The sequence below is a fragment of the Bacillus coahuilensis m4-4 genome, from assembly GCF_000171615.1.
Lineage (GTDB): Bacteria > Bacillota > Bacilli > Bacillales > Bacillaceae_K > Bacillus_T > Bacillus_T coahuilensis.
The window spans coordinates 1-57183 of record NZ_ABFU01000010.3 but is presented as its reverse complement, the minus strand read 5'-3'; the positions used below and the strand labels follow the sequence as shown (position 1 = coordinate 57183).

Genomic DNA, 57183 nt, shown 5'->3' with positions numbered 1-57183 from the left:
CTGCTCGCCACTTATGGTAGCTTTTCGTATGGGGCACTCTTCTTCATGAAGGGAAGAACCGTCCACTTTTGAATGGTGAATAGAGAGGTGGGCTGAGCGCCCTATAAGTTCATCCTCCCTGTAACCAAGTAGCTTTTTGGCAGGATCATTTACGAAAATTATTTTTCCTTCTATATCAATCCCATACATTCCTTCACCCATTGTGTTCAGAAGCTTTAAATAACGATTTGACAACTGTTCTATCTTATCTAATGGCTTTTTCCCATACTGGTAGAACACAATTCTTAATAAATACACATAGCCTAGTAACTTAAATACATGGGCAACGAAATGATTCAAATCAGTTAAAGATTGATACGTAACTAGGGAAAGAGTAGATAAGATTAATAGGAAAGAAGCGAAGGCAATATTCTTTCGATCCACTTGTTCGTCGTGTTTATAATACCTTATTGCAATGATAAAGATTATAAGGTGGAGAAGTGCAAAGCTGTATTCTAGTGCATTTTTAAACGCAGTAGGTTGCTCATTTTGCAATAACGGTACAAGGTGTTCATACTGCGTGAAAAAGATGAAAGATAGTAGCAGTGTATAAACGGTACTCATCATATAAGAGAGTGATCTTAGATCTGAGGGAACCACCTTAATGGAGAAAGGTAAGATGAGTAGAGAAAAAGCTACGACCTCTGTAAAACGCGCCATGATCCAAAACCATGTCGTAACAGTGTACTCATCTAATAGAACAATAGGCATTCCTTTAAACGTAAGAAGATGAAACAAATACAAAAAAACCAACCGCTACAAAAGCACTGGAGAAAATTATATATTTTACATGGTCTGTATACTTATAAAATAACCATCCTAATAAAGCAATGCTGAGAGAAACAAAGACGGTTAAGTATTCAATAACACTATGTATAACAAGATAATGAAGCATAAATTCTTGGATAAGATGGGATTTATCCAAAATGAATAGAATACAAAATAAAGAGAAACTTGATGCGAGTAAGATTGAAATTTGTTTGGTTAAGCGGTCCATGACCTGCCCCTTTCTGAAAAATACCATACCTATAGTGTATACCATAGTGAGGATATTGAGAAGTTATAATGTGTACGGAAAAGCGTAAGGAGTGGTAGTGGTTTTTTAATAAGACTTGGTAAATACTCTTGTAAATCAGGGCTAAATTCCATCAGTTGATTAAAGTAAAAAGGGACAGATTCCACAGGAGTGCCAAGGACTCTGGATCATCTTCCTCTATTTAGAAAGGTGGCGACCTATGTAAAAAAATCGCTTTATAATCAACGGAGTTGTTTCGTAGAGTCGTATAGTCATTTATATTAGAGAATTATAGCCCGTTTGTTCGTCGTAGTGTCACCCTTGTACTCTTCCCGTAGTAGGATAATGTAAAAAATAGGATAAGGTGATAACGTGCCTATTATTTCAGGAGAGGACTTTATTAGACGTATTGGAGCCATGAAGCCAACGATTTGGTTAAACGGGCAAAAGGTAAAAGAAAGGTTACCGGATCATCCAGAATTTAATGGTATTTTAAACAGTCAACGCCTACTATATGACATACAGAATAAACCCGAGTTAAAGGATATCATGACCTTTCAATCAGAGACGACAGGAGATATCATTGGTACGTCCTATCTAATCCCTCGTAACAAAGAACATCTTGTAAAGCGTAGACACATGATTCAGACATGGGCAAAAGAAACAGGAGGACTTATGGGGAGAAGTCCCGATTACATGAACACAGCCCTCACCGCTTTCGCTTCGTCGGCTCATCTTCTTGAAGGGAAAGAGGGATGCTTTCCGGAACGGCTGCAAGCCTTTTATGAAAACGCAAGACAACGTGATTTGTCTTTTACACATACCTTTATCAACCCTCAGAACAACAGATCTACACTCGCTTACCTAGACGAAAACACATTGAATGCCAGGATCGTGGACCGTACTAGTGAGGGGATCATGGTTAGAGGGGCAAAATTGTTAGCGACCCAAGGTGGTATTACAGACGAACTACTAGTATTCTCTACCCCATCTACAAGAGATATATCAGAAGCGTACATGTTTTCTATACCAACAGACACGAAAGGACTTTCTTTTGTGTGCAGACAATCATTCTTAACTAGCCAGTCTTCATATAATTCACCATTGGCCTCTCGATTGGAGGAAATGGATAGTATCATCATTTTTGATTCTGTAGTAGTTCCTTGGGATAGGGTGTTTATTTACGATAATCCTTATGCCGTTTCTGACTTGTATAGGGACAGCGCATTTATACCACTTAATCTACATCAAGCGGTGTCAAGACAGATCATAAAATTAGAGCTATTGATTGGGGTAGCAGAGTCACTAGTAAGAAGTCTGGCCAKGCGCAGAATACCATCATGTACAGAAAAAGATTGCTTCTATGATCAAGGGGCTGAGAACAGCACAAGCTCTGTTATTTTATGCAGAAGAAAGAGGAGAAGAACAGAACGGTGTGTATCTCCCTCACCGTGATACGCTGTATATGGCAGTGAATTTATTTCAAGAACACTATCCAAAGTATACGGAAATGGTGCAGCATCTCGGGGCAAGCGGAATGATCTCCATCCCGTCAGAAGAGGATTTTCAATCTCAAATGGGAAACGACCTCCGCTATTACTTACAGGTAAACTCCTTAAATGGTGAAGAGCGGGTAGCGCTGTTTAGACTAGCTTGGGAGCTCACAATGAGTAGTTTTGGTACACGGCAAACTCAATTTGAACGGTTCTTCTTCGGTGACCCCGTACGAGTGACGCGAGACGATCTATCAGACGTATTCATTTGAAGAAGAGATGGAGTTAGTGAAGAAATTTTTGAGGTGAGATGAGGAGCAGTGAGGATATGGGAAGTTGAGGTGCACGCAAAGTGGTTGGAGCCGCACGCAAGTAGAAGAAAAGTGCACGCAAAATCTCTAGCTCCATCCCACCCTCCATCCCCTTAAAATGAGTATCCTATTTTACCAATACTTAGTAAAATAGAAGAAAATTAATCTCTCTGGAGGACAACGCATGAACCTATTCTCTTCTCCACCCACCCTTGAAGGTAGCCGTATTCAATTAATTCCCATGGAGCTTACGCATGCACAGGCATTGTGGGAAGTGAACGATTTAGATAATTGGAATTTTATGACGTTGAAGGTAGACAGTAAGGAAAAGATGCTGGAGTGGGTAAGGCGAGCTATTGAACAACGGAAGAATGGGACAGCTTTGCCTTTTGTCGTGGTCGTCAAAAGCACGGGAAGAATTATTGGAGCTTCGAGTCTTTTTCAAATAAGTCTTTCACAAAAAAGCTGTGAAGTAGGGTCGACATGGTATTCAAAATCGTATCAACGTACGTTTGTGAATACAGAATGCAAGCTAGCTTTACTGGACTMYTGCTTTAATGAACTAGAATGTATTCGAGTGCAAATAAAAACAGATGAACGTAATCTTCGTTCTCAACAAGCGATTGAACGATTAGGGGCAAAACGAGAAGGGATACTACGGAAAGAGAGAATTTTAGAAAGTGGTTATAGTAGAAATGCCGTACTCTACTCGATTATAGACGAAGAGTGGCCAGCTGTGTGCGAGCATTTAGTGAACAAGTTAGCCTCTTACTAATGAAAAAGAGTACGCCTTTACTAAGACGTACTCTTTTTCATTTAGACCAAGCAAGCTCCAAAGAGCCGCGTCTGATTAACGCACTATATCCTACTAATAAAAGCGCACTAAATAGAGACAAGTACCCGATCCATTCAAATAATGTGTGGGTGGAATAATGCTCAATCACAAATCCGCCGCCTAGTGCAGCGATGATACCTGATATGCCAAAGAAACTCATAGATAAGAGAACATGGCCAGTAGATTGTAGTTCTTTCGGTACGATACGCGTGACATAATCAAAGGCAGCCGTATAAAGAATACCGAATGTAATGCCGTGTAGAGGCTGTAAGAGTAATAGGATGTAAGGGTCATAGACAAAGGACATGACCAAATAGCGCACCCCGTATAAAACAGCTGCTATAATGGTGAACGTCAGTGGATGGTACTGTCGATACCATTTATAGGACCAAGAGAATACGAGGAACTCTGTGAAGATTCCAATAAACCAAGCCCAACCAATAAGCGATTCATTTCCGCCCATTTCAGTAATGAATAACGCAATATAATCATCGTTTGCTCGGTGGGCAATCGTGACGAATAGGGAAGAGGCTAAAAATAGGAATAGAGATCTATTTTTTAATAAAAGAAGCGTATCAGAAAACTTAACCGGTTTAGTAGATACAACAACATCTTCAATTTTTAACGCGGTGCCAATTAAGAAAACGCAGAAAAATAAGAAGGGAAGGATAATCCAATGAATCGATATTAAGGATAATAAGAGTCCCGACCCTAAGACCGCGATGGCTGCGCCGAGAGAGCCCCACATTCTAAAAGATCCAAAGGACTGCTTCATGTCATTGGCTGTTTTTTGAGCTAAGCTTTCTCCTAGGGCGACAACTGGACCAAGACTAAAGGAAAATAGAAAATATAACAGTAGAATGGCTTCAAAGCTTTGGGACGAGAACATGAGCGCTCCAAAAGCTGTCATAAAGATTGCACCTGTTAGAACAAGTCGTTTGATCGTTTTAAGTCGGTCACTCATATAGCCACTTACAGGATTTGCAATAAGCATGGCTACTTTTCCCGCTGCTAACACAAGTCCAATCTCCGCAGCAGAAAGTCCTCTAAAAACTAAATATACTGCGATAAATGAGCCTGTTGTCATTCCGGCAGATTGTGTAAAGAACAGAAAGGCTTTTAAGTAAAATCGAGAAGACAATTTCGCACCTCATTTCAATCTATTTCCATTTGGATGACCTTATTGTATTGTAAGGTGTATGACTAGAGAATACTATACGAACAAGCAAAATAATTAAACAAAAATAAAAGATTTGAGTAGGAAAGTTTAGTAATTATCTATATACTAATTTCGTAGAAATTCATTGGAGTAGAGGAGGAGATAGGATTGTCCACACAATCGATCATTAAATTTGACGGAGTGACCCAACAATATGAGGATACGACCGTACTACATGATGTAAGTTTTGAAATTGAAAAAGGGAAGTTTTACACATTGCTTGGGCCTTCTGGTTGTGGAAAAACAACGATATTACGATTAATCGCAGGATTTATGGAGCCCACGTCTGGGAGCATTTATATAAATGATAAAAGGGTAAATTCCGTACCAGCCAACAAGCGCCAGGTGAATACTGTGTTTCAAGATTATGCGCTGTTTCCTCATTTAAATGTGTTTGAGAATGTAGCGTTTGGATTGCGTATTAAGAAGTTAAAAGAAGCGGTCATTCAAGAAAAGGTACAAGAAGCCTTACGCTTTGTTAACTTAAGTGGCTATGAAACCCGTGAAATTAGCGAGATGTCAGGTGGACAGCGCCAACGCGTGGCCATTGCTCGTGCCATTGTGAATGAGCCAGAAGTTATTTTACTAGATGAACCTCTATCAGCGCTTGATTTAAAGCTTCGAACTGAAATGCAATATGAGCTTCGCGAGCTTCAGCAACGCCTTGGAATTACGTTTATCTTCGTTACCCATGACCAAGAAGAAGCACTTGCGATGAGTGATGAGATTTTTGTATTAAACGGTGGAAGAATTGAACAGAGCGGAACACCAATGGATATTTATGATGAGCCCATTAACCGGTTTGTTGCTGATTTTATCGGAGAGTCGAATATTGTTTCCGGCCGGATGGTTGAGGATTTTGTCGTAGAAATTAATGGCAAGGCTTATGAGTGTGTAGATAAAGGGTTAAATCCAAATGAAGAAGTTGAGGTCGTAATCCGTCCTGAGGATTTAGAGATTACGAGCCTTGCAGAAGGAAAGCTCCAAGTAAAAGTAGATACACAGTTATTCAGGGGCGTTCATTATGAGATTAGTACCTATGATGAACAAGGAAACGAGTGGCTTGTTCATTCTACCAAAAAAGCAACGGTGGGAGAGGTGATTGGCCTCTATTTTACACCAGAAGCCATTCATGTTATGCGCTTTAACGAGTCAGAGGAAGATTTTGATCGACGATTAGAGGCATATGAAGAGGTGCCTGAATAGTGAATAGAACGAGAAATTTGTTTTTTATCCCTTATGGCCTTTGGATTGCAATATTCGTCGTAGCACCCATTCTCTTAGTGGGTTATTATTCTTTGTTGGACTTAAACGGAAATTTCACGTTGGGAAACTATGAGAAATTTTTTACCCCTGTGTATTTAAGGATGACACTTAGCTCCTTTTGGTATGCGTTTCTTATCACACTCTTTTCACTTTTAGTTGCCTATCCTGCCGCTTACGTTATTACTAAAACAAAGCATAAGCAACTATGGCTTTTATTAATTATTGTACCTTCATGGATTAATCTTCTGTTAAAAGCGTATGCATTCCTCGGTATCTTTGGTACATATGGTCCAGTTAACTCTATTTTTGAAGGGATTGGACTTGGTTCAAAGCAACTATTGTTTACCGATTTTAGCTTCATCTTTGTATCGGTGTACATTTTTATTCCGTTTATGATGCTTCCGATCTTTAATAGTTTAGATGAGTTAAATCCATCCCTTATGGCAGCATCTCGAGACTTAGGTGCCTCAGCCTTTACGACATTCCGCCGCGTCATTTTTCCGTTAACTCTAGACGGGGTGAAATCAGGTATTCAAGCTGTGTTTATTCCAAGCTTATCCCTGTTCATGATTACTCGCCTTATTGCAGGGAATCGTGTCATTACGCTTGGTACGTCCATTGAACAACATTTCCTAGTGACACAGGATTGGGGAATGGGTTCTACCATTGCGGTGTTTCTAATTTTAATTATGTTCACGATGATGTTTCTAACAGGATTTAGAAAGAGAGGTGTGTAGGAGTGAGCAAAGGAACGAGATGGGGTAAAGTCTATTTAGCATGTGTCTTTGTGATTCTTTATGCGCCAATTTTTTATTTGATGTTTTATTCGTTTAACAGTGGGGGCACGATGTATGAGTTTGAAGGCTTCACGTTGGATTATTATGGTGAAGTGTTTCAGGATACACGCTTGCTTATTATCGTTTTAAATACACTTGTCATTGCGCTATTGTCTGCCCTAATCTCTACCATTATTGGGGTGTTTGGGGCCGTAGCCATTATGTATGTAAGGCGGCAGTCGACTCAAAATGCGTTTCTTGCCTTAAATAATGTACTAATTGTTAGTCCTGATGTCATTATAGGAGCAAGCTTTCTAATTTTATTTACCATTGTAGGCATTAAGCTTGGATTTATCTCGGTGCTGTTATCTCATATCGCGTTTAGTATTCCAATCGTTGTGATTATGGTGTTACCAAAGCTACAAGAAATGAGTACAACGCTTATTGATGCAGCAAGAGACCTTGGAGCTTCAAATCGAGATATCATGACAAAGGTTATTTTACCGTATATATCTCCAGGGATTTTTGCAGGATTCTTCTTAGCGTTAACGTATTCATTAGACGATTTTGCGGTCACTTTTTTTGTAACAGGGAATGGCTTTACTACACTATCCGTCGAGATTTATTCCTTAGCACGTCAAGGAATCTCCTTAACCATTAATGCACTGTCTACATTGCTGTTCCTGATAACACTCGCTCTTGTGTTAGGGTATTATTTTATTTCTAAAAGAGGGAATACAGGATCTGTGAAGGGGGCAGGAAGACCATGAAAAAATTAGGGCAAGGAATCATTGTTATTTTCATTATTTCAGTTGGTTTATTGATAGCCCTTAACCGGTTAAACGCCTCAGAAGGTTTCTCAGGGGACAATACGTTAATTGTCTACAACTGGGGGGACTATATTGACCCTGACCTCATTGACCGATTTGAAGAAGAGTCAGGTTTGAAGGTCATTTACCAAACCTTCGATAGCAACGAAGCGATGATGACGAAGATCTCTCAAGGAGGGACAGATTATGATATCGCAGTCCCTTCTGAATATGCAATCGATAAGATGAGACAAGAGGAGTTACTTCTTCCAATTGATAAAACCCAGCTCCCTAATTTACAGTATGTAAATGAACGATTCTTAGATTTGTCCTTTGATCCAGAGAACCAGTATTCTATCCCCTATTTCTGGGGTACGGTAGGCATTGTATACAATCCTACTATGGTGGAAGGTGAGTTCACAAGCTGGGATGATTTATGGGATCCTTCGTTGAAGAATGAAATTTTACTTGTTGACGGAGCGCGTGAAGTGATGGGATTTGCCTTAAATAGTCTAGGCTACTCTCTTAATGATACGAATCATACACATTTAATTGAGGCAAAAGAGAAGCTAGATACGCTAACGCCAAATATTAAAGCCATTGTAGGAGACGAGATTAAGATCCTAATGGCCAATGAAGAGGCTTCTGTCGCAGTTGTCTGGTCAGGGGAAGCAGCTGATATGATGTGGGAAAACGAAGATTTGACGTATGCCATCCCTGAAGAAGGGTCCAATCTTTGGTTCGATAATATGGTGATTCCAAAGACCGCTCAGAACGTGGAAGGCGCTCATCAATTTATGAACTTTATGTTAGACCCTGAGGTTGCAGCACAGAACGCAGATTATGTGGGTTACTCAACACCAAATAAGGCGGCACTAGATTTGCTTCCAGAAGAAACGGTAGAAGACGAGCGGTTCTATCCGGGAGAAGAGCTGTCAGAGAAACTAGAGGTATATAATAACTTAGGGCAGGAAATGCTCGCCTATTACAATGAACTGTTTTTAGAGTTTAAAATGCATCCTAAATAGTAAGTAATGGCTCTGATTGGTTCCTATACTGGACCAGTTAGAGCCTTTTTTGGGCAAAAACGTAAGGAACAACATCCACATTCTCCTATTTTTGTCGAACGAATTTTGTTGTCTATTTGAAGTTACAAGTCTATAATCCTTCTATTGTGCATAAGATAAATGCCAATAGGAGGAATCGTTTTGTGTTAAATGAATGGATTATTGCGATTATTCTAGGGATTCTAGAAGGGTTAACAGAATTTTTACCCGTTTCATCAACAGGCCATTTAATTCTAGCTGCCAACTTACTAGAATTTCACGGAGAGACAGCAAAAACGTTTGAAGTTGTGATTCAGTTAGGAGCTGTATTAGCGGTACTAATCTTGTACTGGAAGCGATTTGTTTCGTTTTTGAGTACAGAGCAATTTGAGGGAAATCAGTTAAACCTTGTCCACATTGCTCTTGCCATGCTACCAGCGGTTGTCGTTGGACTTTTATTACATTCTTTTATTAAAGCGTATTTATTTGGTCCAGAAACGGTACTAGTTGGGTTAGTCGTTGGTGGGATATTTATGATTGTAGCGGAAAAATTGAAAAAAGCTCCAAAGGCATCGAACCTAGATGAGATTACGTATCGTCAGGCATTCGGAATAGGGATGTTTCAATGTTTTGCTTTATGGCCAGGTTTCTCACGCTCTGGGTCTACGATTGCTGGCGGTATATTGCTTGGGGTGAATCATCGGTCTGCAGCTGAGTTCACATTCTTAGTCTCTGTTCCTATCATGATGGCCGCAACGGGGCTAGATATTGTGAAGTCCTTGGATACCCTAGTAGCGGAGGATTTTGCTTTGTTTGGAGTTGGGTTTCTGACTTCTTTTATTGTGGCGATGATTGCTATTAAAACCTTCCTGCATTTATTAAAGAAGTTGAGTTTATCGGTATTTGCCTATTATCGTTTTGTTCTTGCAGCCGTCTATTTCTTTATTGTCCTATGACAAGAGAAAAGAGAGCCAGTCACCTGTTACTTTGACTAGCTCTCTTTTTCTATTATTTTCAGTCGTTCTTAGTATACCCCAACAGAATTCCAAGCAGATTGTACGCTTGAGTATGTGGATGAACCAGAACCGTATAGATCAGCCGTTGCTTGTAACATAGCGGCACGAGCGTTGCTGAAGTTGCTATAAGGAGTCAAATAGTTAGTAAGGGCTCGGTAATAGATCTTTTCAGCTTTTGCTGCGCCAATGCTTTGAATTGTGTAGTATGCCGCTTTGTTCGGGATACCACTGTTAATGTGCACGCCTCCCCAGTCTCCTGCTTGTGTGTTAGGAAGGTTTTGATACTCATCCATATGATCAGGTTGCCCATATGCATTCGGATTAGACATACTGCGAAGAGCATCGCCAGCTATGCCAGGTGTATACACATCTTCACCAATTAGATAGTCGCCAGTATCTAAGAAATATCCGAATACATCAGAGAACGATTCATTTAACGCACCTGGTTGATTCTCATACACTAAGCCAGCCGTTCTTTCTGTTACAGCGTGAGTAATTTCATGTGCTACTACATCAAGAGAGCCAGATAAAGCTTTAAACGTACTGCCGTCTCCATCGCCATATACCATTTGAGAACCATTCCAGAAAGCATTGTTATAGTTACTGCTGTAGTGAACTGTTGAGCGGATTGTAGCACCGTTGCCGTCATAACTGTTACGCCCGTGTTTGTTTAGGTAGTAGTCATATACTTGCCCAGCAAAATAGTGTGCATCTACTTCCGCACGCTGAGAAGAAGCAGACCAGTTATTATTGCTATCAACAGAGTAGCTACCTGGTAAAGATGTACGGTAGTTGGCCGTTCTCGTTTCAATAACACCGTTCATAGGTTTTGTTACATCAAATAGATAATACGTACCGTTCGCATAGTACGTGTTTAATGTACGGCTTGCACCATTTACTCCTGTACCAGTTCCGGTAGTTTCTGCATCCATTATAGCGTTCTTCGATTTAATAATACTTCCATCAACTGCATTTACATAGATCTGCCAGTTGGCACCGTAGGGCTCAATGAACTGTAGCTGTACTTTTTGAGCCAGGATAAATTGATCTTCGTGGTAGATATACACCGTATCTTGTTTGATTTGCTCTTCACCTAAAGAGTGATCATGACCATGAAGACTTTCAATCGTTTCCGTTAGTTCCGTGTCTTCCGGCTTAAGATCGATATGCTTCCAAGCTAAATCAATAGCAGAATCACCATTAACGTGAACATATTGCTTTTTCAATTTAGCAAGATCCTTCAGTCCATATAAGTTCCCGTTTGTTACAGTAACGGATCCTGTCTTATCGGTATGTACCGAGAACACAGCTCCTTCAATAGGGTAGTTACCAATGGTTTGTTGGAAGGTATAGTGGGTCATTCCTAGGTCATCTGTTTCTTTGTCTAGGAGCTTGAGAGATTCTGTATTTACTTGATAAACAGATGAATAGTCTTTAAGAAACTTTTTAACATCTGCTTCGGTTTTTAATTTTTTTGTATTGGATAATTTTCCTGATAAGAAAGAGGGGATGCCTTTTTCATCAAGCTGCTTCACCTTTAATTCAAAATCATTTATGCCTTTCTGTGATGACACACCAGGTAAGAATGCTGCAGAAGTGGCTGGAGTCATCAGACTCAGGGATAAAATGGAAGCGACGGCGAAGGTAGTGAATTTTTTCTTTTTCATTTGGTTTCCTCCTCTTATTTTGGCGCGCCTTACTTGTTTACCGGTGAGCTCAGTGTATAAGATTTTGTGAAACGTGACAATGCTTTTTACTGAATATTCAACTTAGTCAAACTTAAGACAAATTTCGACAAAAATAAAATCAACCATACGAATGAAATAGAAAAAACAGACTAGAATTACTAGCCTGTTACATTACTCTGATGTTAATTCTATGTAGTTTATTAATAATTATAGGCCAGGATAGTCATCGCCATAAGAACCAATGTTTAATGAATCTCCTTGTTTTTTTGTTAGTATCAGTCTTTATCGTTACAGTTTGGTCTCCTTGACTTAACATGGAAGGTGCTGGCTGCTGAACTGTGAACAGTACCATACCTAAAAAAATTACACTTGCAATAATACTCAAAATAGATGATTGGTGTTTTGTTTCTATCTGTTTCATTTTCAATCCTCCTAAAAAATTTGTGGGTTACTTGCATGATAATATCTATTAGCGTGTTTAAAATAGTATGCGGATTGTTTATTATTTTTTTTTGTTGTAAAAGAATTCGCCTAATGTTGATAAAATGAAACATAACACAGAAACATCTTGAATCTTTTCAAAATATGGAATGATAATATTTTTTACGTCTTGTTCAAAGTCATCTGGAAAATCATTAAGAACAAAATTGTATATCATTAACAAATAATAATAAGGTCTCTGTGAAGGATTGTCTTGATTAACGATTTGTAAACCCTTATTTAACCATTCCTTAGCATGCTCAAGCTGACTCATTTTGGCACACTCTCTTACAATGGAATAAATGGTTACAATGGTTCTAGAGACATCCCCTTTTTTTAGTTCAATGCTCTTATTATAATGCTCTAGCCCTTTTTCAAAATTTCCTTGCCTAAAATAAACGGTACCTAAATTTGTTTCTATTGTACCTAGTAAATCTTTATAATTTACTAAACTACTTAACTCCCTAGCTTTTTCATAAGCTTCTATAGCCTTTTGATAGTGTTCTTGCCTTTGGTAAGAGATACCTAATATAATATGACAATCAGCGCAATGATTTAACTCGTATTGGGATTGATAAAGAGGAAGAGCTAGCCCGATATACTGAAATACATTTGAATTCTGAAGGTTTTTACTATAACCAAATGCAATGGAATAATAGAAATGTGCTTTTTCTAATGTAGAAAGAGTCAGTTTGTTAAAATACTTCAATGCTTCTTCATACTTTTTTACAGCAGATTGAATTGCGTGCATTTTAACCTCATAGTCACCCCAGTGCTTAAAATAGTAATAAGATTCTTTGGTAGAAAAATCCTTCAAATTAGGCTGAAGGTTGTTAATGAGGGTTTCGCATTTCTCATAATCTTGAATTAATAAATAATATCTGATTTGAAGAATAGTAAACAGTGTATTCTTCTTAGTACTGTTTTCGGTAGCATTGATTACTCTTATTAATTCTTCGGACTGTTTTACATTTCGTCGAACTAGGTACTCCGAAAGCTCCTTTAATGTATTTGAAGTTTCTTTCTTACTCTGGGGATAGGGTGTAATTCCTAGGCGCTCAAATAATAATTCCATAATTTCTGGACTTGGTTCAACTTGATTATTTTCTATCTTGGATAAGTAAGACGTAGATATTATTCCATGAGCTAGTTCGTCTTGATTCCACTGTTTTCTAATTCTATTTAGTTTAATAAGAGATCCTACGCTCAACTTATTATCACCTCCCTCCTTTCTATATCTTAATATTATGAAAATTATAATTATAATTTTGTCGAATTTCTATAGGTAAATTGAAATAAAAATAACTAAGTTTCGACAAAACTTAGTTATCTTTTACCAATATAGACATCGCTCGCTCTGCGAGAGGGTTGAATAACTGAATCAATGAACCAATTCCAAGTGTAATAATGACCGTACCAATTCCAATAGGACCTTTAAATAGAAAGGCAAAGAGTAATGCCGTTACCTCTGCGATGGTCTTAGCAACCATAAGATTGACATGTAACCGTTCCTTAATAGCCATCATAAATCCGTCGATTGGATTAAGAGGGAATTTGTGAGCTTGAATATACAAAGCTATACCAAATGCAATTAAGCACATGCCAATAAGTAGTACGACTATTTGAGATACCTTACCTTCTGGTGACCAGTTGATTAGAGCGAAAAGTAACCAAAAGTCGATAAAAAGACCTACTAAGAATATCGTAATAGCGGCTAAAACATCAGGTCGTTTCTGAAGAATCACACTATTTACTCCAATTAATACGATCCCCACAATGATAGCCCAGTTGCCAACGGTCAAACCAAAGGTAGTAGAGAGGCCAACGCTAAGGGCATCCCATGCTCCAGTACCAAGTTCCGCTTTGATGGTTAAGGTTACCCCTAAACCTAAAACAAATAATCCTAAGAGATAAAATAAAAATTGAGCTTTCATTCGCAAATTTCCTCCGATGCTCGTAATCGTTCCACACGGTTCTGTCCAATATTTTATATCTTCTAGAACTCAATCATTATAACACTTAACTGAAATGAAAAAATATACGTTATATTCATTTAAAGCAGGGTAATAAGAATGAGAAGAAAAATGAAGGTGGGTTCTTATGTTTACTCTTCAAGATATGGGCGGCTTTTTTCTTTCCGTCTTTATTTTATTGCCAATTATCTCAGTTATACATCAATTAGGACATGTTATTTTCGCATGGTTATTCGGAGGCAATGCGAAGTTTATTGTTGGAAGAGGAAAACGTTTAGTCAAGATAGGGGAAATTGAAGTAAACAGAGTATATTTTTTGGATGCATTTTGCGAATATAAAAATTTAAAATGGGACAACAGGTGGACACATTCTATTGTGTATTTAGGTGGGGTAACCTTTAACGTTGTGCCGGTGTTTATATTAAATACTTTCATTCATAAGGGAATCGTACCACCATCTGCTATATTTGAGCAGTTTGGCTATTTCTCCATCTATTTTGTCTTTTTTTGCGCTAATTCCCATTTACTATGGTAAAGGTCATCCGAGCGATGGAAGGGCCTTGTATGAAATTTGGAAGCATGGTAAAAAGCTAGATGTAATAGACTAAGTGATCTAGTAAAAAGCCATAGGGTTTACACCACCTATGGCTTTTTTGCTAAGTTTTTTATACTATTGATTAAGCGGTTTTTTTCTTCCTCTGCAATGAATAACCCTATACCGTAATAGTATCCACCATCAAAGGACGTTTCCTGCCACACAATCTCTCCTTCTATGGCAAATTGTTCACCTAATATGGAGAAATGCACCTCTAAGAGAATCGTTCTTTTTTTACTGTCAGGTAGGTTGAAGGTCGTATACATTCTCATTCCTTTGGGACTAAGATCAATCATTTGCGCCTGACCACTGGAGGATTCTATTGGTTTTCCGTCTATTTTCGTAAGATGAAATAAAATAGGGAGGGGTTCTCCGAAGACATAACGAAATGCTTCGCCTCGTTTGTATCGCATTCTATCACCTCCATGGGAGATATCCGTACTGTTATGGCTATTATTATCTATAATTAAAAGCATGAAAACAAGTAAAACTGTCATTTTTCCACTACTTTTTAGAACTATTGTCGAACTGCTTTTTTATACGCATAATTTTAGTATAATATTTCCATAACGCTATTAACTCCTGAACAAAGGGGGAAACCGTACGTATGGATAATCAGTTGACCGCTCTCTTAATAGAGCAAAAAAGAGAACAAATGCATCAATATGCTAGTTTATTTGGATTTACTCATGAGAAAACAATACAGTGCAGCCAAGAATTAGACCTCTTATTAAATAACTTAACGAAAGAAAGAACTAGAGGAAATAGTAAAATTTATTCCGGTTCCTTTTTCATGAGTAACAAGCCTGGAAACGTTTGCGCTCATCTAATCAGTACGATTCATTAAAGATATAAAAAGGGGCTACGATTTGCCCCTACTTCTGCTGTATGTAACTCTAGTGCCAGGTTCGTAATAATAATAATAAAATAGCAGTAATCAATGTGATTCCAACAATAGAGTAAATAAAATCAATCATTCCATCAACAAAGGCTTTTCTTTGTTGCTCTCTACGGTAGCTTCGAGGTATCTTTCGTGGATAATTAGATGCTCTCAAGTAACCCCACCTCCCATTTATCAAGTCTAATCGAAACCTATCTAAAAGACAAATTTCGATAAAAACATGATAAACTCCTCTTTTTTTGTTTAAATTAGGAGAAAAGTCTATATAAAAAAGGCTGTTTTCACAGCCTCTTAATAGAAATTCTTATTTTTTAATAAACATTTGTGTCCAGTATGTTCCGTACGATCCTCCTTTGCTATATCCTACTCCTATATGTGTGAAATCTCGACTAAGGATATTAGCGCGATGTCCCTCACTATTCATCCAATCTTTAACCACTTGAGAAGCGGAGGTTTGGCCAGCCGCGATATTTTCTCCAGCAGAGCGATAGCTAATGCCAAAGTTCTTCATCATGTCAAAAGGAGATCCATATGTAGGGCTAGTGTGAGAGAAGTACCCTTTATTTTTCATATCATCCGATTTGTAACGAGCAACGCGTGATAGCTCCCAATCTGATTTTAACGCAGGTAATCCGTATTTAGCGCGTTCTTGATTCGTCAACGAAACAACTTGTTCCTCAATAGATTTTGTGGCATCAATATTCGGAACGGTTACTTTATCACCAGGGTAAATCAAGGCAGGGTTTTTAAACTGTGGATTAGCCTGAATAATTTCAGACAATCCAATTTGATACCTAACAGCAATCTTCCAAAGACTATCTCCTTTCTGAACAGTGTACACATCGGCCGCATGTGATACGCCAGTGCCAAAATAACCAAAGACAAGAGTGAACATAACGACGGTGAATAAAACTTTTAATGTTTTCATGAACATATCTTGTGCAGAATTAAAAAATATATGAAAAAATTTGTAATAAATGATTAGGTTGGTCATCCTATGGGTAAGGAAAACTATAAACTTAGACACGAACATACTAAATTAAAGTAGGTGCAAAACTTGAGTAATCATAACGAAAAATTAATGTCGATGATACAAAAGTTGTCAAGTTCTGGAATTAGAGCTTCAAAGTGTAAATCACGTAGAGAGGTTCTTGAGCTAACGAAAGAAATGTCTGTTCCTAAGATTCCTTAATATTATAGTAGGTTGTCTTGGTATAATCGTTCCTATATGACCATAGTTTTAATGTAAGGGAGGGATCGCCATGCGCTATACACGTATGTTTGATATGGAAAATCTTCAAGCGATTCGTAAAAAAGCAGATGAAATCTCTTACATGTGTTTAAGCAATCATACAGATCAAGATATCGAACGATTAAAATCAGCTCTTGACCATGTGAGTAGGGCATTAAGTATGTTTGCAGAGTTGGAAATTCAAAGAATGATGGACGGCTCTATCTCCTATGATCCAGAAAGTTATATAAAAGGAAGGGTTCGACTAGCTCACAAAGCGGTCATAGTTCCACAAAATGACTCATTTCCAGCCTAACATCTAACATACGTTAGATGTTTTATTTTTTAAAAATAGGCTTTGTTAAAGAGTATTGTTGATTTTTGCTCATTTCCAGCTGTTGATTGGAGCAAAATGGTGAAGACTCCTGCAGGAAATAGCGGTTGGTGGAGACTTCGTAGGCCTGCCGAGGACTTTGATTCTTTTTCCATGAATTCTCACCGCACGAAGGAAAGTGGAGCTATTTTATGGAAATCGGACAGCGTTGTTTAACAGAGCTTAAAAATAAAATTGCCCATTCGGGAGGGAAGAAGATGTATCAGCACATTCTGTTACTAGTAAATGGACAAGCAGGAAAACAACAAATTCAAGAAACGCTTAAAATTTGTTTACCCCCCTTACTTAAAAACTCAGAATCTGTGACAGTAAGAGAAACCAAATATCCATCTCATATTGAAGAAATATGTAAAAAAGAAATAGATTCATATGATTTACTCATTGCAGTGGGAGGTGATGGTACGGTACATGAGAGTATTAACGGAATCATGTCATTACCATCTGAGAAGCGACCTCCTTTTGGCATTATCCCAAGTGGCACGGCAAATGATTTATGCCGAGGACTAGGGCTTCCTTTAACGGTAAATGAAGCCGTTGATGTAATCGTAAATGGACATCCTAAGCCATATGATGTCGTACGTGCGAACGATCGACACTTTATCAATTTTCTAGGAGTAGGTCTCATTACAGAAACCTCTCAAAATGTAAATAAGCAACTAAAAGAAACGTTAGGAAAACTAAGTTATTATGTGAGTGCATTTAAGACTGTAACAGAGACAGCAGCCTTTTCTTATCAACTAAGAGCGGATGATGAAATGTATGAAGGAGAGGCCGTTTTCATTCTGGTAGCCAACGGAAAGTTTGTCGGTGGCCAAGCCCTACCTTTTGATCAACTATCATTACAAGATGGTTGGGTAGATATATTCTTGGTAAAAGAAGGGGGATTTCAGCTAGTAAAGGAGTTCCTTCAAGCTAAAACCAGCGTATGGGATGAGAAAAGGTCAGAGATTCAGCGGATCCGAGCCAAACAGGCAGTGCTAAAAACAGGTACTGAGCAAATGGAAGTGGATATGGACGGGGAAGTGTATATGAAAACCCCCATAGACCTAAAGGTGTTACCGGAACCGATTTACATTATAAGATAGTCAAACGTAAAAGCTGGACACCTAAAGGAGTGTCCAGCTTTTGTATTGGTATTAAGCAGTATGCTGTTTTTTCTGAACAAATTTATAAATACCCCATACGGCGATGAGAACAATAGCCACAACGAGCGTAACTACTGTGAAGTTTTCCGAGATAAATGCTTCTGCTTCCGCCCCTAGGAATACAATAAGAGCAGCCTCTAAAAAGAAGCGTATACCACGGCCGATAAGGGACCATAAGAATAGGACTCCCAATGATAGGTTAGACACCCCAGCAAATACAGTAAATACCTTATAAGGAATAGGAGTGAATCCCGCGATTAAAATAGCTAATGGACCGTACTTGGAAAAAAGGTTTTCTACCTTCTCAATTCGTTCTTCAGAAATAAAATAACGTAAAACCGGTCTGCCGAGCTTTTTACCAATATACCATCCTAAAAATGCTCCAAGGGCCGAAGCCAATGTCGTAAAGGCTGCATAAAGAAACGCACGGTCAGGGTTTGCTAGAGATAGAGGAATTAAGATAAAATCTGGTGGGATAGGGAAAAAAGAAGATTCCGCAAATGAAACAACAATCAATCCCCATACTCCATATTCTAAAAGCCATTCTTCGACTAGGTGAATCAGTTCTGACATAACCATACTCCTTCAACAATAGACTAATTGGACATTAACCAAAAGTATAGCATGTTCTCCTATATACTTTCTATTTTTTAATTAATTTAATGTATTGTTTACAATTATCGACAATATCTCGTTCATTTCTCGGGAAATAACAGGGGAAATAGTGAAAAGAAGTTGTTGAAGCATTCATAAAGAAACCGCCCATTTCTGGACGGTCAGTGACGATTGGTTAATTTTGATTGGATGAGAACATATAATCTCTATGATAGAACCTCATACTAAACAGTATTCCCATTGCAAGCATATTTCCCATAAGAGAGCTCCCTCCGTAGGAAATGAAGGGGAGTGGAATTCCTGTAATAGGAAGAAGTTGAATGGTCATTCCAATGTTTTGGAATACATGGAAGGTAATCATGCTAATGATTCCTGCACACACATATCCATTAAAAGGGTCCTTCGTGTCAATGGCCGTTTTAGTAATGTGATAGATCAGCATAAAGAATAAACTAATGACGACACTAGCCCCTAAAAATCCGTATTCTTCACCGATTACACTGAATATAAAGTCTGTGTGATTCTCAGGAAGATAGACCACGCTTTCTTGGTATCCTTTTCCTGTAATCTGACCCGATCCAATGGCGAGTAATGATTTTACTAGATGATAGCCTTCACCACTTGAGTAATTATAAGGATCAAGCCAGGAGTAGATTCGTCCAAATTGATAGGGTTCGACTCCTAAATATTTTTCCAAAATGTCAGGGCGATAAAGAACGAAGGCCAAAACCGTTCCACCAAATAACGTAATAGAACCGTAGACCGGAAGAATAATTTTCCATGTAATGCCGGATACAAGAATGATCCCCGTAATAATCGCAATCATGACTAAGGTTGTTCCAAGGTCGGGTTGTTGCATAATTAGACCTAATGGGGGAACACTGACCAGTCCAATCTTCATTAAAAGAGTGAAATCAGTTTGCACGCTTTTATTTGTCACCTTTTCGTGATGGGTAGAGACAATTCTAGCTAGAATTAATATTAAAAAAATCTTCATAAATTCAGAAGGCTGAATGGACCCAACAGGGGTTTGATACCAGCTTTTTGCTCCGTTTATGGGCCTTGCAATAGTCTCCGGTGCTATTAAAAGTCCAACTAGTAGTAACATACCAAACCCATAAAAATACCAAGACAGTTTCTTAAATTGTTCAGGCTCTAAAAATAAGCAGCCTGTGATGATACCAGCTCCTACACCGTACCAAAATATTTGCATAAACATAAAGTTTCTTCCGGCGTATTGTCCGGTCACTTGGGCACTAGAAATACCTAGAATACTAACAGCTAAAAAAAGTAACAGCAAAAAGGCTAGATTCCAGTCAAATTTATCAGTAAAGTTTTGGCGGTTTTCCATACGATTTGATTCACCTAATTTTGTTTATTGTCGTTTATACTCTATCAAAGAAAGAATAAAACTACAATGAACAACCTCTCCCATTTTCATTTCCTTTTTAGATCAGTTGAAGTAAAAACCAAGTGGCAATGGAGTAGTAGACGATTAATGAAAATATATCGTTAATCGTCGTAATTAAAGGCCCCGATGCTACAGCTGGGTCTAGGTTTAGTTTATATAATAACAATGGAATAATCGTTCCGGCCATCGTTCCAATTACTAGAGTGATGATTAGAGATAATCCAACAACTAAGCCTAAATAAATATTACCTTGCCAAACATACGCAATAATGGTTATTAATACTCCACATACTAAGCCGATTAAAATGCCAACACCAAATTCCCTGGCTACAAGACGAGTTACGATTCCTTTATCAATATCACGTGATGTTAGTCCACGAACGACGACCGCAAGAGATTGTGTACCGGTATTTCCTGTCATCCCTGTGATGAGAGGCATAAAATAGGTTAACGCCACCACTTGAGATACGGTCCCTTCAAAAAAAGAAATAATGCTACCAGAAACTAGCCCGATAAATAATAAGGGAATGAGCCAAGGTAATCGGCGGTAGGCGGCGACAATCGCCTTTGTGTCAAAGTCAATCGCTTTACCTGAAGCGGATAGTTTCTCAATATCTTCGGTCGCTTCTTGAATGAAAACGTCGATAATATCATCAACCGTAATGATTCCAATTAATGTATAATAGTCATCGACTACAGGAATGGCGTTAAAGTCGTAACGCTCAATCAGTTTTGCGGCCTCTTCTTGGTCCGTATAGGCCGTAACGGAAATGACTCGTTCGTACATAATGTCGTGAATGTGATCATCAATTCCTGCAATTAAAAGATCTCGGTATGAAACAACTCCTACAAGCTTTCTTCGCTCGTCCACTACATACAAGTAATTAATTGTTTCAGCAAACTCTGCAAAGGATTTAAGCTTATCAATGGCGTCGCGCACGGTATAATCCTGCTTGATCCAAACAAATCGATTGGTCATTAATCGACCAGCTGTTTCAGCAGGGTAAGATAGGATGGACTGAACAATCGTGGACTCTGTATGAGTCATATCAGTTAATACCCACTGGAGTCGCTCAGGAGATAAGTCATCAAGTAAGGAGGCTAAGTCATCGTTATCCATATCATCGAGGACTTTTCCAAGCTTTTCTTTTCCTATGAGTTGAAGGGCGTGAAATTGGTCTTCTGGATCTAATTCCTGAATCATATCAGCCAAATCAGATATATTCATATAGAGTAAACATCGAGTTTTATGTTTTTCGGGAATATCCTTATAGATCTTCGCCATATCATAAGGTTGTAGTTCTTCAATTAAACGTTCAACCTCATTCCTCTTACCTTCTTTTAAATAGTTTATAATCTGTAGGAGCAGCTGATCTTCAGATAGTAACGTATTCATCGCATTACCCTACCCTTCTATGTATAGTTTTAAAAATTTATTGTCAAACTGTAGTCGTTTTGTTACATGATTAATGAAACTCTTTGATAAAATAATTTTATGACATCCTCTCTAGTTAGAAAAGGGGTGGAACGATGAGTGATGTAAAAGATTTTGTTTTTATAAAAAGTAACCCAAGGGATAAATCTGTTCATTTAGCGGGTATTGAATTTCATGAATTTATGAAAGCGCAGACGACTCCTTTGCAGCACTTGCTTTTACTGAAGCACCAAGTGCAGGCGACCTCTTTTAATATGCATACCCTTTTTGAGTATGTGCCAAAAGAAGAGATTCCACAATTACTAAAAGAGAATGGAAAGCCTTCTGGAGATTTTTGTTGGCTCGACTTTGCGGACGATAGTGGACTAAATGAGCTCACAGAACAGGAGATTGCAGAGCTACTTTATTTAGGGCATACGATGAAACATTTAACACCACCTTTTTACCGTAAGCTACAAAATGAATTTGTGTACTTAACCGAAGAAGATGGGTATGCTAATAAACTATATATTCAACAATTCGAGAAAATTTATGAATGGCTAGGCGTGATCCTTTCAAGAAAGATCCGCCATGCCAAAAAAGAGCGACGATTATTAGGTAAGGCTAAGGATATCGATGTACTATCCATACCTCCCTATGCTTTTCAGCCGCTACTAAAAGCAATGGATGACGGTCTTGCTTTTTCTGTACTTCAAACGAAAGTGTCGAGACAAAAAATTGAAATGCCGTTTTGGCGTATATCCGATTATACGACCTTTGATTTTATGTACGATGAATATGAGATGCGTTCCAAAGAAAAGCCTCATGGTTATTTAGTGTATGACCGTAAGCAGCAATCATGGAGCGCGGTCGTTCTGACAAAATGAAAGACCCTTGGATAGGTCTTTCATTTTGTTTTAGAGGATACTTTATGAAAAAAACTTTCTAAAGGAGAAACTAGCATGATTGTATTTGATCCGCCAGTAGAGAGAACCATTTTAGTCGATAGACCGAACCGATTTATTCTCCATTGTCAACATGAAGTAGAAGGGGAAATTATAGTACACCTTCCAGACCCTGGTCGGTTAAAAGAGCTTGTGTATCCAGGCGCGGTTATATGGGTGCAGCGAAACCATAATCCTAAAAGAAGAACACAGTGGTCGGCTTGTCTGTGTGAGACGCCACATCATACATATGTGTCTTTAAATACACAGTTACCTAATCAGTTACTATATGAAGCCTTTCAAGAAGAACAGTTAGAAGAGTTTTCAAACTATAAATTAATCGGACGAGAGGTTACAGTAAAAGAGTCGAGGTTCGATATTGCATTGGAGCACAAGGAAACCAAACGAATAAAGCTTATAGAGATTAAAAGCGTCACATATTCACAAAACGGAGCGGGGAAATTTCCGGATGCTGTGACAAAACGAGGGACAAAGCATGTGAAGGAGCTTACAAAATTAGTCTCTTCAGGAGAAGTAGAAGGAGCTGTTCTATTCGTTGCTGGTCGTTCGGATATTGAAAGTGTGGAGCCGTATCCAGAGATCGATCCCGTTTTTTCTACAGCGATGAAAGAGGCTTCGGAGAAAGGAGTGGAGTTTTACGGGAGATTGTGTGAAGTGAGTCGCGAAGGAGTCAAAGTCAGTGGGAGAGTTCCAGTTCATACAGAAAGAAGGGGGACGTAATGTATCCAATTCGAGTGAGAGCGTGTGCCTTAGTGGTCGAACATGATTCTGTTTTATTAGTGAAATTTGAGGACGAGCATGGTGTCCATTACAATCTACCGGCAGGTGGTGTGGAGAAAGGAGAGTCTGTTAAAGAGGCGGTCGCAAGAGAAGCGTTTGAAGAGGCAGGAATAGAGGTAGAGGTAGAAGGCTTAGCATTTGTGTATGAATACGCTCCCCATCTAGTGCAGGATATGTATGGAAGTACACCGAGTTTACATATGATATTCCATTGTAGAAGAAATCAGGCAACGGAGCCTATTCTCCCTCCTAACCCTGATCCTCATCAAGTGGCAGTTGAATGGGTTCCATTACATCAATTACATCAAATCTTATTATTTCCCCACATCTCCACCCATATTTTCGAAAATGTCCAAAATCAAACAAAGATCCAATACATAGAAGAGCATCAACTTAAAGTCAAAATGTAAGCTAGCATACTGAATAAAAATCACTACCACAGTAAAATGAACAAAACAGGAGGGTGAAATTATGAAAAAAATCGGTTTAATCTTTATTTCTTTATTCCTTTTCCTCTCAGCATGCTCTCAAATGGAAGGAACATCATCAGATGTGGGAGAATCTTGGGAAGACATTGTAGCAGCAGCTGATGGTTCTGTAGTCAAAATTTTTATGTGGGGCGGCGATGAAGGGATTAACCGCTATATGGATGAGTGGGTTGCTCCTTACGTAAAAAGTGAGTACGGAGTCACATTAGAACGAGTACCGATGGATACAGGAGAAATCCTTCAAAAGCTCCAAACAGAAAAAGCTGCAGGTAAAGAAGAAGGTACGATCGACATTATTTGGATTAACGGAGAAAATTTTAAGAACGCTAAGAATGGAGAGCTTTTGTACGGACCGATTCAAGAAATACTTCCTCATTTTGCATCGTATTATGACACGGAATCTGACGTATATTCGTATGATTTTGGAACCGAGATTGCCGGATTAGAAGCTCCGTGGGGAAAGGTTCAGTTTGTTTTTAATTACGATGAAGAAAAAATACCGAATCCACCTACTACTGTTGAAGAGCTTGTAGCCTGGGTAGAAGAGAACCCAGGAAAGTTTACGTATCCCAACCCTTCTGACTTTACAGGAAACGCGTTTTTAAGACACATACTTTATAGCAGTGCCGGGGGATATGAAACTTTTCTTGAGGAAGGATTTTCTGAAGAATTAGCAGAGGATTCAAGTCAGGAGCTATGGACAATCTTAAACGATATGAAGGAAAACTTATGGAGAAGTGGTGACACGTACCCTAGCGATTTGACGGAATTAGACCGACTGTACAGTCAAGGGGAAGTCTGGATGACCATGGGATACAATGAAGCGCGAGCGGGTCATATGATTGAAGACGGCGTGTTTCCAGAAACAACAAAAAGCTTTGTGCTAGAAGATGTGGGTTCTATCGGAAATACACACTTTTTAGCCGTCCCATTTAATAGTCCCAATAAATCAGGGGCACTTGTTGCCATCAATGCGTTGCTAAGCCCAGAAGCTCAGTATGTCAAGATGACAGATGAATACTGGGGTGAGAGTACTCCTATTTCATTAGACAAATTAGATGATGAATATAGGCAAAAGTTTGAGGGGATTGAACGAAGTGAAGCGGTTCTTTCAAAAGAAGAATTAGATGCATCGTTTGTTCCAGAAATTGATGCGGGTTACGTTGAATGGCTAAAGGAGCAATGGACAGATGAAGTGGTGGAAAAACCATAAAACGATTTTGCTTTTGACGCCAGCTGCGGTCATCCTGTTCTCGTTAACAGGGTACAGCCTTTGGATGGCTATTAGTCAAAGCATTTCGTACCAAGGAGAAACCTCCTTATTTTATTACAAAGAGGTAGTGAGTGACGAGGCATTCTGGTCCTCTTTACTTTATAGCTTTCGAATAGCCTTTTTTTCTTCGGCCGTCTCCTTACTTATAGGACTGTGGTTAACAAGAACGTTTTACACGTATGTAAAACAAGGGGTAGGAAAGCTATTTGTGTGGCTCCCTATGCTGTTTCCTCATTTTGTAGGAGCCTATCTTACCCTCCTATTCTTAGGACAGAGCGGAATCCTCTCTCATATTGGATTTGAACTAGGGTTCATTACTGAACGAGAGCAATTTCCTATCTTGGTTCGGGATGAAGCTGGGGTCGGTTATTTTTTTGACGTACTTATGGAAGGAGATACCCTTTGTCGTCTTAATGCTGCTGCCCGTCTATGACACGTTAAATCGGCAAGTGACTGAAGAAGTACGGATGCTAGGTGGAAGTCATTTTCAAGCATTTAAAGTAGCAGAGTGGCCCTGGCTAGTACCAACCTTATTAGAGACAGGACTCATTTTATTCATGTTTATATTCGCAGCGTTTGAAGTGCCGTTTCTACTAGGCGTCACGTATCCTAAAATGTTCTCTATCCTTGCATACGATTGGTTTTATTCTGGAAATTGGGAGAACCGTGGGTACGCATTTGCTTCATTATCCTTGATTTCCGGTATCATTCTACTCATTACCCTATTCCTATTTTGGGTGATTCAGAAAAAGCGATGGCTTCTTGCTCATGGTAAAAGGGCAGGTGGAGGACCGTGACGAAAAAACGTTCATTTTTTACGATTGCAACCATCCTTTTTGTTCTACCAGTTTTAACCTTATTCTATAAAAGTTTCACCCAGATCCGTAGATGGGGAGAAGAGGGATGCTGCCGGTTTACATTAATGGGGTACCGGACGTTTAGTAGAGATCCTGCTTTGGTCGAAGCGATTTTTACGTCCGTCTTTATTGCTCTACTTGTTGTTTTTCTTAATATACTTATCGGGGTGACAGCAGGGAAGGCCCTAGCGTTCTATTCATTTCGAGGGAAAAGTCTAGTGGAAACATTGTTTATGCTTCCGCTCTTTTTGCCAACCATTATGATTGCACTTGGTCTCCAACTTGCGATGATTCGAGTGGGCTTAGCTGATACCTGGATCGGCGTTAGCATCGTTCATCTTCTGCCTACCGTTCCCTACAGCATTAAAATAATGCTCTCAGGCTATGAACGACTAGGGACCGCTGTCATAGAGCAGGCGAAAATGCTTGGAGCATCCCCACGGATGATCTTCCGTACAATTGAATTACCAGGAATTCGGTCGTCGATTCGAAGTGTCGTATTCTTATCCATCGTGATTAGTTTAAGTCAATACGTGTTAACGAGCGTGATTGGTGGGGGGAATGTAAAGACATTAGCAATGCTCTATTATCCGTTCACCAAATCACCGAATGATTCAGTCGTTGCTGCCTTTTCCATTGTGTTTGCCCTACTTCCTCTCGTTGGGATACTCATCGTTGAGGTAGCGATGCGTATTTATGAGAAATCAGGATTTTGGACAGTGAGGAGAAGTCAATGACATCATTTGTATCAATCGAACAGGCCACAAAAACCTTTCAAGACAATCGAATATTTCACTCTATTCATATTTCATTAGATCAAGGCGAGATCCTCTCTTTAGTTGGCCCTTCAGGTACCGGTAAAAGTACGCTACTCCGCTGTATCAGTGGTCTAGAAGAGTTTACTTCAGGAGCATTTTACTTGGAAGGTAAAGATGTAACAGCGGTCTCTCCGAATAAACGAGAGGTTGGATTGGTCTTCCAAAAAGCGATTCTATTCCCGCAGATGACCGTTTTAGAGAACGTCATGTACGGACTAAGACTTCGCACCTCAAAAAAGGAAGCAGAGAATCTAGCGAAAGAGTTCCTATATAATGTGAGACTCCATGAATACGAGCACTATTATCCAAATGAATTATCAGGTGGTCAGCAGCAACGTGTTGCCTTAATTCGTGCTCTCGTCTTGCAGCCAAAACTATTGCTATTAGATGAGCCGTTTAGCTCACTAGATGAAGAGATTCGCATGGAGATGCGTGAGTGGGTACGGTCGTTACTAAAGAAAAACGGGACCACTTCTATTTTCGTCACTCATGACAAACAAGAAGCTATGTTAATGGGCGACCGAGTGGGAGTTCTTCATGAAGGAGAGCTTCAGCAAATAGGCAAACCCCTCGAAGTGTATGAATCTCCGGCCACACCTTTTGTAGCCAGCTTTTTTAGTGAATCGGTGAGTTTGTCAGACCAGGGGTATATCCATTTAAAGGATTTACTATACGCGGTGCCGGGTGAAAAAGAAGCTGTGGAAGTAGGCGACGTTAAGATTTTAGGTAGTACGATTAGAAGCGGCGAAGAAATGGTCCATTTACACCTTTTAGATAAAGATATTCGGTATAGTGTTCCCGCAACCAAGCTTTTGGGTAGTGAGAGCGCAGAAGCAATCATCGCTTATGCTCCTGTTGAGAAAGTGAAGAGGTTTAAATAAGGGGAATATTGCTTGGTTGGGGTGTAAGGCTAAAATAGAAGATGAAGAATGATGAAACGTTCGCGCGGTGCCCAAAAGTGAGTTGCAGCGTGAGAAGAGCACCGCGCCGCGCCCGCGCGGTGCCCAAAAGTGAGTTGAAGCATGAGAAGAGCGCCGGGCCACGTCCACGCGGTGCCCAAAATGGAGTTGCAGCATGAGAAGAGCCCCGCGCCGCGTCCGCGCGGTGCCCAAAAGTGAGTTTTAGCGTGAGAAGAGCGCCGCGCTCCGCCCGCGCGGTGCCCAAAATGGAATTGCAGTGTGCGAAGAGCACCGCGCTGCGCCCGCGCGGTGCACAAAGAGAAGAAACATCGTGTGAACAGCACCGCGCCAAAATCATGACCAACCATCCTACAGAAAAGAGGGAAGAACACCGTGAAAAAGGGAACCATGTTAAAAATAGGAGGGTTCTTACTCATCCTCATTGCACTCATTTATTTTAGTCGGACTTATATCAATATCTCGGCTCCAGAGATTCGAGATTGGATTTTATCTTTTGGTTTACTTGCCCCCATTATATTTATTGTAATCTACACCGTTAGACCTATCATTTTATTTCCAGCGTCTATTTTATCTCTAGCTGGGGGGCTAGCGTTTGGAACGGTTCTTGGGTTTTTATATATTTATATCGGCGCTCTTGGGGGAGCGACGGTGGCTTTCTTTTTAGCTACTACATTTAATCGTTCGATTATTAAAGTGGAACAGTCGGAGCGAACGAGAAAAATCCGAGAGAAAATGGAAGAGAGTGGCTTTTTTTATGTATTTATTTTACGCTTAATTCCTCTATTGAACTTTGATTTAATCAGTTATTTAGCGGGGCTTTCACAAGTGAAGTACCGCGCGTTTATTCTAGCGACGGCCATTGGTATTATTCCAGGTACCTTTGCGTTTAGTTTTCTTGGTGACAGCCTTTTATCGGGAGACTGGACGAAAATTGCAATAGCCGCAGCTGTGTTCCTTGTTATTTTATTGATTCCGATTGTGGCGAGGGACAAAGTGAGAGCGTTGTTAGGTTTAAATAAAACAGCTTAGTGGAAAGGAGCGTACAATATGCTCGATACACATGCGAGGAAGTATGTTCAGCCTTCAATTGAACGAACGGCGAAGTCATTTTTAACTATAGGTCTCACCGCCAATGCAGTTACGGTTATTGCTTTCGTTATTGGAGCTAGTAGTGGATTGATCTATTATGCAGGATTTCCTATTTTAGCGGTCGCTGTTTTATGGATTTCAGGTTATCTAGATGCTGTAGACGGCACGATGGCGCGACTTACGAAGCCGTCACCTTTTGGGACCGTGATGGATATTACATTTGACCGGATTGTAGAGATTAGCGTCATATTAGGTGTGGCGTTTGTACATCCAGACAGTATGTGGGCACTCTTGTTACTGAGCGTATCCATTATTATCTCGATGACCATTTTCCTTACAGTTGGTGCAATATCTGAAAAGCAAGGGATGAAGAGTTTTTATTATCAGGCAGGGCTCGCTGAGCGTACGGAAGGGTTTATTTTATTTAGTGCGATGATGCTATTTGCTGATTATGTGCTATGGATTACACTACTCTTTTTTGTCATAGAGCTCTTTACAGGGTTTCAACGATTTTTTGAAGCGAAAAGAATACTTTCATAAGGGAGTGAATACAAGGTGAAACGATATGATGTCGTCATTTTAGGCGGTGGAGCTGGGGGATTAACAGTCGCGTCTGGTGCTGCGTCCCTTGGAGCAAAGGTTGCGTTAATTGAAAAGAGTGACCGACTTGGCGGGGACTGTCTCCATTTCGGATGCGTTCCGTCCAAAGCGCTCATTGAAGCAGCGAATGAAATTAACTACAGTTCCGTATTATCCCAATATGGGTTTGATGTCAGTGGACGAGCTACATTCTCTCATGTAAAAGAACGCGTCAAAGCAGCTATTTCAACCATTCAACACCATGACTCGGAGGATCGCTTTGAAAAGATGGGCGTAGATGTGTTCTTCGGTGTCGGTGAATTTGTCGATGAGCATCACTATTTACTTAAGGATGGTCAAAGTCTTTACGGAAAACGCTTTGTGATTGCAACGGGCTCAAGACCTATTGTGCCACCGATAAAAGGGATAGACAATGTTCAGTTTGAAACAAATGAAACGATTTTCGACCTTGAAGATGTACCAAGTAAAATGATTTTTATAGGCGGTGGTCCTATTGGCCTTGAATTAGCCCAGGCTTTCTCACGTATGGGAACTGAAACCGTAGTCGTAGACCGTTCGGATGATATTTTATCCAAAGAGGATGGTGAGATTCAACAGCTTGCGACAGAATTCCTACAGAAGGACATAGACTTTATTTTAGGCGTAGATGTGAAGGAAGTGAAGCAAGAAGGAGCCACAAAGACTGTGATTTATGAGGAACAAGGGGTAACAAAAGAAATTTCAGGTGACGCCTTGTTCTTAGGGGTAGGGCGCGCTCCCAACACGGATGGCTTTGGTTTAGAAGAAATTGGTGTCAAGCTAGACAAGCGAGGTCACATCCAAGTGAATGACAAGCTTCAAAGCTCTCATTCTCACATATATGGTATAGGCGACACGAATGGTCAATTCCCGTTCACTCACGCAGCCGGAATGGAAGGGAAACTCGTTGTGCAAAATGCGGTTCTTGGACTAGGAAGAAAGGTATCGTATAAAACGTTCCCCTGGACAACGTATACGACTCCTGAAATCTTTCATGTTGGGATGACAGAAGAAGAAGCGAAGGACACAGGGAAAGAATATCATGTGTATAAAAGTGGGCTAGATGATGTGGACCGTTTTGTTGCGGAGCATAAAACGACGGGAATGGTCAAAATCATTTCGGATAAAAAGGGGTATATCATCGGAGCTCATGCTATTGGAGAAGGAGCAGGGGACTGGATGCAAACGGTCATATTTGCAATGGAGCAAAAGAAAAAGGTAGGCGATCTTTCTCAGATGGTCTACCCTTACCCGAATCATGCGGCCGCCATTCAGCGAGCGGCTGATCAATACTGGCGTGAAAAACTATTTAACGGCATCGTACCAAAGCTAACCAAGAAATATATTCAGTGGTTCCGTTAAGATTCCACTGCCGCTAAAATGTCATAGGCTTTGTCGGTGTGAACTTGAAGGTGAATTCCCTTCTTGATCACGCCTTCTTTTTTTAGCTGACTCATGATACTGCTCGTTGTTTCTCTAGAGGAGCCAACCATATTCGCAATATCCTGATGGGTAAGTCGTAGTTTAATACTTTGCCAATCCTTCTTCCTGATTCCTGTTTTTTCACTAAGTTTTACAAGAAGATAGAGAATTCGGTATTTGACATCGGCTAAAGCAATTTTTTCTGTTAGGCTATAAAGCTCGGTTAGACGTTGAGACAGAATAGAAATAAACTTCAGCGCTATTGTTGGATTCCGTTCTAATAGCTCTTCGAAATCCTTTTTACCTAATACGCATAGGTAGCAGTCGGTCATTGCTTCTATGTATAAATCGTTATCCGTTAATGTTAAAGTGGACGTTTCTCCAAACACATTTCCATCTGTTAAAATATCCACCGTAAATTGTTTGCCCGTACTATTCATTCGGTACAACCGGACCTGACCAAACTTTAACAAAAATAGGGCAGAAAGAGGAGCAGATGGGGAAGAAATGAACGTTCCTTTTTTAATGGGTTTTGCTAACGTCATCCGTTCGACTTGTAGCAATTCTTCCTTCGGTAATTCTTCTAGTAAACTGATCTGAGATAAGAGAAATAATTTATCATCCATCTGTAACACCTCTTATTACGCTTATAGGGCAGCGAGCCAATTCCACTTTTGTGTGTCTAGCTCTGCCTGCCAATGACTAAAAGGACTTTCGATCTTGTCATCTTCAATAATTCAACAGCAAAATCGCTAACATGTATTATGATGTCAAGCCTCCATTCCGGCTGCGCATTTTTTTATACAGAATTCTTCTGGATAAAGGACTTATCAATCCAGTTTTTCAAGTGCCAAGCCCATCTACCTGATACTACTAACTGTTCATACACAAGAAAGCCACGTTTTCCTCCAGTGGAAAGGATAGCGAGAAATCTTCTTTGTGGGGTGTAGGTTTGCAAGGCTTCTCCTTTCGCTTGAGAGACTAAATTATGATAGAGAACAGGTCCTTGTCTGACGGCGTTGACTCCGTTTCTTGGAGTATCTTGATGGGATTCTAGTGAGATGCAGTCACCCGCGCCGAAAATCATGGGATAGAGATCTGTCTGTAGGTGAGAATTTAAAAGTAGGTACCCGTTTTCGTCTACGGGCAATTTAGATGATTTCAGTAATCGTGGTGCTGTAGGACCACCTAAATAAAGCACCTCATCATAAAGAACTTCATCACCTGCTTTTGTCACCAAGTGGGTCCCTGTTACACTACTTACTCTTTGTTGAATAGATCTGATTCCAGATTCTTCTACGATCTGCGCTAACCGTTTAGAAGCTTTTTCTCCTGTTTCTTCCATCACAGGAGAAGAGTGAATGAGCGTCACATGTACACCAGTGTGTTGCTTTTTATGCCAAGCTTGAAGGGATAAAGCCATTTCAACTCCAGCTGCACCTCCTCCAATAATGACAGGCTTCTCACTGCTTCGTAATTGCTCAATCTTTTCTGAGAACAAATGATTAGGTTTGATTTTTAAATTGTGTTGGTCTAGACCGTCAATCGTCGGATTTGTATTCAATGAGCCAATATCTAGAGAGAGTATGTCGTAATCAAGAATGTCTCCTTGATCTCCTAGTAGCTTTTGAGATTTAGGGTCAATGGACATGACGGTCATCTCTTTAAACGTAACATTGGCACTTAGACACAGCTTTTCTAGGTCTACTCTTATATCCTCTTCCGTATAGAGCCCCTCTGTGTATCCAGAGAACATGCCAGAGTAATATTGATAACGACTGCTTGAAACTAATATCCATTCAATGTTGTGGAAATAGTCTTCTTGTAGTTCTCTAAGGCAATGAAGATGAGCGTGACCGCCACCTACTAATACGATTCTCTTCATGATGATATCCCTCAAATTCCGCTTTTCTTTTACTATAACCAAATGATAGGAAGAATTCGAAAAAGTTGCCTATAAAAGCGGAAAAACTTTGAGGACCTTGTCCCAGAGTTTCATCTATTTAGAGGATACCGTATACTAGTATGGAACGAAAAGGAGGAAAGGGTATGGATATCAAGTTAGGCTATATTATTTTATATGTAGAAAACATTGAAAAAAGCATAACGTTCTACCGGGATATGTTAGGATTTCCTGTTAAAATGCAAGTGGAATCGTATACAGAGTTTGATACAGGGGCTACGACACTTGCCATAAATACAAGAGAATCGGTTCGGAATCTTACGGATCTACCTATTCCTTTTGGAAAACGAACAGAACAAACAAGTGAGATTGGATTGGTAACGGAGGATGTGGAAGGACTGATTGAACAATTAAGAAGCCAGGACGTTCCAATTCTTCTCGAACCAGTACAAAAGCCGTGGGGACAAACCGTCGCTTACGTCTCAGACCCAGATGGGCACTTCATTGAAATCTGTTCACCCATAACATAACAGCCCAACCTTACCCAACAATCCCCATAGCAAAAATGAAAACTAAAAATATCTAACAAAAGACCGTTTCTTTTTTCTAAAAAAAAGGGTATCTTATCTAGGTGATGAAGAAKWCRTAAATAGAAAAGCGGAGCCGACTGTTTAGGGGCGTATGGATTGGAGGGCTTGGCATCGAAATAAAGGAAACACGAAGAGCGGTAGCGATTCGATGTTGGACTTATTGAAGGTGACAAGACCGGAAATCCAATAGCCCCTAGGAGGAGGAGCTGGACATGAAGAAAAGCGGAGCCGACTGTTTAGGGGCGTAACGATTGACTGAGCTCTCAATATAGAAAATCCGCCCCAAAGCGGCTCATTAAAAAACACAGATTCCACAACGGAGGTTACCTATGAAAACAAGAGTATGTTTAGTATATGGTGGTAAATCAGCAGAACACGAGGTGTCTTTACAAACAGCAAAGGCAGTTATTAAAGCGTTAGACCCGTCGCTTTATGAAATACATCCAATTTATATAAGCATTGAAGGTGAGTGGCAGAAAGGTCCAAAATTAGAAGGGCCTGTAGAGGAAGTAAAGCAACTTCAATATCAGAATGAGCAAGTGCAACCATTATCTCTAGCTGCTGCAACAGAGGAGGAAGGGTACGACATTATCTTCCCACTTTTACACGGTCCAAACGGAGAAGATGGAACTGTTCAAGGGATGCTTGAATTGTTAAACCTACCGTATGTAGGGAATGGTGTATTATCTTCGGCAGCGGGTATGGATAAAGTGATTATGAAGAATCTGTTTGCACAAAGCGGATTAGACCAAGTGAAATACACATGGTTCATCCGTAGTGAATGGAAAGCGAATGTAGAAGCTGCCTATGAAAAAGTGGAAGCGGAGCTTGGATATCCTTGCTTTGTTAAGCCAGCGAACCTTGGATCCAGTGTAGGGATTAGTAAAGCGAGCAATCGCGAAGAGCTAGTAGCGGCGTTTGAGGAAGCCTTCCAATTTGATCGTAAAATCATTATTGAAGAAGGTGTGGTTGCTCGTGAAATTGAAGTGGGCGTATTAGGAAACCGATGAGCCTGCTTGTTCTGTGATTGGTGAGATTGTACCGAAAACAGATTTCTATGACTACAATTCAAAATACGTCGACGNGTAATACGGCTATGATCMTTCCCGGCAGAGCTTCCTGAAGGTGTGGAAGAGAGAGTGAAGGAGCAAGCAATCTGCGCATTTAAGTCGTTAGATTGTTCGGGCCTAGTACGTGCGGACTTCTTTTTAACGAAGGATCAACGCTTAATTATTAACGAAGTGAACACGATGCCAGGATTTACACCTTTCAGTATGTTCCCTCTATTATGGAAAGAAGCTGGAGTCTCGTACCCAGAGCTTATTAAACGATTAATCGACCTTGGAGTTGAGCGACACCAAGAGAAGCAACAAATTAAACATACAAAATAAATAAAAAAAAAGAAAGGCACGGTGTACCCACTCCGTGTCTTTCCTTAAGGAGGTATTCTTGTGATAAAACGTACAATTGGTCAAATTGCGACGATCGTAGGAGCGTTAAATGATGTATCCCTTTTCAAGGATCAACTAGTTCACGGAGTGATCATTGATACAAGAAAACTAACGGCGGGCAATTTGTTTGTTCCGTTCAAGGGAGAAAATGTAGATGGCCATACATTTGTAAGGGATGTACTAGAAAAAGGGGCAGGTGCGGCATTTTGGGAAAAATCTGCTGGACCTGCACCAGAGGGACTTCCGGTTATTGTAGTAGAAGACTCACTCGTAGCTCTTCAAACCTTATCGAAAGCGTACCGCAATGAGCTGAATGTAAAAGTAGTAGGTGTCACAGGAAGTAACGGTAAAACAACGACAAAAGATATTTTATTTGCCCTATTATCTACAAAGTATCGCGTTCATAAAACAGAGGGAAACTATAACAATCATATTGGGTTACCATTAACGATTTTGAGTTTGCCAGAAGATAGTGAGGTAGCTGTTCTTGAGATGGGAATGAGCGGCTTTGGAGAGATACGGGAACTCACACAAATTGCGCTTCCTGATGCAGCAATCATTACGAATATCGGAGAATCACACCTTCAGGATTTAGGGTCAAGAGAAGGGATTTCTAAAGCGAAATTTGAAATTGTTGAAGGGCTGAAGTCTGAAGGGTTATTTGTGTATAACGGTGACGAACCACTTTTACAAGAGCGCGTAAAGGGGTATGGAGGAAGTAAAGAAACGTTTGGACGCCATTCCTCTAACACGATGTATCCGACCAAGCTTGCACCAAGTGGATTTGGTACTACGTTTAGCGTGAACGTTAGCGACGAAGAGTTTCATTTGCCTATTTTAGGAGAACATAATGTGATGAATACCATGGGAGCGATGCTCATTGCAAAGTTTTTCGGCGTGGGATTTGGAGACATGCAAAAGGGACTCTCCACGTTGAAATTGACCGGTATGCGCCTTGAGGTTAGTACAGGTGCAAAAGGGGAAACGATTATTAACGATGCCTACAATGCTAGCCCGAGCTCTACGAAAGCGGCTATTGACCTGCTTCAAACCATTAGCACGACGGGTAAACGATATTTTGTTGTAAGCGATATGCTAGAACTGGGACCAAATGAAGAAGCGTTCCATCATGAGGTTGGTACGTATGTGACGGATGATATTGATTGTGTTTTGACATACGGCCCGTTAAGTTCATTTATCGCAGAAGGAGCGAAAGAAACGTTGCCTGAAGACCGAGTGATTCATTTTGATGAGAAGAGCGCGTTAATCGCCTATCTAAAAGTGGTGGTAAAATCAGATGATACGGTTTTAGTGAAGGCATCTCGTGGAATGAAAATGGAAGAGGTTGTTCTTGCTCTTCAAAAAGAATAGCAACCGATCAATTATAAAGTGAGGTGAGGGGAATGCAAGGGTGTTTGTTAATACATGGGTTCACAGGCAGTCCATATGAAGTAGAGCCCCTCGCTGAATTTTTGAGGAAAAAAACCGACTGGAACGTAAAAAGTATCACTCTACCTGGCCACGGAGACGAGCTAAATCTTCGAGGGGTCACCTCTGATAAATGGATAGAAGCCGCAGAAGAGGGTGTGGAAGAATTACTTCAATTATGTGATAAAGTCTATGTCATCGGGTTTTCGATGGGCGGCTTACTCGCAAGTTACCTTGCGTATCAGTATCCTGTTGAAAAACTCGTGTTATTAAGTGCTGCTGCTTATTATGTGAATCCCAAGCAGCTCCTTAAAGATACTAAAGAAATGATACGGGATGGAATGAGAGGACAATTAGTTGATAATGAGCTATTTATCAGGTATAAGAATAAAATAGGGGCAACTCCAATTTCGGCCACACTCCAATTTAGAAGAGTTGTGAGAAAGGTTCGCCCTCTATTAAAAGAAGTGGAAGTTCCTACGTTAATTGCACAAGGTTTAGTAGATGGGATTGTTCCTCCCAAATCGGCTAAATATTTATATGAACAAATTAGTGCGACCCAAAAAGAAGTGTTCTATTCCCCTGTTGCCAAGCATTTAATCTGTCATAGTGAAGATTGTGATGAGCTATTTGAACGAGTTTTCATCTTTTTAAACCAATAAGGAAATATATTTCATACAGTATGGATTGAAATTTTTAGGATTTAATGATAACATGTAAGTTAACATCGTTCGTTCGTGAACTTGTAATGGAAGCTCTTCGCAAGCGGAGAGTATATTTTTTTGTTTTCTTTTCTAGGATTTCCCAAGAATCGGAAAAAAGAATTTTTTAGGAATTGAGCGATGACTAATTCCTTTCTAAATATAGGATACTAAGAAACGTCAGCATGATCGGATATTTCATGCTGAAGAGAAATAAAAGGAGAATGAGTAGATTGACAAAATTTTCAGAGTTAAATTTAAGCCCAAGTATGCTTAAATCCATTAACCGCATGGGGTTCGAAGAAGCAACTCCAATTCAAGCGGGTACAATTCCATTAAGCTTAGAAGGCAAAGACATTATCGGTCAAGCGCAAACTGGTACTGGTAAAACAGCTGCATTTGGAATTCCATTAGTAGAAAAAATCGATACAAAAAATACAAACGTACAGGGACTAATTATTGCTCCAACTCGTGAACTTGCCATCCAAGTTTCCGAAGAGCTATACAAAGTTGGATACGACAAGCGTGTACGTGTATTAGCTGTATATGGTGGGCAAGATATTAACCGCCAAATCCGCGCGATGAAAAAAGGTCCTCATATTATCGTTGGGACACCTGGTCGTCTTCTTGACCACATCAACCGTCGTACGTTAAAGCTTGATCAAGTGCACACATTAGTTCTTGATGAAGCGGATGAAATGCTAAACATGGGATTCATCGATGATATCGAATCAATTTTAAAGAACGTGCCAGAAGGACGCCAAACGCTATTGTTCTCAGCAACAATGCCTGGTCCAATTCGTAAGATTGCAGAGAACTTCATGACGAACCCGGAAACAGTTAAAGTAAAATCAAAAGAAATGACCGTTTCTCTTATTGATCAGTATTTTGTTAAAGCTCAAGAACGTGAGAAGTTCGATATTCTTGCTCGTCTTTTAGATACACAATCTCCAGAGCTTGCGATCGTATTTGGTCGTACAAAGCGTCGTGTAGATGAACTATCTAAAGCTTTATCTATCCGTGGTTACCAAGCAGAAGGAATTCACGGTGACTTAAGCCAAGCGAAACGTTCAAGCGTTCTTCGTAAGTTCAAAGAAGGTCGTATTGAAGTATTAGTTGCAACCGACGTTGCGGCACGTGGACTTGATATCTCTGGTGTAACACATGTGTACAACTATGATATTCCACAAGATCCTGAAAGCTATGTACACCGTATCGGACGTACGGGCCGTGCTGGTAAAGAAGGTATGGCGATGACGTTCGTCACTCCACGTGAAATGGGTTACCTACGTATTGTAGAACAAACAACAAATAAGCGTATGACTCCTATGCGTCCACCAAGTGTGAACGAAGCGTTAGAAGGTCAACAACGTCTTGCAAAAGAAAAGTTAGTTGAAGCTATCAACTCTAACGGATTAGATGAGTACGAAAAGTTAGTTGCTGAATTACTAGGTGAGTATACTCCAGAACAAGTAATAGCAGCATCGTTAAAGCTTTTCACAAAAGAACCAGACAAAACTCCTATAGAAATTACAGAAGAGCGCCCATTACCATTTAAAGGTGAGCGTCCTCGTCGTAATAACGATAAGCGTCAAGGTGGTGGCGGAGATAGAAATCGTCGTGGTAAGAGCGGCGGATCTTATAACCGTAACAACCGTTCTCAACAAGGTGGAAACCGTCAAGGTCAAGGGCAAGGTCAAGGAAGCTCTAACCGTAGAAGAAAACAAGACTAATAAAACAAACAAAAGCAGAGGAGCAATCCTCTGCTTTTTTTAAATCTTCTTCTTCTTATATTTGGTAACAGCTAAATGGTAGCCTTCGTCAATGAGTGCTTTCAACTGTTCAAATGTCTGTTCAGAGGGGTTGATCACAGATATCCAGGACATCCATCCGTATACAGGATGGGGAATTATTTCATCTGTTGCTGCAAAGTTAACATCCATCTCGATTGTTTGACCAGCAAGAGGTCTTTTAGGAATGCTTCCGAATTTCTTCACAAACGTATCTTTCTCTATTGCTACATTTAATCGGTAAACACCATCTGAATTTAAATTTGAGGCTTGATCGTTGGGTCCATCTTTCAGTTTGATTGTTAGAATGTATACTCCCTTGGTCAGCTTATCTTCAGGGTTATAAAAAATCCCAAGTTCTCCCCAGTTAGGATGACGAACGGTCCCTTCATAGGATTGTAGTACATATTGTATGATGTCTTTAGGTTTCAATCCATCTCCCCCATTCGCTCGTGTTCGTCACGTACAATAGCATTGTCACTGCTTCTTTTTCGCTCATGAACAAACTTCCAATCATCATTTTATCATATCTAGGGTAATGTAATAAAAACATGGAAAGGATGATGGGGATGATTGTTCGACTTGGATATGTAGCGATGAGCTTAGAGTTACAAAATGCCTCACCGTCACAAACGATGACCTATAAACAATTCTCGAGTATTAAAGATCGCGCAGCGGCCCTCCGGAAACTTGAGCGCATTGCGACATCAAACTTACATAACTGCTTACGATTACTAAAGCATAATGCCCTCCATTCTATTGAGTTTTTTCGATTTAGCTCGAAGCTGATTCCTCTAGCGAACCATCCAGACACTAAAGGCTGGCGCTACATGAGTGCATTGAAAGAGCCACTTAACGAAATAAAAGAATACTTACAGCAACATCCCACTATGCGTGTAGATTTTCATCCTGACCACTTTGTGTTGTTAAACTCTACAGACAAAGACATTATGAAAAATAGTCTTCTTACGTTACAAATGCACCGTCAATTATTAGAAGGGATGGGGATTGACCCTACTCACCGCTGTGTGCTACATGTTGGTGGGGGATATGATGACAAAGAGAAGGCTCTCGAACAATTTATTCATAATTGGGGATTCGTTCCTACCAACCTGCAAGAAATGATCATATTAGAAAATGATGATACAGTTTTTACTCTTTCTGAAACCTTGTATTTATGCGAAAAATTAGGTATCCCGTGTGTATTTGATTATCATCACCATCTTGCCAATAAAGAAGAGGATTGGACGGAACATTGGGACCGTGTCGTGAATAGTTGGTCAAAGTCGCCCCTGCCTGTTAAAATCCATATCTCAAGTCCTCGCTCGCCATCAGAATTTCGTGCTCATGCAGAATATGTAGATGTGAGTATGTTTTTTGATTTTCTAGATAGGATAAAAGATCAAACTGCAAGGGTAGATTGTATGATTGAAGCAAAAGGTAAGGATCTTGCTCTATTTCAACTAATCGAGCATATTAAAGAGACACGTAACGTCTCGTGGATCAGCCAAGCAAGTTTTGAATATTGATTAGATGAAAAAGAATGAAAGTAAACGAAACCAATGGAATATGGTATCGTATAGGTATGTAAGTGATTAGATTGGGGGAGTTGTTGGTGGAGAGGAGAGCACCTAGTAAGCGAATATCAAAAAGAGCTTTAACTGTATGGAGAATTCACGGCTTAATCCATTCTCTTATTATCATCGCCGTTTCTATCGGACTAACGGTAGTTTCGTTTCTAAATGATTGGCCGTTTTATGTGTGGTTAAGCGGTATAGGCGTTGCTATTTTATATACTATTTTCTTTGTAGCCGTATTACCTAGCTTACGATGGAAAAGATGGCGGTATGAAGTTCGCGACCTTGAGATTGAACTTCAGCATGGAGTAATATTCGTCAAGCGGACGTTAATACCGATGGTGCGCGTGCAGCATGTGGACACGATACAAGGTCCGATTTTACGCCCGTTTAAGCTGGCGACGATTACGATTTCAAGCGCCGCTACGGTTCATGAAATTCCAGCGCTAGACGAAGGAGAGGCAGATGATTTGCGAAATTCTATCTCAAGCCTAGCGAGGGTGGCCGAAGATGATGTTTGAGCGTAAAAAACTTCACCCCATTTCAGCAGTAACCAATTTGCTGAAAAGCTTAAAAGAAATTATCATACCGTTTATCGTATTAGTTTTTTTAATGCGGGTAGCGAGAAAACGGCGTTTTGGGATTATATCCCCATTGGAGTCATGGTGTTACTACCCATCATCGCATTTATTAATGGAATTTTAAAATGGTGGAGATTCTCATACAGAATAGAAGAGGAAGAGCTTAGAATTGAATACGGTGTATTCATTAGAAAGCGTCGCTATATACCCATTGAACGAATTCAAAGCTTAAATTTCTCTGAAGGTCTACTACATAGGCCGTTCTCCCTTGTCAAAGTGAAGGTGGAGACCGCCGGATCCTCTGACCCTTCTGAAGCAGAAGCGGAATTAACGGCCATTAGAAAAGAAGAAGCAGAAGAACTTCAAACAATCATCAGGCAAATTAAAAAATAAAAAACGCTCAGAAACAAGTGAGTCCGTTGGGGAATTAGACGGGGTAGAGGCAGAGTACGAGTTAAAAGAAGAAATCGTCTATCAAATGTCTCTGAAAGATTTATTCCTTATGGGATTAACTTCAGGAGGAGTGGGAGTTATTTTCTCTGGATTGGCGGTATTCTTTTCACAAGGATCGGAATTTATACCGTATGAGTACGTATACGATCAATTAGAGATCTTTGTGAGTAATGGGGTTGTCTTTGTTTCGGTCATTAGCTTTTTCGCCCTTTTATTCACATGGATGCTATCGGTTGGGGCGACGGCGATCGTGTACGGAAATTTCACCGTAAAAAAGCTAGAGAATGAGATTATCGTCATGAAAGGACTAATTGAAAAGAAACAAATTACCATCCCGCAGGACAGGATACAAGGAATTCATATTGTACAGTCGCCTATCCGTGAGTTGTTGGGCTTTAGTACGGTGAAAATTGTGAGTGCGGGAGGTTCCGTTTTAGATAAAGATTCAGTGAACATCAGTGTTCTACCTTTTATCAAAAGAAACCAGATTGGTTCCATCATGAAACAAATTGTTCCAGGATATGAACTTTTAGAGAGCATAACGCCACTTCCAAAGCGCTCTAAAAGGAAATACATTATCAGACTTCTCTTTCTACCGATTTTACCTATGATTGGCTTGACGGCGGCATGGTTTCCTTACGGAGCCTTATCATTTGTAGGCGTACCATTTCTCTGGTGGTTTGCACTGTTGCAGCACCGGACAGCTGGAGTACATGTGGGGACGGACCAATTGACGGTTCAATACCGCGGAGTCACTAAGAATCGGATCGTGTTAAAGAAAAATCGCATTCAAGTAATAGAGTACTCAGAGTCATGGTTTCAGAAACGAAACAACCTTGCAACGTTACTCAGCACCGTGAAGTCAAGCGGAGCATCGCTTGTAGGAAAAGTAAGAGATTTAGAAGGGAAGACCGCACACGACGTAATGGAGTGGTTCTCTCCCAAACAAAAATAAGGTGACCAAGGGTCGCCTTATTTTCCTTTTCTATATAAAATGAACGGCACAAGTAATCCTCCGCCTACCAAGCCACCAATATGTGCGAGAACATTCACGTCAGGTTGTCCAAATGTTAGGGCAGCGGTGGTGACGGCGATGATAATAATAAGGGGCTTGGGTTGTAAGGGAAGAGTCCTCGAGGCAAAGCCAAGTCCGATATAAAACCCAATAAGAGAAAAAAGGGATCCACTCGCGCCTACATGGCTATAGGAAGGCTCCTCTATCCATAAGGTAGCCAGATTTCCGAAGATTCCGCCCGCAATGTAAACAAAAAGAAAATCGAATAGAACCGATAAACTGTTCAAGGTATGGACCAAATAACAAAAGGGTCAGGGAGTTAAAAACTAAATGTGATAAAGAGTAGTGTAAGAATATACTCGTTACAAGGCGCCACCACTCTCCTTGCATAATATATAGATTTACACCACCAAACCATTCAAATAGCCAGATGTGAGGAAGAAGAGGGATTTTTGTTAAAGCATAGAGTAGTACTTGAAAGAGAATAATGGTCGTAATGACTGGATACGATTTACTAAAAGCAGAAAAGGATTCCGTTCGTTGAAACATACCGATTGCTCCTTTTACAAGTGTTTAGAACTAATGTATGTTGGACGGGCTGTAAATAGAAGGAGAGATAGAATGATAGAGGGAATTGGTGTAGATATTATTGAACTAAGGCGAATTGACCGTCTTCGAAAAAACAAACCCGCTTCGCGGAACGAATTTTAACCGAAAGAGAATTAGAGATTTTCAACGATCTATCAGACCGCCGTCAAACAGAGTTTCTAGCGGGTCGGTTTGCGGTGAAGGAAGCCTTTTCTAAAGCAAAGGGTACGGGAATCGGAAAAGACTTAAGCTTTACAGATATTGAAGTATTACGTGCAGAAACAGGACAACCGACCATCACACTGCCCCTAGACTACCAATCCAGTTCGTTTGTTTCCATCTCACACAGCGAAGACTACGCTGTGGCACAAGTAGTGCTGATGAAAAAAATAGAAAATTAAGTTTGATACGAGCTCATTATCATATTCCAACAGTTTGTCTCATATATTCATAATGCATAAGGAGGGACAAGAACGGAATAGGAACGAGTTGGTTTTTCATGACCGTTTCTTGTCTCTCCCTTTATTGTATAAGAATAAAAAAGGGGTTGGGACAGTGAAAAAGTATTCACCATTGTTGTTGGTTGTTATGTTGATGCTTGTTTTAGCAGCTTGTGGAACCAAGACACAAGAGGATGTTACGAAAAGCTTAGGTAAAAAGATAGAAGAAACAAAGAGCTACAAAGCAGAGGCGCAAATGACGCTTCAAGTGGGTGAAGAGCCACAAACATATGATGTAGAAGTTTCCTATAAAAACCCTAACTACTACCGCGTACAATTAAAGAATGTTGCCAAGGATCAAAGTCAAATCATTTTACGCAATGATGAAGGTGTATTCGTACTAACTCCAGCTTTAAATAAAAGCTTTAAATTCCAAAGTGACTGGCCGGATAATAGCAGTCAAGCCTACTTGTTTGAATCGTTGGTAAAAGATGTACTAGAAGACACAGAGGCAAAATATACAGAAACAGAAGATTATTATGTGTATGAAACAAAAACAAGATATCAAAACAATCAAATGTTACCGATTCAAGAAATCTCTTTTAACAAGAAGGAGTTAACGCCTGCTGAAGTAAAAGTGATGGATACAGATCGTAATGCACTCGTAACAGTAAAGTTTAAAAAAGTGGAACTAGGTGTAAGCTTTGACGAAGATGCATTTGATATGAAGAAAAACATGTCCAATGCACAGCTAGACGTAGCCGTTATGGCGGAAGTAGAGGACAGTGAATTTACAGTCTTATACCCAACTGAGCAATCTGGGACAGCTCTAGTAGAAGAAAAATCAGTGAATACAGACACTGGTAAACGTGTAGTGTTAACATATGACGGAGAGAAAAGCTTCACATTAATTCAAGAGAAAAATACACTCGTACCTGCTGTTGGTATGACCCAAAGTGTCATAGGTGATCCTGTAGATCTTGGCTTCTCTGTTGGAGCACAAACAGAAAACTCCATTTACTGGTCGTATAACGGCGTGGACTATATGCTAGCATCAACTGAACTCTCGAAGGAAGAAATGGTCAACATTGCCCAGAGTGTACAAGGAACCGTAATTAAATAATGAAAAAAGGCTGTCCTCTTTAAAAGAAGGACAGCCATTTTTCTGGACCTTGCGTGGATAGGATCGGATAAAAATTGCCAGGCGGGATTCCCACTTTTTGTTTGACAGACAAGTAAGGAAGGTGAATAATCGGAATAAACAAGTTGAACGAATGGTATAAGGAAGTGGAAGATTAAGTGAGTACTCAATCACCGTTTTTTCGAGATACATGGGTTGAAGTCAATATTAATGCATTAAATAACAATATTAAAAATAATAAAAAACATGCTAACTGACGATGTCGAAGCCTTCGCGGTCGTAAAAGCAAATGGATATGGTCACGGAGATATTCAAGTAGCAAAAGCTGCATTGCAAGCAGGAGCAAACGGAATTGCCGTCGCATTTTTAGACGAGGCGATTAATTTGAGGGAGCACGGAGTAACCGAGCCCATCCTCGTATTAGGTGCCACTCGACCAGAGTATGCACGTGTAGCCGCTGAAAAGGGAATTTCTTTAACTGTGTATGAAGAATCCTGGATTCAGGAAGTGAAGCATTTTACGCCTTTTACCAATCCACTTGCCCTGCACATTAAATGTGATACAGGAATGAACCGGCTAGGATTAAAGAGTGTTGAAGCCCTAATGAGAATGGAAGAGGAGATCGAATCAAATTCTTCTTTAGTTCTAGAAGGAGTTTTCACTCACTTTGCCACATCTGATGAAATTGAACGCTCATATACAAAAAGACAAATCGCCTTATTCCATGACTACTTACATGCGTTAAAAAAACGCCCTCGATATGTGCACGCTGGAAATAGCGGCGGCGCATTACGCTTTTCTGAAGCAAAGTTTAATATGGTGAGAATTGGTATCGCGATGTATGGGCTAACTCCTTCACCAGAAATTACCCATGAACTAACGGTCTCACTTTCCCCAATTATGTCCATTCATACAAAAATCGTCCATATAAAAGAATTACCGAAGGGCGAGAAAATCAGTTACGGGGCGACATATGAAACACAAGACAACGAATGGATCGCTACCATTCCTATTGGCTATGCCGATGGATGGCTAAGAAAGCTCCAAGGTCAAGAAGTACTAGTGGAAGGAGAAAGAGTTCCAATTGTCGGCCGAATTTGTATGGACCAATGCATGATTAAGCTTCCAAGAGAAGTACCTGTTGGAACCATCGTTACCCTCATCGGGACCCAAGGAAGCGAAACGATCACGATGGAAGAAATCGCTGATAAAATGGACACAATCAACTATGAAGTTCCATGTATCATCTCAACACGAGTTCCCAGAGTGTACAGAGAAAATCATCAAACCATTGAAGTCTCCAATCGCCTGCTTGGTTCCTATACGTATAAAATAAATGACATGGAATAAAATAGTATGAATAAAACAGTTCGAAAATAGATAATAATAGTCATGGTTATTAATGTTTACACTTTCTTTTCTGCAATATTAGTGATACTATTAGTGTGGTAGGATTATCGGTACGTAATGATTGGTGGAGGTGTCGTTTGTGTCTGAAACAAGCGCAACAACAGAAATCTTAATTCGCTTACCTGAACAATTGCTAACGGAACTTGATGGCTATGCGGAGTTGGAAAATATGAATCGTAACGAGATTGTATATCGTGCAACGAAAATGTATTTACGTGAACGCAAGAAACGCCAGCTAAGAGAAACAATGAGACGAGGCTATATGGAAATGGCAAAAATCAACCTTGCCATTGCTTCTGAAGCGATGCAAGCTGAATACGAAGCTGATCATACAGTTGAACGTTTAGTCAGCGGAGGATAATCCCTTGAATGTCAAGCGTGGTGACGTGTATTTCGCAGACCTTTCTCCTGTTGTGGGTTCAGAGCAAGGCGGTGTTAGACCGGTGCTTGTTTTGCAAAATGACATAGGGAATCGGTTCAGTCCCACTGTAATCGTTGCTGCAATCACAGCTCAAATTCAAAAAGCAAAGCTGCCTACTCATGTTGAGATTGATTCAAAGCGATACGGCTTTGAAAGAGATTCCGTTATTTTGTTAGAACAAATACGAACAATAGATAAACAGCGCTTAACGGATAAAATAACACACCTAGATGAAGGTATGATGGAACAAGTGGACGTAGCTGTTCAAGTTAGTCTAGGACTTATACAATTTTAATTTATGGAACTCTCTCGCTTGGTGCGAGGGAGTTCTTTTTTTGTTTGGATGGTGATTGTGATGGCGGTGCAGGTATAGTGGTGGCAGGAAGGAGAGAGATGGGCGAGCGCGGTGCAGAAAGAGGAGAAAGAAGGGAGAAGAGCATCGCGCAGACCGAGCGCGGTGCACAAAGAGGAGAAAAGAAGGGAGAAGAGCACCGCGCAGACCGAGCGCGGTGCAGAAAGAGGAGAAAAGAAGGGAGAAGAGCGCCACGCAGACCGAGCGCGGTGCACAAAGAGGGGAGCAAAAAAGAAAGAAGAGCACCTCGCGGCCCAAACGCAGTTTCCAAAGAAGAACCAAGAAGAAAAAACAGTACCGCGCCATCTCCCCACAACCCGACAATCGCCGCCACCCCGTCAACACCCAAAAACCCCGCCAAATAAACTCAAAAAAAAACCAAACAACCCCAAAAGGTCATCAGTCTACACGCCGAAATTGTTAAAACAAAAGAATCAAAGCAACTGCATCGTTGTCACACAAGTCCCATCTTCCTTATAAGTAGACAGCTTGCTTTCTGCTACTTTTCCGTCCTTTTTAATCACAACGGTATAATCACCGTTTCTTGGTAACCAAAGATCAATAAATCCATTCTTAGGTGTAGTCATCGTCTCATTAATAATTGTTTCTCCAGTAGAGTCGGTTATGGAAACCTCAAACTCCTCATTTACAAGTTCTCCTTGACAGCTTGTTAGGTTATGATTTGTACAAGGGTGCGTGTTGTTTTCAAATGGAGCAATCGAAACAAAGAATTCATCTTCTGGTAGCAGATAGGTTTTATCTGAGCCATCTTCCTCTGTCACCATTAAATATTCAGATGTAATGGAGGCGTTCTCAGCCTGTAATTCGCCTATGCTATATTGATGAACCAAGTCTTTTACATCACTAGAGTTCATACCGCTAGAACTCTCTTGGGAATCATTTCCTCCGCATGCTGCTAAAAATCCTGTTAGAATGGTCAAAACAAAATATAACGAAAAACGCTTCATACAATCGCTCCTTTTGCATAATAAAAAGTCGTGCTACACATAAGTATACAAATTAAATCCCATCATGTAAGGGGTAAAAGATAATTTCACAAACTTGTCAATTTAAAGACAAAAAAGACAGAATGAGAGCGACAGATGTTTTTATTTTTCGTTTTATGAAAGTTCTGATACTATAAAAAGATAAGGGATATTGCGCCGTTACCTAAAGCTAAGGGGGATGAGAATGTACAGAGAAGTAAACCAGTTTGTTAAGGATCATCAAGATGAGATTCAAAAACACTGGAAAGATCGTATGCAAAAAGAAGCAGATATTCGATACGTGAAAGTCATTTCTGAAGAAGTGTTCGATCGTACGAGCCGAGAATTTATCCATTTAATTTTCGCGGATTTAATGGGAGACAATACAGAGTTTGCATCTAAGCTTGAATATTTTTCGGAAAAAATCATTCGATTAGGCTGGCCACTATCAATGGTTACCCTTGGGATTCAACATTTTGTTCGAATTGTAGCAAAAAAAGTGATGGATCAACCGAATATATCTAAAGAAGAACATGAAAACTACGAAAATTTCTTTGATGAGTGGATGAGTCCAATCCAAACAGAAATTATTGATAGCTACACGAAAACATGGGAAAAGACCGTATCGCTCCAAAAAATTGCGCTACAAGAGCTTTCTGCTCCACTAATCCCTGTGATTGACCAAATATCAGTCATGCCTCTTGTAGGTACAATTGATACAGAACGTGCGAGACTCATCATGGATAACCTGTTAAGTGGAGTCGTCAAGCATCGCTCAGAAGTTGTTTTAATTGATATTACCGGTGTACCCTTAGTAGATACTATGGTGGCTCATCATATTATTCAAGCAGCAGATGCAGTCAGACTTGTAGGAGCTACTGCGATGTTAGTAGGCATCCGTCCGGAGATTGCTCAAACGATGGTGAACTTAGGTATACATTTAAATCAGTACACAACAAAAAGCACCATGCAAAAAGGCATGGAAGCAGCACTTGAATTAACTAAACGCAAAATAGTACACGTGGAGGATGAATAACGTGAGGATACCGATATTAAAATTAAAAGATTGTCTCTTAATTTCCATTCAATGGGAGCTTGACGATCAAACGGCCTTACAATTTCAAGAAGATCTTTTACATAAAATTCATGAAACAAGCGCAAAGGGAGTAGTCATTGATTTAACTTCCATTGACTTCATTGATTCGTTCATTGCTAAAGTATTAGGGGACGTCATTGATATGTCAAAGCTTATGGGGGCGAAAGTTGTTATTACCGGAATACAGCCTGCTGTTGCCATCACATTAATTGAGCTTGGAATTCGAATGGAGAATGTTCTAACTGCCATGGATTTAGAAAAAGGTCTGGAGAAACTACAACAGGAATTGGAGGAATAGATATGGAAATCCAATCCTGTGTGAAAATCATCAATGAATGGGATATCGTGGCTGCGAGACAGCTTGGTCGTAATGTTGCAAAGGAGTTAGGATTTGGCACCGTAGACCAAGCTAGGATAACCACAGCCATAAGCGAATTAGCAAGAAATATATACCTATATGCAGATCAGGGGCAAATTTGCATAGAAAAAGTAACGAATCAGAATAGAACAGGTGTAAAAATTATTTCGAAGGATCAGGGGCCAGGGATTCCTGACTTACGAAAAGTAATGGAAGATGGATACACCACATCGGGAGGATTAGGAGCTGGTCTTCCAGGTGTAAAACGGTTGATGGACGAATTTTCGATAGATTCAACGGTCGGCGTTGGAACGGAGATTATTACGGTTAAGTGGCTCCGTTAGGGGAGGGTGACGATGGATTTTAAAAAAGTAATGGATGAAAAGTATAAAGAGATACTAGAAGGTTACATGCTTGACCCAAGTGAAATTGCTCTTTATTCTAGTCAAAAATTTAGTAGAAAAGCAATAGAGCACAAAATTTCACCTGAAGATGTAGTCAGTTTACACCGTTCCTTACTTTCAGAGTTGCATCCTGATTTACCAGAAAGTGTGCACCGTTCATTTGATATTTTATTAGAAGTCATGATTGGGTATGGATTTGCGTATCGGGAACATCAAACATTACGAAGCATTCAGCAGGAACTGAATAATGAAATTGATATTGCAGTGAATATGCAAAACACGTTACTTCAAACGCATATTCCGAATTTGAAACCACTCGATGTTGGGGCCATTAGTGTGGCTGCCAAGAAAATGAGCGGAGATTATTATCATTTTGTTCAAAATAAGGATCATTCAATGAGTGTTGCGATTGCGGATATTATTGGAAAAGGGATTCCTGCTGCTCTATGTATGAGTATGATTAAATACGCAATGGATTCTCTTCCAGATGATTACCATGCCCCTAATAGTGTGTTAGAGAACTTAAATCGTGTGGTGGAGCAGAACGTAGATGCAAGTATGTTCATAACAATGTTTTACGGAATGTATCAGGTACATAACCATACATTTTATTATTCTACTGCCGGACATGAGCCAGGATTCTTTTATCGTCAAAGTGATCAATCCTTCCATACCATAGAGGGAAAAGGTTTACTACTTGGTGTAGATAAACAAACGAAGTATCAGCAATACGAGCATACGTTACAAGTGGGAGATATGATTATTCTTATGTCTGATGGAGTAACAGAGTGCCGAACAGAAGAAGGGTTCATTGAACGAGATACATTGCTTGAGATGATTCAACAACATTTCCATTTACCGAGTCAGGAGCTTGTTCAAACCATTTACAAAGAGTTAGAACGAGCGCAAGATTTTCAACTACGTGATGATTTCACTTTAATCGTAATTAAAAGAAAAAATTAAAATTAGAGGTTTAGCCAGGCTATTTAAAGGGTATTGAGAAGAAGATGAATAGTATAAAGAGGTGAATGAAATGAACTTGACAATTAACAAGCAGGAACAAAAAGGGCAAGAGATTTTCGTTTCAATTAGTGGCGAAATTGATGCATATACAGCACCGAAACTAAGAGAAAACTTAGATGAAATAGCTGGACAAGAAGGAATTCACTTAACGATCGATCTTTCGGATGTTACATATATGGATAGTACAGGTCTCGGTGTGTTTGTCGGAATGTTTAAGAAGATGAATGCAACGAATGGCCATCTGAAATTAGTAAGCTTATCGGAGCGTTTAAGAAGATTATTTGAAATTACTGGTCTTGCAGATATCATGGATATTAATTCGGAAGTTAAAGGTGGCGTTGAATAATGGAAAAACTAGACTACATCGAGATGAAAGTACCTGCGAAAGCGGAGTTTATAGGTGTTATTCGCTTAACGTTATCTGGTATTGCTAGTCGAATGGGTTTTACATACGATTCAATCGAAGATATTAAAATTGCTGCAAGTGAAGCGGTGACGAATGCCGTTCAGCACGCCTATCAATCTGAAGCGTCAGGCGAAATTACCATTGGATTCGGAATGTTTATGGATCGCTTAGAGGTCATGATTGCTGATCAAGGTAAAAGCTTTAACTTCCAAAAAACTCGTGAAGAAGTTGGACCTTATAATGAAGAACATGCTATTGAGTTTTTACGTGAAGGAGGATTAGGATTATACCTGATTGAGAGTTTGATGGATGAAGTGAAAATCCAACAAAATGACGGGGTTACAGTCTTAATGACGAAATACCTTGAAGAAGAGCGGGTGGAATCTGATGCAGAGACTATCTCAACCTAAGCAGCATCCTTCTAAAGATCATATTAATGAATGGATACGCTTATTTCAGGAGAACGGGGATGATGATGCACAAACTCAGCTCGTTCTTCATTATGAAAAGCTCGTTCAATCCATTGCTCGAAAGTATTCTAAAGGTCGTTCTCATCACGAAGATATTGTACAAGTAGGGATGATGGGATTATTAGGAGCAATTCGCAGATACGATGCGGATTACGGGAAAAGCTTCGAAGCATTTGCTATTCCCACCATCGTAGGTGAAATTAAACGTTTCCTTCGGGACAAGACGTGGAGTGTTCATGTTCCAAGGCGAATAAAAGAATTAGGTCCTAAGATTAAAAAACAGTAGAAGAGCTAACCACGGAGCTTCAAAGGTCCCCTCTTGTAATAGAAATTGCCGAGTATTTAGAGGTGTCTGAGGAAGAAGTACTTGAAGCAATGGAAATGGGGAAAAGCTATCAAGCATTATCTGTCGATCACTCAATAGAAGCTGATTCAGACGGCAGCACCGTGACATTACTCGATATAGTAGGAAATGTAGATGAAGGATTTGAAAGAGTTAACCAAAAGCTAGTGTTAGAGCGTGTGCTTCATGTTTTGACTGAACGAGAAAAGAATATCATTCAATACACCTATATAGAGAATCTAAGTCAAAAAGAAGCTGGAGAGAAGTTAGGTATTTCTCAAATGCATGTGTCCCGTCTGCAGAGAAGAGCGATTAAGAAATTGAAGGATGCCATTACTGAAACTCAAGGTTCGGAGCATTAGTCACGTATGTCGTTTATTCACACCTCACAAATAGAAGCGCTTGTAGAACAGCGATCAAAAGGCAATAATTCTTACTGTGGAGATAGTTACTTTATGAAAGCGACAGATGATTTTTTTATCTGCGTATTGGCCGATGGACTGGGTTCAGGTAAATTTGCGAACGAATCTTCAGAGGCGGTAGCAACAGTTGTAGAAACTTATTATGAAGAAGACCTACACACATTAATGGAAATGTGTAACAAGGTATTGCTCCATAAAAGAGGAGCTGCAGTTGCCATTTTAAAAGTGTACTTTGAATCCAATGTCTTTGACTATATTTGTGTAGGAAATATCCGTTTTTACCTTTATTCTCCCAAAGGTAAATTAACGTATCCTCTTCCTGTTTCAGGATATTTGTCTGGTCGACCACAAAGATTTAAGGTCAACCGGTTCTCGTTTGAACCTAAATCGAAATTTGTACTCCACTCAGATGGCATAACAGCTTCTAACATTAAATCTATCCTATCAAAATCGTTACCTCTCCCCTCCTTAGCAGAGGATATTATGGCACAACAAAACCATTATCCAGATGATTCTACCATGATTATGGGGAGCCTACACTAGTAAGGTGTAGGTCTTTTTTTTGGTTAATTACACTCTTACTGAATTAGATTGCCCTATAAATTCTATGGTAAAATAAGAGAGTTACTATATAGGAGGTACCCATATGACCGTAGATGTGAAAGTGGATCAAAATGTGTTATTGAAACAACTGACAACAGAACTGAAATTAAATTTCAAGCAAGTGAAGAGTGTTATTGACTTGCTAGAAGAGGGAAATACGGTTCCGTTCATTGCCAGATACCGTAAAGAAATGACGGGATCGCTCGACGAGGTCCAAATAAAATCCATTATGGAACGATGGAACTACTTACAAAACTTAGAATCACGAAAAGAAGAAATCCTTCGTTTAATAGATGAACAAGGAAAACTGACCGAAGAACTGACACAGTCTATTAAGCAAGCAGCAAAGCTTCAGTTTCTTGAAGATTTATATAGACCCTACAAGCAAAAGAGAAGAACGAAAGCTACAGTTGCTAAGGAAAAGGGTTTAGAGCCATTCGCGCAGTGGATGTTAACATACGAAGCTTCATCTGTAGAAGAACAAGCAAAAAAATACATAAATGAAGAACTTGGAGTAGAATCAACAGAACAAGCGATCGAAGGTGCAAAAGATATTATAGCGGAACAACTCTCGGACGAACCTGAAAGCAGACAATGGATTCGTAAAGAAACAACGACAAAAGGGAAAATTGTTACGTCAGTGAAAAAGCAAGAACTTGACGAAAAGGGTGTATTCGAGATGTACTATGAATACGAAGAGCCTGTCTCAAAAATAGTTCCTCACCGTGTTCTTGCGATGAATCGTGGAGAAAAAGAGGACGTCCTAAAGGTTTCTGTTGTACCGCCAGTTGATACGATCCTTGCTTATTTAGAAAAGAAAACCATCACCAAAGCCGGTTCACCGTCAGAAGCTTATGTAAAGGAAGCGATTGAAGATGGATATAAACGGTTAATTCAGCCGTCTATAGAGCGAGAGATTCGAAGTGAACTGACAGACGTGGCGGAGAACCAAGCAATTCATATTTTCTCTGAAAACCTGCAAAATCTATTATTGCAACCACCGTTAAAAGGGAAAATGGTGCTAGGTGTGGACCCGGCCTACCGAACAGGCTGTAAGCTTGCTGTTGTGAATGAGACGGGGAAGATGCTTTATATTGACGTGATTTATCCTCATCCTCCTAAAAATAAGCTTGAAGAAAGTAAAGCTAAGGTGAAGGATGTATTAAACCGCTTCAAAATTGAGATTGTTGCAATTGGAAATGGAACAGCTTCTAGAGAAACGGAGCAGTTTATTGCGGATATTATTCAAGAGGGATATAAAGAAATCTCGTATATTATTGTAAATGAAGCAGGTGCAAGTGTGTATTCGGCATCGGAAATTGCTCGTGAAGAGTTTCCAGATTTACAAGTAGAAGAAAGAAGTGCAGTCTCAATTGCAAGAAGACTACAAGACCCCCTATCTGAATTAGTGAAAATTGATCCTAAATCTGTCGGAGTTGGGCAATATCAGCATGATGTGTCACAGAAGAAACTAAACGAAAGCCTTGGATTCGTCGTTGAAACAGCCGTAAACAGGGTAGGGGTGAATGTAAACACTGCGTCGTCTAGCCTCCTGCAATACGTTTCGGGCCTTTCAAAAACAGTGGCACAAAATATTGTCAAAAAGCGAGAAGAGGTAGGAAAGTTTCATTCCAGATCTGAATTAAAGAATATTCCAAGATTAGGCGCTAAAACATATGAGCAATGTATAGGATTTCTTCGAATTATAGATGGGGAAGAACCACTAGATAAAACACCGATTCATCCAGAAAGTTATAAAGAGGTGAATCAACTTATAAAGAGTCTAGGAATCACTAAAGATAACCTTGGTTCTAAAGAAGTGATGGACAGACTTTCAACCATTGATGTAAGGCAAGTAGCAGAAGATTTAGGGATTGGCGAGGTAACGCTAAAGGATATTATGGATGCGTTAATGAAACCAGGAAGAGATCCGCGTGATGAGCTATCCAAGCCATTATTGAAAAAAGGAGTACTGAAGCTCGAGGACTTAGCAGTAGGAATGGAGCTCCAAGGGACCGTTCGTAACGTGGTGGACTTTGGTGCATTTGTTGATATTGGTGTGAAACAAGATGGCCTTGTCCACATTTCTAAGTTGAAAAAAGGGTTTGTCAAACATCCACTTGATGTTGTGAGTGTTGGACAAGTAGTCACCGTATGGGTCGACAGCGTAGATGTTCAAAAAGGAAGGGTTGCATTAACGATGCTCTCTCCTCATAAAGAAGACTAATCACTTGGGGGCTGTTTTCATTTTAGGAGAACAGCCCATTTTTACATTTTTATTGTATATCCCATCAAATCCCCTGTTTCTTTCTATAAAAATTCCAACATTGGTTTAGAAGTTTTATTTGGTAACGGTCTTTATCATAATAGGCTTTCCTTAATTGGTTTTGTAACCAGTTCGGCATGATGTAACCTCCTTTAGAAGGTATTGGCTATTAATACTATATGATATAATGGGTTGTCACGTTCGGATAGGAGGATAATATATGACAAACAGAGAATTACAGAGCCTAGTCGAAGAACTATCAGTCACCTACTTTCGAAAACCATTCCTTCACCAGGCTTACTTTAATCCTCGCTTACGCACGACGGGAGGTAGGTATCTATTATCCTCTCACCATATTGAAATTAATAAGAAGTACTTAGAAGAATTAGGAATAGAGGAGTTAATTGGGATCATCAAGCATGAGTTATGTCATTATCATCTTCATTTAGAAGGAAGAGGGTACAAACATGGGGACCAAGATTTTAAAAGGCTAAGTCATAAAGTCCGTGCACCAAGACATTGCTCTACACTGCCATCTGTCACACATAAGCGTAAAACTACCTATTATGAATATAAATGCTCTCACTGTGATCAAGCCTACTACAGAAAGCGGAGGGTAGATACAAGACGATTCGTATGTGGAAGGTGTAAAGGAAAGCTACTCCTTGCCCAATCTATAAAAAGTAATTGACTTCTTCTAGGATTCTTTTTATAATATACATTGTCGATATGACGAAATATCTTTTCATTAATCCGCAGTAGCTCAGTGGTAGAGCTATCGGCTGTTAACCGATCGGTCGCAGGTTCGAGTCCTGCCTGCGGAGCCATTTTTATTTGGGGAAGTACTCAAGTGGCTGAAGAGGCGCCCCTGCTAAGGGTGTAGGTCGGGTAACCGGCGCGAGGGTTCAAATCCCTCCTTCTCCGCCAGATACGATCTTTTTAACAAGGCCCGTTGGTCAAGCGGTTAAGACACCGCCCTTTCACGGCGGTAACACGGGTTCGAATCCCGTACGGGTCATCGGCATAAAAAAGAGAGAATGAAGGTACAAGCTGCCTGGAATTCTCTCTTTTTTTTGTGTGTTTTTTGGTATTGTACTTTTGTGAAGTAAAGGTTAGCTCGGTTGGGACTGCTTTTTAAACGAAATTTTGTGGCTTGGATTTTTTTGCGTGCAGGTTTGTCGTGGGTGGGACTGTCTTCTTGTTCTCTTTTCCTCTCATCTGGTGCGCCTATCTCCAAATCCCGTGCGACTCTTACTTTCTTGTGCGGCTAAACCCTCTTCTCGTGCGGGTTTACTCCAATCTCGTGCGGTCCCCTTCTCTTCTGGTGCGCCTATTTCCCATTCCCGTGCGACTCTTACTTTCTTGTGCGGCTAAACCTCATCCTCGTGCGGGTTTACTCTAATCTAGTGCGGTTCCCTTCTCATTTGGTGCGCCTTTCTCCCATTCTCGTGCGACTCTTACTTTCTTGTGCGGCTAAACCTCATCCTCATGCGGGTTTACTCTAATCTCGTGCGGCTCCCCCAAGCCTCCCCCTACTCTGCACACCTAAAATCCAGCACAAAAAAAACCAAGACACAATGATCTTGGCTGAAGTGGCTTATATCGCATGTAAGCCTGTATATAGAATGGACAGCAAGTTACCCTCTTTTAGCTCCTTTTCCGCCTCTTCTAGATTCTGTGTTCTTTTTAAGAGAGGAAAGGCGGTCTTCACTATCTTTAAGAAAGCGAGCCATTTTTTGTTCGAATGTTTCTCCTCTTGGTGCCGCGCGGTCTTGCTTGTGGTTTGAATTGCCTCGTGGACGTCCGCCACCTGATGGACGGTCATGACGTGGTCTTTCTGGTCTGTCCGGTCTTTCTGGCTTGTCAACTGCTTTACGTATAGATAGGCCGATCTTTCCATCACTTTCTACATTAAGGACTTTAACTGTCACTTCGTCTCCTACTTTTAAGTGATCGTTAATATCCTTTACGTAGTTATCTGCTACTTCACTAATGTGAACTAGACCGGTTTTACCTTCTGGCAACTCCACGAACGCACCAAAATTTGTATACCTGTCACTCCT

65 protein-coding genes, 3 tRNA genes and 4 pseudogenes (1 of these 72 only partly in view) are annotated in these 57183 nt (G+C 40.1%); 51 read left to right on the top strand and 21 right to left on the bottom strand.

The window, feature by feature from the left end:
* Window positions 1-783, bottom strand: partial view of an MASE3 domain-containing protein gene (locus M44_RS02070; protein ID WP_029326683.1) — the 5' portion only. The gene continues 546 nt to the left of window position 1, outside the view; only the first 783 of its 1329 coding nucleotides appear in the window; the start codon lies at window positions 781-783; its stop codon lies beyond the left edge, outside the window.
* Window positions 755-1036, bottom strand: coding sequence for a hypothetical protein (locus M44_RS02065; protein ID WP_010170472.1), 282 nt, complete (start codon window positions 1034-1036; stop codon window positions 755-757). Before M44_RS02065 ends, M44_RS02070 begins: the two co-directional genes overlap by 29 nt.
* Window positions 1037-1426: 390 nt before the next feature.
* Between M44_RS02065 and M44_RS19730 the strand changes: the two genes are divergently transcribed.
* From M44_RS19730 to M44_RS02055, 3 genes are all read left to right on the top strand, one after another.
* Window positions 1427-2509 (top strand): 4-hydroxyphenylacetate 3-hydroxylase N-terminal domain-containing protein, encoded by a 1083-nt coding sequence (locus M44_RS19730; RefSeq protein ID WP_237705183.1) that lies wholly within the window; start codon window positions 1427-1429, stop codon window positions 2507-2509.
* Window positions 2418-2819 carry a 4-hydroxyphenylacetate 3-hydroxylase C-terminal domain-containing protein gene (locus M44_RS27715; RefSeq protein ID WP_237705182.1) on the top strand — a complete coding sequence of 134 codons (402 nt, stop codon included), beginning with the start codon at window positions 2418-2420 and terminating at the stop codon, window positions 2817-2819. The genes M44_RS19730 and M44_RS27715 overlap by 92 nt, the downstream gene beginning before the upstream one ends.
* A 223-nt stretch (window positions 2820-3042) precedes the next feature.
* Window positions 3043-3633 carry a GNAT family N-acetyltransferase gene (locus tag M44_RS02055; RefSeq protein WP_010170470.1) on the top strand — a complete coding sequence of 197 codons (591 nt, stop codon included), beginning with the start codon at window positions 3043-3045 and terminating at the stop codon, window positions 3631-3633.
* A 37-nt stretch (window positions 3634-3670) separates the two neighbouring features.
* On the opposite strand, the gene M44_RS02050 is transcribed toward M44_RS02055, so the two are convergent.
* A complete protein-coding gene (locus tag M44_RS02050) occupies window positions 3671-4834 on the bottom strand; it encodes an MFS transporter (RefSeq protein WP_010170469.1) in 1164 nt (387 codons plus the stop codon).
* A gap of 186 nt (window positions 4835-5020) precedes the next feature.
* Between M44_RS02050 and M44_RS02045 the strand changes: the two genes are divergently transcribed.
* The 5 genes from M44_RS02045 (at window position 5021) to bacA (ending at window position 9765) form a co-directional block, all read left to right on the top strand.
* Window positions 5021-6118 carry an ABC transporter ATP-binding protein gene (locus M44_RS02045; protein ID WP_010170467.1) on the top strand — a complete coding sequence of 366 codons (1098 nt, stop codon included), beginning with the start codon at window positions 5021-5023 and terminating at the stop codon, window positions 6116-6118.
* Window positions 6115-6915 (top strand): ABC transporter permease, encoded by an 801-nt coding sequence (locus M44_RS02040; protein WP_029326681.1) that lies wholly within the window; start codon window positions 6115-6117, stop codon window positions 6913-6915. Before M44_RS02045 ends, M44_RS02040 begins: the two co-directional genes overlap by 4 nt.
* A gap of 2 nt (window positions 6916-6917) precedes the next feature.
* Window positions 6918-7724: an ABC transporter permease gene (locus M44_RS02035; protein WP_010170453.1), complete on the top strand. Its 807-nt coding sequence runs from the start codon at window positions 6918-6920 to the stop codon at window positions 7722-7724.
* Window positions 7721-8791 carry an ABC transporter substrate-binding protein gene (locus tag M44_RS02030; protein ID WP_010170452.1) on the top strand — a complete coding sequence of 357 codons (1071 nt, stop codon included), beginning with the start codon at window positions 7721-7723 and terminating at the stop codon, window positions 8789-8791. Before M44_RS02035 ends, M44_RS02030 begins: the two co-directional genes overlap by 4 nt.
* Window positions 8792-8973: 182 nt before the next feature.
* Window positions 8974-9765: an undecaprenyl-diphosphate phosphatase gene (gene bacA / locus M44_RS02025; protein WP_010170449.1), complete on the top strand. Its 792-nt coding sequence runs from the start codon at window positions 8974-8976 to the stop codon at window positions 9763-9765.
* Between the two features lie 68 nt (window positions 9766-9833).
* Here bacA and M44_RS02020 read toward each other — a convergent pair whose 3' ends face one another.
* From M44_RS02020 to M44_RS02005, 4 genes are all read right to left on the bottom strand, one after another.
* Window positions 9834-11492 (bottom strand): M4 family metallopeptidase, encoded by a 1659-nt coding sequence (locus M44_RS02020; RefSeq protein ID WP_010170444.1) that lies wholly within the window; start codon window positions 11490-11492, stop codon window positions 9834-9836.
* A 244-nt stretch (window positions 11493-11736) separates the two neighbouring features.
* Entirely contained in the window at window positions 11737-11934 is a 198-nt protein-coding gene (locus tag M44_RS02015; RefSeq protein WP_010170442.1) for a hypothetical protein, read from the bottom strand.
* Between the two features lie 81 nt (window positions 11935-12015).
* Entirely contained in the window at window positions 12016-13203 is a 1188-nt protein-coding gene (locus M44_RS19725) for a tetratricopeptide repeat protein (protein WP_010170440.1), read from the bottom strand.
* Window positions 13204-13315: 112 nt separating this feature from the next.
* Entirely contained in the window at window positions 13316-13927 is a 612-nt protein-coding gene (locus M44_RS02005; RefSeq protein ID WP_010170438.1) for a YczE/YyaS/YitT family protein, read from the bottom strand.
* 166 nt (window positions 13928-14093) lie between these two features.
* On the opposite strand from M44_RS02005, the gene M44_RS19720 reads away from it, so the two are divergent.
* Window positions 14094-14501: a hypothetical protein gene (locus M44_RS19720; RefSeq protein WP_010170437.1), complete on the top strand. Its 408-nt coding sequence runs from the start codon at window positions 14094-14096 to the stop codon at window positions 14499-14501.
* Between the two features lie 107 nt (window positions 14502-14608).
* Here the strand turns inward: M44_RS19720 and M44_RS01995 are convergent, their stop codons facing one another.
* Complete coding sequence (locus tag M44_RS01995) at window positions 14609-14974, bottom strand: PilZ domain-containing protein (RefSeq protein WP_010170435.1); 366 nt, start codon at window positions 14972-14974, stop codon at window positions 14609-14611.
* A 194-nt stretch (window positions 14975-15168) separates the two neighbouring features.
* On the opposite strand from M44_RS01995, the gene M44_RS19715 reads away from it, so the two are divergent.
* The gene (locus M44_RS19715) at window positions 15169-15408 is read left to right on the top strand and encodes an aspartyl-phosphate phosphatase Spo0E family protein (protein WP_010170432.1); all 240 of its coding nucleotides are present in this window, start codon (window positions 15169-15171) and stop codon (window positions 15406-15408) included.
* Window positions 15409-15457: 49 nt separating this feature from the next.
* On the opposite strand, the gene M44_RS26680 is transcribed toward M44_RS19715, so the two are convergent.
* Window positions 15458-15616, bottom strand: coding sequence for a hypothetical protein (locus tag M44_RS26680; protein ID WP_010170431.1), 159 nt, complete (start codon window positions 15614-15616; stop codon window positions 15458-15460).
* Between the two features lie 150 nt (window positions 15617-15766).
* Window positions 15767-16390 (bottom strand): SafA/ExsA family spore coat assembly protein, encoded by a 624-nt coding sequence (gene safA, locus M44_RS01980; RefSeq protein ID WP_010170429.1) that lies wholly within the window; start codon window positions 16388-16390, stop codon window positions 15767-15769.
* Window positions 16391-16543: 153 nt separating this feature from the next.
* On the opposite strand from safA, the gene M44_RS29740 reads away from it, so the two are divergent.
* The 3 genes from M44_RS29740 (at window position 16544) to M44_RS01970 (ending at window position 18172) form a co-directional block, all read left to right on the top strand.
* Complete coding sequence (locus M44_RS29740) at window positions 16544-16654, top strand: hypothetical protein (protein WP_420167085.1); 111 nt, start codon at window positions 16544-16546, stop codon at window positions 16652-16654.
* Window positions 16655-16724: 70 nt separating this feature from the next.
* The gene (locus M44_RS01975) at window positions 16725-17009 is read left to right on the top strand and encodes a hypothetical protein (RefSeq protein WP_010170427.1); all 285 of its coding nucleotides are present in this window, start codon (window positions 16725-16727) and stop codon (window positions 17007-17009) included.
* A gap of 209 nt (window positions 17010-17218) precedes the next feature.
* Window positions 17219-18172, top strand: coding sequence for a diacylglycerol/lipid kinase family protein (locus M44_RS01970; protein WP_010170424.1), 954 nt, complete (start codon window positions 17219-17221; stop codon window positions 18170-18172).
* Between the two features lie 51 nt (window positions 18173-18223).
* Here M44_RS01970 and M44_RS01965 read toward each other — a convergent pair whose 3' ends face one another.
* From M44_RS01965 to mgtE, 3 genes are all read right to left on the bottom strand, one after another.
* Complete coding sequence (locus M44_RS01965; RefSeq protein WP_010170423.1) at window positions 18224-18805, bottom strand: YqaA family protein; 582 nt, start codon at window positions 18803-18805, stop codon at window positions 18224-18226.
* Window positions 18806-19022: 217 nt separating this feature from the next.
* On the bottom strand, window positions 19023-20198 hold the full coding sequence (locus M44_RS01960) for an FtsW/RodA/SpoVE family cell cycle protein (RefSeq protein ID WP_010170421.1): 1176 nt from the start codon (window positions 20196-20198) through the stop codon (window positions 19023-19025).
* Window positions 20199-20295: 97 nt separating this feature from the next.
* Window positions 20296-21654 (bottom strand): magnesium transporter, encoded by a 1359-nt coding sequence (mgtE, locus tag M44_RS01955; RefSeq protein WP_010170419.1) that lies wholly within the window; start codon window positions 21652-21654, stop codon window positions 20296-20298.
* A gap of 134 nt (window positions 21655-21788) precedes the next feature.
* Between mgtE and M44_RS01950 the strand changes: the two genes are divergently transcribed.
* The 11 genes from M44_RS01950 to M44_RS01905 all read left to right on the top strand — a co-directional run bounded on the left by M44_RS01950 (window position 21789) and on the right by M44_RS01905 (window position 30842).
* Window positions 21789-22559, top strand: a complete 771-nt coding sequence (locus M44_RS01950; RefSeq protein WP_010170417.1) for a hypothetical protein — start codon at window positions 21789-21791, stop codon at window positions 22557-22559.
* A gap of 75 nt (window positions 22560-22634) precedes the next feature.
* Window positions 22635-23357 (top strand): DNA/RNA nuclease SfsA, encoded by a 723-nt coding sequence (gene sfsA, locus M44_RS19710; RefSeq protein WP_010170415.1) that lies wholly within the window; start codon window positions 22635-22637, stop codon window positions 23355-23357.
* Window positions 23357-23827: an NUDIX domain-containing protein gene (locus M44_RS01940; protein ID WP_010170412.1), complete on the top strand. Its 471-nt coding sequence runs from the start codon at window positions 23357-23359 to the stop codon at window positions 23825-23827. Before sfsA ends, M44_RS01940 begins: the two co-directional genes overlap by 1 nt.
* A 61-nt stretch (window positions 23828-23888) precedes the next feature.
* A complete protein-coding gene (locus tag M44_RS01935; RefSeq protein WP_010170410.1) occupies window positions 23889-25118 on the top strand; it encodes an ABC transporter substrate-binding protein in 1230 nt (409 codons plus the stop codon).
* Window positions 25096-25611: an ABC transporter permease family protein gene (locus M44_RS24575; protein ID WP_010170408.1), complete on the top strand. Its 516-nt coding sequence runs from the start codon at window positions 25096-25098 to the stop codon at window positions 25609-25611. The genes M44_RS01935 and M44_RS24575 overlap by 23 nt, the downstream gene beginning before the upstream one ends.
* Complete coding sequence (locus M44_RS24570; RefSeq protein ID WP_237705181.1) at window positions 25553-25975, top strand: hypothetical protein; 423 nt, start codon at window positions 25553-25555, stop codon at window positions 25973-25975. The genes M44_RS24575 and M44_RS24570 overlap by 59 nt, the downstream gene beginning before the upstream one ends.
* Window positions 25972-26772, top strand: a complete 801-nt coding sequence (locus tag M44_RS01925; RefSeq protein ID WP_010170405.1) for an ABC transporter permease — start codon at window positions 25972-25974, stop codon at window positions 26770-26772. Before M44_RS24570 ends, M44_RS01925 begins: the two co-directional genes overlap by 4 nt.
* Window positions 26769-27734 (top strand): ABC transporter ATP-binding protein, encoded by a 966-nt coding sequence (locus M44_RS19700; protein WP_010170403.1) that lies wholly within the window; start codon window positions 26769-26771, stop codon window positions 27732-27734. The genes M44_RS01925 and M44_RS19700 overlap by 4 nt, the downstream gene beginning before the upstream one ends.
* 411 nt (window positions 27735-28145) lie before the next feature.
* Window positions 28146-28802 carry a TVP38/TMEM64 family protein gene (locus M44_RS01915; RefSeq protein ID WP_010170401.1) on the top strand — a complete coding sequence of 219 codons (657 nt, stop codon included), beginning with the start codon at window positions 28146-28148 and terminating at the stop codon, window positions 28800-28802.
* Window positions 28803-28820: 18 nt separating this feature from the next.
* Entirely contained in the window at window positions 28821-29402 is a 582-nt protein-coding gene (locus tag M44_RS01910) for a CDP-alcohol phosphatidyltransferase family protein (protein ID WP_010170399.1), read from the top strand.
* 15 nt (window positions 29403-29417) lie between these two features.
* Complete coding sequence (locus M44_RS01905; protein WP_010170397.1) at window positions 29418-30842, top strand: dihydrolipoyl dehydrogenase family protein; 1425 nt, start codon at window positions 29418-29420, stop codon at window positions 30840-30842.
* On the opposite strand, the gene M44_RS01900 is transcribed toward M44_RS01905, so the two are convergent.
* Both M44_RS01900 and M44_RS01895 read right to left on the bottom strand, forming a co-directional pair.
* Entirely contained in the window at window positions 30839-31528 is a 690-nt protein-coding gene (locus tag M44_RS01900) for a Crp/Fnr family transcriptional regulator (RefSeq protein WP_010170395.1), read from the bottom strand. The genes M44_RS01905 and M44_RS01900 overlap by 4 nt on opposite strands.
* Before the next feature lie 173 nt (window positions 31529-31701).
* A complete protein-coding gene (locus M44_RS01895; RefSeq protein WP_010170393.1) occupies window positions 31702-32787 on the bottom strand; it encodes an NAD(P)/FAD-dependent oxidoreductase in 1086 nt (361 codons plus the stop codon).
* A 164-nt stretch (window positions 32788-32951) separates the two neighbouring features.
* Here M44_RS01895 and M44_RS01890 point away from each other — a divergent pair, with 164 nt between their 5' ends.
* The 5 genes and pseudogenes from M44_RS01890 to cshA all read left to right on the top strand — a co-directional run bounded on the left by M44_RS01890 (window position 32952) and on the right by cshA (window position 38708).
* The gene (locus M44_RS01890; protein ID WP_010170391.1) at window positions 32952-33335 is read left to right on the top strand and encodes a VOC family protein; all 384 of its coding nucleotides are present in this window, start codon (window positions 32952-32954) and stop codon (window positions 33333-33335) included.
* A 389-nt stretch (window positions 33336-33724) separates the two neighbouring features.
* A pseudogene (locus M44_RS19695) lies at window positions 33725-34786 on the top strand (D-alanine--D-alanine ligase).
* A 60-nt stretch (window positions 34787-34846) separates the two neighbouring features.
* Window positions 34847-36217, top strand: coding sequence for a UDP-N-acetylmuramoyl-tripeptide--D-alanyl-D-alanine ligase (locus M44_RS01880; RefSeq protein WP_010170389.1), 1371 nt, complete (start codon window positions 34847-34849; stop codon window positions 36215-36217).
* Between the two features lie 32 nt (window positions 36218-36249).
* On the top strand, window positions 36250-36936 hold the full coding sequence (locus M44_RS01875; protein WP_010170388.1) for an alpha/beta hydrolase: 687 nt from the start codon (window positions 36250-36252) through the stop codon (window positions 36934-36936).
* A gap of 272 nt (window positions 36937-37208) precedes the next feature.
* The gene (cshA, locus tag M44_RS01870; RefSeq protein ID WP_010170387.1) at window positions 37209-38708 is read left to right on the top strand and encodes a degradosome RNA helicase CshA; all 1500 of its coding nucleotides are present in this window, start codon (window positions 37209-37211) and stop codon (window positions 38706-38708) included.
* Between the two features lie 39 nt (window positions 38709-38747).
* On the opposite strand, the gene M44_RS01865 is transcribed toward cshA, so the two are convergent.
* Window positions 38748-39197 (bottom strand): DUF6194 family protein, encoded by a 450-nt coding sequence (locus M44_RS01865; protein WP_010170386.1) that lies wholly within the window; start codon window positions 39195-39197, stop codon window positions 38748-38750.
* Between the two features lie 131 nt (window positions 39198-39328).
* Here M44_RS01865 and uvsE point away from each other — a divergent pair, with 131 nt between their 5' ends.
* The 4 genes from uvsE (at window position 39329) to M44_RS24560 (ending at window position 42331) form a co-directional block, all read left to right on the top strand.
* Complete coding sequence (uvsE, locus tag M44_RS01860) at window positions 39329-40294, top strand: UV DNA damage repair endonuclease UvsE (protein WP_029326678.1); 966 nt, start codon at window positions 39329-39331, stop codon at window positions 40292-40294.
* Window positions 40295-40380: 86 nt separating this feature from the next.
* A complete protein-coding gene (locus tag M44_RS01855) occupies window positions 40381-40863 on the top strand; it encodes a PH domain-containing protein (protein WP_010170383.1) in 483 nt (160 codons plus the stop codon).
* 141 nt (window positions 40864-41004) lie between these two features.
* Window positions 41005-41316: a PH domain-containing protein gene (locus tag M44_RS24565; protein WP_050770859.1), complete on the top strand. Its 312-nt coding sequence runs from the start codon at window positions 41005-41007 to the stop codon at window positions 41314-41316.
* A 130-nt stretch (window positions 41317-41446) separates the two neighbouring features.
* A complete protein-coding gene (locus tag M44_RS24560) occupies window positions 41447-42331 on the top strand; it encodes a PH domain-containing protein (protein WP_237705180.1) in 885 nt (294 codons plus the stop codon).
* Between the two features lie 17 nt (window positions 42332-42348).
* On the opposite strand, the gene M44_RS29735 is transcribed toward M44_RS24560, so the two are convergent.
* Both M44_RS29735 and M44_RS24555 read right to left on the bottom strand, forming a co-directional pair.
* The gene (locus M44_RS29735) at window positions 42349-42678 is read right to left on the bottom strand and encodes a rhomboid family intramembrane serine protease (protein ID WP_162013630.1); all 330 of its coding nucleotides are present in this window, start codon (window positions 42676-42678) and stop codon (window positions 42349-42351) included.
* Window positions 42578-42940 (bottom strand): rhomboid family intramembrane serine protease, encoded by a 363-nt coding sequence (locus M44_RS24555; protein WP_010170382.1) that lies wholly within the window; start codon window positions 42938-42940, stop codon window positions 42578-42580. The genes M44_RS29735 and M44_RS24555 overlap by 101 nt, the downstream gene beginning before the upstream one ends.
* Window positions 42941-43012: 72 nt before the next feature.
* Between M44_RS24555 and acpS the strand changes: the two are divergent.
* From acpS to M44_RS01820, 5 genes and pseudogenes are all read left to right on the top strand, one after another.
* A pseudogene (gene acpS, locus M44_RS19680) lies at window positions 43013-43380 on the top strand (holo-ACP synthase).
* Between the two features lie 154 nt (window positions 43381-43534).
* Entirely contained in the window at window positions 43535-44542 is a 1008-nt protein-coding gene (locus M44_RS01835) for a LolA family protein (RefSeq protein ID WP_010170380.1), read from the top strand.
* A 176-nt stretch (window positions 44543-44718) separates the two neighbouring features.
* Window positions 44719-45910 (top strand): annotated as a pseudogene (gene alr, locus M44_RS19675) (alanine racemase).
* Window positions 45911-46049: 139 nt separating this feature from the next.
* Window positions 46050-46331, top strand: a complete 282-nt coding sequence (locus M44_RS01825) for a CopG family ribbon-helix-helix protein (protein WP_010170376.1) — start codon at window positions 46050-46052, stop codon at window positions 46329-46331.
* Window positions 46332-46335: 4 nt separating this feature from the next.
* Window positions 46336-46686 (top strand): type II toxin-antitoxin system PemK/MazF family toxin, encoded by a 351-nt coding sequence (locus M44_RS01820; protein WP_010170374.1) that lies wholly within the window; start codon window positions 46336-46338, stop codon window positions 46684-46686.
* A 491-nt stretch (window positions 46687-47177) separates the two neighbouring features.
* Here the strand turns inward: M44_RS01820 and M44_RS01810 are convergent, their stop codons facing one another.
* Window positions 47178-47711, bottom strand: a complete 534-nt coding sequence (locus M44_RS01810) for a CueP family metal-binding protein (protein ID WP_010170369.1) — start codon at window positions 47709-47711, stop codon at window positions 47178-47180.
* Window positions 47712-47934: 223 nt separating this feature from the next.
* Here M44_RS01810 and M44_RS01805 point away from each other — a divergent pair, with 223 nt between their 5' ends.
* From M44_RS01805 to M44_RS01765, 9 genes and pseudogenes are all read left to right on the top strand, one after another.
* Entirely contained in the window at window positions 47935-48765 is an 831-nt protein-coding gene (locus tag M44_RS01805; protein ID WP_010170367.1) for an STAS domain-containing protein, read from the top strand.
* On the top strand, window positions 48758-49123 hold the full coding sequence (locus tag M44_RS01800; RefSeq protein ID WP_162013629.1) for an STAS domain-containing protein: 366 nt from the start codon (window positions 48758-48760) through the stop codon (window positions 49121-49123). Before M44_RS01805 ends, M44_RS01800 begins: the two co-directional genes overlap by 8 nt.
* 2 nt (window positions 49124-49125) lie before the next feature.
* A complete protein-coding gene (locus M44_RS01795) occupies window positions 49126-49527 on the top strand; it encodes an anti-sigma regulatory factor (RefSeq protein WP_010170363.1) in 402 nt (133 codons plus the stop codon).
* Window positions 49528-49539: 12 nt separating this feature from the next.
* The gene (locus tag M44_RS01790; protein ID WP_010170361.1) at window positions 49540-50550 is read left to right on the top strand and encodes a PP2C family protein-serine/threonine phosphatase; all 1011 of its coding nucleotides are present in this window, start codon (window positions 49540-49542) and stop codon (window positions 50548-50550) included.
* A 70-nt stretch (window positions 50551-50620) separates the two neighbouring features.
* On the top strand, window positions 50621-50956 hold the full coding sequence (locus M44_RS01785) for an STAS domain-containing protein (RefSeq protein WP_010170359.1): 336 nt from the start codon (window positions 50621-50623) through the stop codon (window positions 50954-50956).
* Window positions 50956-51426, top strand: a complete 471-nt coding sequence (gene rsbW, locus M44_RS01780; protein WP_010170357.1) for an anti-sigma B factor RsbW — start codon at window positions 50956-50958, stop codon at window positions 51424-51426. Before M44_RS01785 ends, rsbW begins: the two co-directional genes overlap by 1 nt.
* Window positions 51404-52191, top strand: a pseudogene (gene sigB, locus M44_RS19670) (RNA polymerase sigma factor SigB). The gene rsbW and the pseudogene sigB overlap by 23 nt, the downstream one beginning before the upstream one ends.
* Window positions 52192-52197: 6 nt before the next feature.
* Window positions 52198-52794 carry a PP2C family serine/threonine-protein phosphatase gene (locus M44_RS01770; RefSeq protein WP_029326676.1) on the top strand — a complete coding sequence of 199 codons (597 nt, stop codon included), beginning with the start codon at window positions 52198-52200 and terminating at the stop codon, window positions 52792-52794.
* 103 nt (window positions 52795-52897) lie between these two features.
* Window positions 52898-55081: a Tex family protein gene (locus tag M44_RS01765; RefSeq protein WP_010170347.1), complete on the top strand. Its 2184-nt coding sequence runs from the start codon at window positions 52898-52900 to the stop codon at window positions 55079-55081.
* Between the two features lie 64 nt (window positions 55082-55145).
* Here the strand turns inward: M44_RS01765 and cmpA are convergent, their stop codons facing one another.
* The gene (cmpA, locus tag M44_RS26670) at window positions 55146-55259 is read right to left on the bottom strand and encodes a cortex morphogenetic protein CmpA (RefSeq protein ID WP_010170345.1); all 114 of its coding nucleotides are present in this window, start codon (window positions 55257-55259) and stop codon (window positions 55146-55148) included.
* An 81-nt stretch (window positions 55260-55340) separates the two neighbouring features.
* Here cmpA and M44_RS01755 point away from each other — a divergent pair, with 81 nt between their 5' ends.
* From M44_RS01755 to M44_RS01740, 4 genes are all read left to right on the top strand, one after another.
* A complete protein-coding gene (locus M44_RS01755; protein ID WP_010170343.1) occupies window positions 55341-55811 on the top strand; it encodes a SprT family protein in 471 nt (156 codons plus the stop codon).
* Between the two features lie 61 nt (window positions 55812-55872).
* Window positions 55873-55947 (top strand) — tRNA-Asn (locus M44_RS01750).
* A 9-nt stretch (window positions 55948-55956) separates the two neighbouring features.
* Window positions 55957-56047: transfer RNA gene (locus M44_RS01745), tRNA-Ser, on the top strand.
* 19 nt (window positions 56048-56066) lie between these two features.
* Window positions 56067-56138: transfer RNA gene (locus M44_RS01740), tRNA-Glu, on the top strand.
* Window positions 56139-56757: 619 nt separating this feature from the next.
* Here M44_RS01740 and M44_RS01730 read toward each other — a convergent pair.
* A partial coding sequence (locus M44_RS01730; RefSeq protein ID WP_010170341.1) for a S1 domain-containing RNA-binding protein occupies window positions 56758-57183 on the bottom strand: 426 nt, incomplete at its 5' end.

Coding starts and splice junctions, on each gene's coding strand:
- M44_RS02065 (WP_010170472.1), bottom strand. CDS start 1,036: ATGGACCGCTTAACCAAACAAATTTCAATCTTACTCGCATCAAGTTTC.
- M44_RS27715 (WP_237705182.1), top strand. CDS start 2,418: ATGATCAAGGGGCTGAGAACAGCACAAGCTCTGTTATTTTATGCAGAA.
- M44_RS02030 (WP_010170452.1), top strand. CDS start 7,721: ATGAAAAAATTAGGGCAAGGAATCATTGTTATTTTCATTATTTCAGTT.
- M44_RS02020 (WP_010170444.1), bottom strand. CDS start 11,492: ATGAAAAAGAAAAAATTCACTACCTTCGCCGTCGCTTCCATTTTATCC.
- M44_RS02015 (WP_010170442.1), bottom strand. CDS start 11,934: ATGAAACAGATAGAAACAAAACACCAATCATCTATTTTGAGTATTATT.
- M44_RS02005 (WP_010170438.1), bottom strand. CDS start 13,927: ATGAAAGCTCAATTTTTATTTTATCTCTTAGGATTATTTGTTTTAGGT.
- M44_RS19720 (WP_010170437.1), top strand. CDS start 14,094: ATGTTTACTCTTCAAGATATGGGCGGCTTTTTTCTTTCCGTCTTTATT.
- M44_RS01995 (WP_010170435.1), bottom strand. CDS start 14,974: ATGCGATACAAACGAGGCGAAGCATTTCGTTATGTCTTCGGAGAACCC.
- M44_RS19715 (WP_010170432.1), top strand. CDS start 15,169: ATGGATAATCAGTTGACCGCTCTCTTAATAGAGCAAAAAAGAGAACAA.
- safA (WP_010170429.1), bottom strand. CDS start 16,390: ATGAAAACATTAAAAGTTTTATTCACCGTCGTTATGTTCACTCTTGTC.
- M44_RS29740 (WP_420167085.1), top strand. CDS start 16,544: ATGTCGATGATACAAAAGTTGTCAAGTTCTGGAATTAGAGCTTCAAAG.
- M44_RS01975 (WP_010170427.1), top strand. CDS start 16,725: ATGCGCTATACACGTATGTTTGATATGGAAAATCTTCAAGCGATTCGT.
- M44_RS01970 (WP_010170424.1), top strand. CDS start 17,219: ATGGAAATCGGACAGCGTTGTTTAACAGAGCTTAAAAATAAAATTGCC.
- M44_RS01965 (WP_010170423.1), bottom strand. CDS start 18,805: ATGTCAGAACTGATTCACCTAGTCGAAGAATGGCTTTTAGAATATGGA.
- M44_RS01960 (WP_010170421.1), bottom strand. CDS start 20,198: ATGGAAAACCGCCAAAACTTTACTGATAAATTTGACTGGAATCTAGCC.
- mgtE (WP_010170419.1), bottom strand. CDS start 21,654: ATGAATACGTTACTATCTGAAGATCAGCTGCTCCTACAGATTATAAAC.
- M44_RS01950 (WP_010170417.1), top strand. CDS start 21,789: ATGAGTGATGTAAAAGATTTTGTTTTTATAAAAAGTAACCCAAGGGAT.
- sfsA (WP_010170415.1), top strand. CDS start 22,635: ATGATTGTATTTGATCCGCCAGTAGAGAGAACCATTTTAGTCGATAGA.
- M44_RS01940 (WP_010170412.1), top strand. CDS start 23,357: ATGTATCCAATTCGAGTGAGAGCGTGTGCCTTAGTGGTCGAACATGAT.
- M44_RS01935 (WP_010170410.1), top strand. CDS start 23,889: ATGAAAAAAATCGGTTTAATCTTTATTTCTTTATTCCTTTTCCTCTCA.
- M44_RS24575 (WP_010170408.1), top strand. CDS start 25,096: ATGAAGTGGTGGAAAAACCATAAAACGATTTTGCTTTTGACGCCAGCT.
- M44_RS19700 (WP_010170403.1), top strand. CDS start 26,769: ATGACATCATTTGTATCAATCGAACAGGCCACAAAAACCTTTCAAGAC.
- M44_RS01910 (WP_010170399.1), top strand. CDS start 28,821: ATGCTCGATACACATGCGAGGAAGTATGTTCAGCCTTCAATTGAACGA.
- M44_RS01900 (WP_010170395.1), bottom strand. CDS start 31,528: ATGGATGATAAATTATTTCTCTTATCTCAGATCAGTTTACTAGAAGAA.
- M44_RS01895 (WP_010170393.1), bottom strand. CDS start 32,787: ATGAAGAGAATCGTATTAGTAGGTGGCGGTCACGCTCATCTTCATTGC.
- M44_RS01890 (WP_010170391.1), top strand. CDS start 32,952: ATGGATATCAAGTTAGGCTATATTATTTTATATGTAGAAAACATTGAA.
- M44_RS01875 (WP_010170388.1), top strand. CDS start 36,250: ATGCAAGGGTGTTTGTTAATACATGGGTTCACAGGCAGTCCATATGAA.
- uvsE (WP_029326678.1), top strand. CDS start 39,329: ATGGGGATGATTGTTCGACTTGGATATGTAGCGATGAGCTTAGAGTTA.
- M44_RS24565 (WP_050770859.1), top strand. CDS start 41,005: ATGGTGTTACTACCCATCATCGCATTTATTAATGGAATTTTAAAATGG.
- M44_RS24555 (WP_010170382.1), bottom strand. CDS start 42,940: ATGTTTCAACGAACGGAATCCTTTTCTGCTTTTAGTAAATCGTATCCA.
- M44_RS01810 (WP_010170369.1), bottom strand. CDS start 47,711: ATGAAGCGTTTTTCGTTATATTTTGTTTTGACCATTCTAACAGGATTT.
- M44_RS01805 (WP_010170367.1), top strand. CDS start 47,935: ATGTACAGAGAAGTAAACCAGTTTGTTAAGGATCATCAAGATGAGATT.
- M44_RS01800 (WP_162013629.1), top strand. CDS start 48,758: ATGAATAACGTGAGGATACCGATATTAAAATTAAAAGATTGTCTCTTA.
- M44_RS01795 (WP_010170363.1), top strand. CDS start 49,126: ATGGAAATCCAATCCTGTGTGAAAATCATCAATGAATGGGATATCGTG.
- M44_RS01790 (WP_010170361.1), top strand. CDS start 49,540: ATGGATTTTAAAAAAGTAATGGATGAAAAGTATAAAGAGATACTAGAA.
- M44_RS01785 (WP_010170359.1), top strand. CDS start 50,621: ATGAACTTGACAATTAACAAGCAGGAACAAAAAGGGCAAGAGATTTTC.
- rsbW (WP_010170357.1), top strand. CDS start 50,956: ATGGAAAAACTAGACTACATCGAGATGAAAGTACCTGCGAAAGCGGAG.
- M44_RS01770 (WP_029326676.1), top strand. CDS start 52,198: ATGTCGTTTATTCACACCTCACAAATAGAAGCGCTTGTAGAACAGCGA.
- M44_RS01765 (WP_010170347.1), top strand. CDS start 52,898: ATGACCGTAGATGTGAAAGTGGATCAAAATGTGTTATTGAAACAACTG.
- cmpA (WP_010170345.1), bottom strand. CDS start 55,259: ATGCCGAACTGGTTACAAAACCAATTAAGGAAAGCCTATTATGATAAA.
- M44_RS01755 (WP_010170343.1), top strand. CDS start 55,341: ATGACAAACAGAGAATTACAGAGCCTAGTCGAAGAACTATCAGTCACC.